Here is a 55627-nt window from a genome sequence, read left to right as displayed (position 1 = left end):
TGATCGTGTAGATCTCGTACTTCGCGCCGACGTCGATGCCGCGCGTCGGCTCGTCGAGGATCAGCACGTCGGGGTCGGAGAACATCCACTTGGAGAGCACGACCTTCTGCTGGTTTCCACCCGACAGCTGGCCTGTGACGGATGCGACCGAGGGCGCCTTGATGTTCATGCTCTTGCGGTAGTCGGATGCGACGAGGTACTCCTTGTTGTCGTCGACCCAGCCCGCCTTCGAGAGCTTGCCGAGCGCCGCCGCGGAGATGTTGCGCTTGATGTCCTCAATGAGGTTGAGCCCGTAGCGCTTGCGGTCTTCGGTCGCGTAGGCGATGCCGGCGTCGATCGCGTCAGAGACCGTGCGCACCTTGACCTCCTCGCCGCGCACGAAGACGCGCCCCGAGATGCCGGAGCCGTAGGAGCGGCCGAAGATGCTCATGGCGAGCTCGGTGCGGCCGGCGCCCATGAGGCCCGCGATGCCGACGACCTCGCCGGCCCGCGCCGTGAGGTTAGCGCCGTGGATCACGACGCGGTCATGCTCGGTCGGGTGGCGCACGGTCCAGTCCTCGACGCGGAAGATCACCTCGCCGATCTTGGGGGTGCGGTCGGGGTAGCGGTGCTCGAGGTCGCGGCCGACCATCCCCTTGATGATGCGGTTCTCAGAGATCTCGTCGCTGTGCATGTCGAGCGTCTCGATCGCGCGGCCGTCACGGATGATGGTGACCTTGTCGGCGATTGCCTTGATCTCGTTGAGCTTGTGGCTGATGATGATCGACGTGATCCCCTGCTTCTGCAGGTGCTTGATCAGATCGAGCAGGTGGGCCGAGTCCTCGTCGTTGAGCGCCGCCGTGGGCTCATCCAGGATGAGGAGCTTGACCTCCTTCGACAGTGCCTTCGCGATCTCTACGAGCTGCTGCTTTCCGACGCCGATGTCGGTGATCTTGGTCGTGGGATTGTCGCTCAGCCCAACGCGCGCGAGCAGTTTCGCGGCCTCGAGGTTGGTCTTGTTCCAGTCGATGAAGCCCCCGCGCTGGATCTCGTTGCCGAGGAATATGTTCTCGGCAATCGAGAGGTACGGGCTCAGGGCCAGCTCCTGGTGGATGATGACGATGCCGCTCTTCTCGCTGTCACGGATGTCGCGAAAGCTGACCGGCTCGCCCTCAAAAAGGATCTCGCCCTCATAGGTGCCGTACGGGTACACACCCGAGAGCACCTTCATGAGGGTGGACTTGCCCGCCCCGTTCTCGCCGCAGATCGCATGGATCTCACCGCGGGCGACGGAGAGGTTGACGTCCTGCAGCGCTTTCACGCCGGGGAACGTCTTGGTGATGCTGCGCATCTCGAGAATGTTCGCGACCATTCCCTGCCTCTATTCCTTGTCGTTGTGACGGATGCCGGTGGGGCGCATCCCTGCGCCCCACCGGCTGGTGCGTGTCTTACTCGAAGGTGCCTTCGTCGTAGTACCCGCTGTCGATGAGTACCTCGACGTAGTTGTCGGCGGTGACGATCTGCGACTCAAGGAGGTACGACGGCACGACCTTCTCGCCGTTGTTGTACGTCTCGGTGTCGTTGACCTCAGGCTCCTCACCGCCCAGCACAGCATCCACCATCTCGACGGCCTGCGCACCCAGGAGGCGCGTGTCCTTGAAGATGGTCGAGTACTGCTCGCCCGCGATGATCGACTTGATGGAGCCCTCTTCAGCGTCCTGTCCGGTCACGATCGGCAGGTCGTTCGCCGAGTAGCCACCGGCCGTGAGCGCCGAGATGATGCCGATCGAAAGGCCGTCGTAGGGCGAGAGCACGCCGTCGAGCTGGGTGCCGCCGATGATCGTCAGCAGGTCATCCATGCGGGCCTGGGCGCGCGAGGCCTCCCAGCGCAGGATGGCGGCCTGCTCGAACTCGGTCTGGCCCGAGGGAACCGTGATGACGCCGCCCTCCATGTAGGGCTCGAGCACCGACATGGCGCCCTCCCAGAAGAAGGTGGCGTTGTTGTCGTCGGGGCTGCCGGCGAAGAGCTCGACGTTGAAGGGGCCGGTCTCGCCGGTCTCCTCGCCGTTCTCGTCAAGCAATCCGAGGCCCGTGACGAGCGAGGTTGCCTGCTGCACGCCGACCTCGAAGTTGTCGAAGGTTGTGTAGTAGTCGACGTTCTCCGAGCCGAGGATGAGGCGGTCGTAGGAGATCACCGGGATCTCCTGGGCCGCAGCCTGCTCGAGCACCTCGGTCAGCGCGGTGCCGTCGATGGCCGCAATGATGAGCGCCTCAGCGCCACCCGAGATCATGTTCTCGATTTGCGAGAGCTGCGTGGGAATGTCGTCGTTGGCGTACTGGAGGTCGACCTTGTAGCCGAGCTCCTCGAGTTCGGCCTCGACGTTGTCGCCGTCGGCGATCCAGCGCTCGGAGGTCTGGGTGGGCATCGAGACGCCGACGATGGCGCCCTCGGTGTCACCGTCTGCGCTCCCGCCCGTGCGGTCGCCGGAGCATCCGGCCAGGGTCAGCACGAGCGCGCTCGCGGCGGCGATGCCGGTGAGCAACTTGTTGGTCTTCACTGTGTCTTCCTTTTCTCTTGGGTCCCGGCCGGGGAATGCTCCAGGAGCGTTCCCCGACCGGAGGATGGTGCGTGGCTACTCGAGGTCGGACGGCTCGTAGTAGCCGCCGTCGACGAGTACCTCTTCGTAGTTGTCGATCGTCACGACCTGCGACTCGAGCAGGAACGACGGCACGACCTTCGTGCCGTTGTTATAGGTCTCGGTGTCGTTGACCTCAGGCTCGTCGCCGTTGAGGAGCGCGTCGACCATCTCCACGGCCTGGGCGCCGAGAAGGCGGGTGTCCTTGAAGATCGTGGAGTACTGCTCGCCCGCGATGATCGCCTTCACGCCACCGACGTCGGCGTCCTGACCGGTGATGACGGGAAGGTCTCCCGAGTAGCCACCCGAGCTGAGCGCCGCGATGATGCCGGATGCGAGGCCGTCGTTGGGCGAGAGCACCGCGTCGAGCCTCGTGTCACCGATGATCGTGAGCAGGTTCTCCATGCGGTCCTGCGCGTTCTCGGCGAGCCATCCGGGCGTCGCCGCCTGCTCGAAGTCGAGCTGACCGGAGGGCACGACGAGCACGCCGCTCTCGATGTAGGGGTCGAGCACGGAACGTGCGCCGTCCCAGAAGAACGTCGCATTGTTGTCGTCGGGGCTTCCCGCGAAGAGCTCGATGTTGAACGGCCCCGCCTCGCCGGTCTCCTCGCCGCTCTCGTCGAGCACGCCGAGGCCCGTGAGGAGCGAGGTCGCCTGCTGCACGCCGACCTGGGAGTTATCGAAGGTCGTGTAATAGTCCACGTTCTCCGATCCGAGGATGAGTCGGTCATATGCGATGACGGGAATGTCCGCCGCGGCCGCCTGCTCGAGCACGCTCGTGAGGGTGGTGCCGTCGATCGAGGCGATGATGAGTGCTTTCGCTCCGCTCGTGATCATGTTCTCGAGCTGCGAGATCTGCGTTGCCGTGTCATCCGCCGCGTACTGCAGGTCGACCGAGTAGCCGAGCTCCTCGAGTTCCGCCTGCACGTTGTTGCCGTCCGCGATCCAGCGTTCGAGCTGCTGGCTCGGCATCGAGACGCCCACGAGCGCGCCCGAGGCGTCATCGCCACCGTCGCCTCCTGAGCGGTCGCCCGCGCATCCGCTGAGACCGAGCGCGAGCGCACTCGCGGCGGCGATGCCGACGAGGTACTTTCTCTTGTTCACAGTGCTTCCTTCCAGTGCGGTTGTTGGTGCTGGGATGGTGCCTGTCGTGGTGCTGGTCTGTGTTCGTGCTGCGCGGGATGCCGCTAGAGGCCCTGCGCGAGCCGGTAGTAGGCGGCGTTCCAGCGCACCTCGCGCTGGAAGTCCCTCAGGGTGGTCTGCTCGTCGATCACGAGAAGCTCGGTGCCGGCGATCTCGGCGAAGTCGCGGAAGACGTCGACGCCGACCGCGGTCGTCATGACCGTGTGGTGGGCGGCGCCGGCCGTGAGCCACGCGGCAGCAGAGGTCGCGAAGTCGGGCGCGGGCTTCCACAGCGCGCGGCCCACGGGAAGGTTGGGCATCGGTTCGTCGAGTGCCACGTTCTCCACGACGTTCGCCACGAGGCGGAAGCGGTCGCGCATGTCGCTCATCGCCACAACGACAGCGGGTCCCGGGTCGGCCGTGAAGACGAGCCGCACGGGGTCCTCCCGGCCGCCGATGCCGAGCGGGTGAATCTCGAGGCTGGGCTTCTCGGTCGTGAGCGAGGGGCTCACCTCGAGCATGTGGGCGCCCAGGATCTTCTCGTCGCCCGGCGCCAGGTGGTAGGTGTAGTCCTCCATGAGGCTCGCACCACCTGGGAGGCCAGCACCCATGACGTTGGCGGTGCGCACGAGGATCGCGGTCTTCCAGTCACCCTCGGCGCCGAATCCGTAGCCCTCGGCCATGAGCCGCTGCACGGCGAGGCCGGGCAGCTGGCGCAGCGCGCCCAGGTCTTCGAAGCTCGTCGTGAAGGCACCGAAGCCGCCCTGCTCAAGGAAGCTGCGCAGGCCCAGCTCGATTGCGGCGCCGTAGCGGAGTGACTCGTGCCGTTCACCGCCCTTGCGCAGCTCGGGCACGACCGCGTAGAGGTCCTCGTACTCCGCAACAAGGGAGTCGATGTCGGCGTCGGATGCCGCGTGCACGGCCTCCGCGAGCTCGTTGACGCCCCACGTGTTGACCTGCACGCCGAAGCGCAGTTCCGCCTCGGTCTTGTCGCCCTCCGTGACGGCGACGTAGCGCATGTTGTCACCGAAGCGCGCGAGCTTGAGCGAGTGGGTGGCGGCCCAGCCTGCGGCAGCCCGCTGCCAGGTCGCGACCTGCGCCGTGACATCTGGGTTGCTCACGTGGCCGACGACGGTCTTGCGGGCGACGCCGAGTCGGGTCTGGATGTAGCCGAACTCCCGGTCGCCGTGAGCGGCCTGGTTGAGGTTCATGAAGTCGAAGTCGATCTCGCCCCACGGCAGCTCGACATTGGCCTGCGTGTGCAGGTGCAGGAGCGGCTTGCGCAGCGCGTCGAGGCCCGCGATCCACATCTTGGCAGGGCTGAAGGTGTGCATCCAGGCGATGACGCCGATGACGTTGTCTGCCGCATTCACGTCGAGGGCGAGGCGGCGGATCGAGTCGCTCTCCTTGAGCACGGGCTTCCACACGACCTTGACCGGCACGTCGGATGCCGCATCCAGGGCCTCCGCGATCGCGCGCGACTGCTCGGCGACCTGCTGCAGCGTCTCCTCGCCGTAGAGGTTCTGGCTGCCGGTGACGAACCAGACCTCGTAATGGTCGAGCGAGGTGGAGAGCTTTGGCATGACTAGAGTGCTCCTTCGGGCTTCTGGCCGTAGACGTTTTGGTAGCGATCGAACAGGGAGTCGATCGCCTCCTGCGGGATGGGGATGAGTTCCCCCGCCTGGCGGGCGATGTGCACGGTGCGCGCGACATCCTCGACCATGACGGCGGCCTTGACGGCGTCGCGCGGGTTCTTGCCGATCGTGAATGGACCGTGGTTCTGCATGAGCACGGCCCGCGAACGGTGGCCCTGCAGCGTGGCGACGATGCCGCGGCCGATCGAGTCATCGCCGATAATCGCGAAGGGCCCGACGGGAATCTCGCCGCCGAACTCGTCGGCCATCGCCGTGATGACACAGGGGATCGCCTCGCCGCGCGCTGCCCACGCCGTCGCGTAGGTCGAATGGGTGTGCACGACTCCCCCAACCTCGGGCATGTTGCGGTAGACGTAGGCGTGCGCCGCCGTGTCGCTCGAGGGGCTGCGGCCGCTGCCTGGCGTGCCCGGGATGACGGTGCCATCGAGGTCGCAGAGGATCATGTTCTCGGGTGCGAGTTCGTCGTAGTCGACGCCGCTGGGCTTGATGACGAAGAGGTCGGCGCCGGGAACGCGTCCGCTCACGTTGCCGCCCGTCCACACGACGAGCCCGTAGCGGGTGAGCTGGGAGTGGAGGGATGCGACATCCGCGCGCACCTCGTCGATCGACGCCTGCAGCTCCGGGCCGAACGCGGTCATACTCGTACCTCCCGTTCGGCGTCGTCGTGGGTTGAGCTCGTCGAAACCTCCTGGGGCGAGCCCCCCGCGCCAGCGAGCGCATCGCGCCGGCGTGCCTTGAGCCGCTTCATGACGTCGTTGGCGCCGCGCCCGAAGTAGTCGTGCAACTGCGTGTACTCGGCGTAGAGCTCGTCGTAGGCGTCCGCCGCGGCCTGATCGGGCGTGTACACGTTGCGGTTGACGCGTCCCATCGCCTCGCCCGCCGCGCGCACGTCGGGGTAGGCGCCGGCGGCGACCGCCGCGTGGATGGCGGATCCCAGTGCGGGGCCCTGCTCGCTCGCGATCGTCGAGATGGGCATCCGGAGCACGTTGCTGTAGGTCTGCATCAGGAAGGGGTTCTTGATGAGCCCGCCCGCCGCGATGAACTCCGTGACGGGCACGCCGCTTGCGGTGAAGGTCTCGACGATCGTGCGGGTACCGAAGGCGGTCGCCTCGAGCAGCGCGCGGTAGATCTCCTCTGGCCGCGTCGTGAGGGTCGCGCCCAGCACGAGTCCGCTGAGTTCGTGATCGACGAGCACGGAGCGGTTGCCAGAGTGCCAGTCGAGCGCGACGAGGCCGTGGCCGCCGACGGGCTGATCCTGCGCGAGTTCCGTGAGGTACTCGTGGATGCTGAGGCCCCGCTCGCGCGCTGCGTCGTGGTACTCCCCAGGAACCTGGTTCTTGACGTACCAGGCGAAGATGTCGCCCACGCCGGACTGCCCGGCCTCATAGCCGTAGAACCCGCTGACGATGCCACCGTCGACGACTCCGCACATGCCGGGGACCTCGGCGAGCACGTCCGCATTCATGACATGGCAGGTGCTCGTGCCCATGATGGCGAGCATCTGGCCCGGTTCGACCGCCTTCGCGGCGGGCGCCGTCACGTGGGCGTCGACGTTGCCGACCGCGACCGCGATGCCCTCGGGGAGGCCGGTCCAGGCCGCAGCCTCGGCGCTCAGCGTGCCCGCGGCATCCCCCAGTTGGCCGATCTCGTGGGCAAGCTTGTCATCGACGAAGCCCGCGAAGTCGGGGTGAAGCGCCGTGAGGAAGCCGCGGTTCGGGTACTCGCCGTCCTGCCAGATGCCCTTGTAGCCGGCCGTGCAGGCGTTGCGCACGTAGCGGCCCGTGAGCTGCCAGACGATCCAGTCGGCCGCCTCGACCCAGTGGTCCATGCGCTGGTAGATCTCTGGGTCCTCTTCAAGCAGCTGGAGCGCCTTGGCGAACTCCCACTCGCTCGAGATGAGCCCGCCGTAGCGGGGCAGCCATGACTCGCCACGCTCGGCCGCGGTGCTGTTGATGCGGTCGGCCTGGCCCTGCGCAGCGTGGTGCTTCCACAGCTTGACGTAGGCGTGCGGGCGGTTCTCGAAGCCAGCGACCTCATTGAGCGGTGTGCCGTCGGCGATCACGGGCATGGGCGTCGATGCCGTGAAGTCGGTGCCGATGCCGATGACGGATGACGGGTCGATCCCCGCGGCCGCGACGGCCTGGGGCACGGCCGTCTTGATGACGTCGACGTAGTCGGAGGGCACCTGGAGGGCCCACTCGGGCGGCAGCCGGTCGCCCGTCGCGGCGAGGGTCGTGTCCATGACGGCGTGCGGATACTCGAGCGTCGCAGAACCCAACTCTTCACCGTCGGAAACCCTGACGACGACGGCGCGTCCGCTGAGGGTGCCGAAGTCCACGCCGATCACGTGGTGCTCGGCAGAGTTCGGGGTCTCGGAGAAACTCACCGGGTCGACTCCTTCGTCAACGCTTCTGGGGGGAGAAAGCGGGGCGGGGCAGGGTGGCAGGGCGATGTGACCGTTCGTGTGACCGTTCACAATTAGCCGCCATGGTACCCCCAACCGAGCGACACATGTCAACCATCATCAAATCGTGATCCACAGGGCGCTTTCCCCCGCCGCGATGCCCCTCCCCTGCCGCCGCGCTCGCTTTTCGGCGGGATGCTCATGCACCGGAATGAACATCCCGCCGAAAGGTGAGCGCGACTGGACGCGGGCAATCGCGGGCGGGGCGCGGCGGCGGCGCGGCCGCGCGCGGCAGCCGGGACGGGCGCGCTACTGCGGCGGCGCCGTCGAGGCGCGCACGACGAGCTCTGGCACGACCTGCGCGTGGCTCGCATCCGACGACCCCAGCACCTCATCGAGGATGATCGCGAGCGAGCGCCGCCCGATCTCGGCGAAGTCCTGCCGCACGGTCGTGAGAGGCGGCCAGAAGTGGGCGGCATCCGGGATGTCATCGAAGCCGACGACGCTCACATCCTGGGGAACCCGCACGCCGCCCTCGTGCAACGCATGGATGAGTCCGAGGGCCATCTGGTCGTTGGCACAGAACACGGCCGTGAAATCCGGATGCCGCAGCAGCTCCCTGCCCGCATGGTGCCCGAACGCGGCCGTCCAGTCCCCGAGTATGGGCGGGCGGGTGGCGAGCTCGGCGTCACCGATCTCGTGCAGGAAGCCCCGCATGCGGGCATCCGCCTCGATCCAGTCCTGCGGGCCGGCGAGGTGCTCGATCTCGCGGTGCCCGAGGTCGATGAGATGGCGGGTCGCAAGGCGCCCGCCCATGAACTGGTCGACTGAGACGCTCCTGTGCGTGTCGCGCTGCGTCGAGTCGAGGGTCACGAAGGGGATCGTGAGGTTCATGTCGGCGATGGCGTCGAAGACGCGCACCTGCGGCGCGATGATCGCGATCGCCTCGACGGCCTGCTGGCGGAGGAAGTCGAGCCCCGCGCGAATTGAGGCGTAGTCGCTCGTCGTGTTGGTGATCATGACGCGGTAGCCGGACTGGCGCGCCGCGATCTCGATCGCGTGCACGCTCGTGGTCGGCCCGTAGTGGGCCGTGTCGCCCGACAGCACGCCGATCGTGCGGCTGCGGTTGGTGACGAGGGTGCGCGCCGCCTGGTTGGGCTGGTACCCCAGCTCGTCGATGACCTCGAGCACCCGCTCCTTCGTGCTGGGGCGGATGTTGGGCGACTCGTTGAGCACGCGAGAGACGGTCTGGTACGAGACCCCAGCAAGCCTCGCGACATCCCGGATGTTCGGGGCGCGAACCTTCTCCGGTTCCATGGTTCCACCAGGCCTGTCGTGATGTGTACGTTCACATGCTGCGAGTCGCATCCATTATGCCGCCCGTGCGCGAGCGCGCATCCCTCGGCCTCAGCGGAGTTCGCGCACGCGCGGCGAGATCACGACGGCAGCGAGTGCGAAGAGTGCCGCGAGCACGAAGACGGCGACGACACCCGCGGCGATCGGCGCAGCGAACGCGCGGGCATAGAGCTCGCGGCCATCGAGCTCGGCGCTGATCGCCCCGGCGCGACCCGAGCGGAAGACTACACGCGGTCGAGCGCCCCCGTGATGTCGGCGAGCAGGTCGTCGATCCCCTCGATGCCGACCGAGAGACGGATGACGTGCTCCGGAACGGCGAGTTCCGTGCCCTTCACCGATGCATGCGTCATCTCGCTCGGGTAGCCGATGAGCGACTCGACGCCGCCGAGGGACTCGGCGAGCTGGAACACGCTCGTGCCCTCCGCGACGGCGCGCGCGACATCCGGCCCCCCCTTGAGGGCGAGCGAGAGCATGCCGCCGAAGTCCGACATCTGCCGTGCCGCGATCTCGTGGCCGGGGTGGGATTCGAGGCCCGGGTAGTACACCCGCTCGATCGCCGGGTGGTGCTCGAGGGTTGCCGCGATCGTGTGCGCGTTGGAGGAGTGGCGGTCCATGCGCACCGCGAGGGTCTTAATCCCCCGCACGGTCAACCAGGCGTCCATCGGAGACGACACCCCGCCCGCGCCGAACTGCAGGAAGCCGACCTTCTCGGCGAGTTCGTCGTCGTTCAGGATGACCGCGCCGCCGAGCACGTCGGAGTGCCCGCCGAGGTACTTCGTCGTCGAGTGCACGACGATGTCGGCGCCGAGCGCGAGAGGCTGCTGCAGGTATGGGGTCGCGAAGGTGTTGTCCACGACGACGAGCGCGCCCGCCTCGTGGCCGATTGCGGCGAGCGCCGCGATGTCGGTGATCTTCATGAGCGGGTTGCTCGGCGTCTCGAGCCAGAGCACGCGCGTCGCGCCGGGCCTGATCGCCGCACGCACGGCATCCGCATCGCTCATCTCGACCGTGCTCAGTTCGACGCCCCATGGCACGTGGAGCCGGTTGACGAGGCGGTGGGTGCCACCGTAGACGTCGTTGCCCATGAGCACGTGATCGCCGGGCTTCAGGATGGCGCGCAGCAGCGCGTCTTCCGCCGCGAGTCCCGAGGCGAAGCTGTAGGCGTGCACGCCGCCCTCGAGCGAGGCGAGAAGGGTCTGGAGCGTGTCACGAGTCGGGTTGCCGCCACGGGCATACTCGTAGCCGCCGCGGAAACCACCGATGCCGTCTTGCACAAACGTGGAGGTCATATAGATGGGCGGTACTACCGCGCCCGTGGTGGGGTCAAAATCCTGGCCAGCGTGGATGGCGCGGGTACTGAAGTCGCCCGTGGGGCTGCTCTCGTTCATGGTGATTCCTAGACGCTGAAGTGGGCGAGCAGGCTACGGCGGCCGAGCAAGCCGACGGGCTTGCCATCCTGGAGAACGAGGAGGGTGCCGTGATCGACCAAGCGCTCCTCGACGTTGTCCAGCGTTTCGCAGGCCCCCACGACCTCGAGGGGCTCACTCATGACGGCATCCACCGGGTCGTCGAGACCGGTCTCCGACTTCAAGAGGGCGGAGACGAGCGACGCCTCAGAAACACTCCCGACGACTTCGCCGAGGACCACGGGAGGCGCAGCAGAGAGCACCGGCACCGCGGAGTGAGGGGAAGAGGCCAGGAGCTTCACTGCGTCGCGCACCGTGCTGTCGGTGCGCACGTGGGCGAGTTCTTCAGGACCGCCGTGGAGCACCTTGGCCACGCGCCGGTCCGTGCTGTCATCAGGGGCACCGAACCCGTGGCTGACAATCCAGTTCTCGTTGAAAAGCTTGCCGAGGTACCCGCGCCCGCCATCGGGCAGCAGCACGACGACGACGTCGTCAGGCCCGAGCTCTTTTGCTGCCTTGAGCGCCGAGACGACGGCCATGCCACTCGAACCGCCGACCAGGAGCCCTTCTTCGAGGGCGAGCCTGCGCGTCATGTGGAAGGCTTCGACATCCGTCACCATGATGATGTCGTCGACCACGGTCGGGTCGTAGGCGCCGGGCCAGAAGTCTTCGCCAACACCCTCGACGAGGTAGGGGCGACCGGTGCCGCCCGAATAGACGGAACCCTCGGGGTCGGACCCCACCACCCGCACGGCGCCGTTCGACACCTCCTTGAGGTACTTGCCGGTGCCACTGATCGTGCCGCCGGTGCCGACGCCGGCGATGAAGTGCGTCACGCGACCGTCGGTGTCGCGCCAGATTTCGGGGCCGGTCGTCTCGTAGTGGCTGAGCGGTCCGTTCTGGTTCTCGTACTGGTTGGGCTTGAACGCGCCGGGGATCTCGCGCGCGAGCCGGTCTGAGACCGAGTAGTACGACTCGGGGCTGTCGGGCGCGACGGCCGTCGGCGTCACGATGACCTCGGCACCGTAGGCGCGCAGCACATTGCGCTTGTCCTCGCCCACTTTGTCGGGGCACACGAAGACGCAGCGGTAGCCGCGCTGCTGGGCGACGAGCGCCAGCCCGACACCCGTATTTCCTGAGGTCGGCTCGACAATCGTGCCCCCCGGCTTGAGATCGCCGGATGCTTCGGCAGCGTCGATGATCTTCGTCGCGATTCGGTCCTTCGACGATCCGCCGGGGTTCAGGTACTCGACCTTAACCAGCACGGTCGCCGAAATTCCCTCCGTGACCTTGTTGAGTTTGACGAGGGGTGTGTTTCCGACCAGGTCGAGGACGGTCTCTGCGTACTTCATAGTCGGGCCAATCTATCAGCGTCATTCGCCAACATCCGGGCAAACTTTCCACCCCCGACCGGGAATACGGCCACCGCCTTCACGTTGCGCATAGGAAGCCGTCGATAGGCTCATGCCTGCAGCCCTTGCCGACCGACCCGACAGGACCACAGCAGTGTCACCTAGCGACAACACGCCCTCCAACGACGCCCCCGTGCCGCCCGCCGCCAAAAAGCTCACGGTCAAACAGGAGCGCGAGCAGCGCCGCCTCGCAAAGGTCGAGGCATTCAAGAGGCAGCAGGCGCGCGCGAAGCGCAACCGCATCATCGCTGCCAGCCTCAGCTCCGTCGCCGCCCTCGCGGTCATCGCCGTCATCGTCACGATCGTCGTCACGAGTGGCACGCCGAAGCGCAACCCCGACGACATCGCGATCGAAGGCCTCGACACCTGGAGCGACATCGACTACCAGCACATCGAGACGCCCGTCGACTACGAGGGGCAGTACGGCATGAACCCTCCCGCTGGCGGCAGCCACAGCCAGTACTGGCTCAACTGCGGCATCTATGAGGAGGAGCAGCCAGCAGAGAACGCCGTCCACTCCCTCGAGCACGGCGCGGTGTGGGTCACGTACAACCCCGACGAGGTGACCGACGGTGAGCTCGAGACCCTCCGCGACTCGCTGCCCAGCACCTACGTCATCCTCTCGCCCATCGCCGATCTCGACGCTCCCGTCATCGCATCCGCATGGGGCGCCCAGGTGCGACTCGATGGCGCCGACGACGAGCGCCTCGGCGACTTCGTCGAGAAGTACTGGCAGTCCGGTGATGTGCCCGAGCCCGGCGCTCGCTGTGACGGCGTGCTGGATGGCCCCGGCAAGGTTGCGTGAGGCCTTTGACGCCCCGTGACCAGGCACCTCGACAACCCGGTCTCTCGACGCGCGCGCTCGTCGCCATCATCCTCGGCGGCGCGCTCCTCGTCGCACTCGCCTTCGGCGTCGGCCGCCTGACGGCACCAACCGTCTCCACACCCTCGAACACGAGCGCGGAGGCGGGGTTCTCCCGCGACATGCAGGAGCACCACAACCAGGCGGTGCGCATGTCGATGATTGTGCTGCAGGCGACGGACGATCCTGAGATCACGACCCTCGCCTATGACATCGCGACGGCCCAGCAGCAGCAGGCAGGCCAGATGTTCGGCTGGCTCGAGGTGTGGGGCCTGCCACAGGCGCCCTCCGAGCCGTCGATGACGTGGATGTCGCGGCCGACGCTCGACGGCGGCGACCACGACCACGGCGGCGAGGGCGCGTCGGGGCACAGCCATACTCCCGGCGAACCCATGCCGGGTCTCGCGACGGCGGAGCAGATGGCGAAGCTTGAGACGCTCGAGGGAATCGAAGCCGAGGTCTACTTTCTCGAGCTCATGATCGAGCACCACATGGGCGGCGTCGAGATGGCCGAGGCCGTGCTGGAGCGCAGCACGAATCCCGTCGTCACCAAGCTCGCGAAAGGCATGGTAACGGTGCAGGACAAGGAGATCGTCTTCATGAACGAGCTCCTCGAGGCGCGCCGCTAGGAGCGCCCCGAGTCGCCCGGGTTCAGCGGCGGGCGAAGAGTGCGCGCATGCGCTTCGCGACGCCCTCCATGGCGGGCTCCGGCTCGGGCTCAGCGAGGAACGCGATGTGCTGGCATCCGTTGCAGAGTGCGATCGTGCGGTGCTGGGCGAGCCCCGCGCCGAAGTACGGGTTGGGCGTCGCGGTCATGCGCGAGCCGCAGGAGGGGCACTCGAGCGCCGAGTCGGCGTCGGCCGTGACGGCCGAGTGGTGCGCGGGCAGGGTGGTCTGAAGGGTCGCGACAGGCATGACAGTGCTCATTTCGGGTAAGCGTGCGCTCGCGCACCGGTTCGGGTGGCGCGCGAGAGCGGTTCGGGTCGGGTGTCTTGCGGGTGGAACTGCCTGGACCTCGGGAGCATTTCGGGTACTCCCCTGCAGTCTCATGATGTCCCGGGTGCGGCAACCCGGCGAGTCCCCTAAGCGGGGGCCACGGATGCTACGCGTTGGCCACCTGGCGCCGGAACAGGTTCGCGTAGACGCCGTCGAGGGCGAGCAGTTCCTCGTGCGAGCCCTGCTCCACGACGCGGCCGCCGTCGATCACAAAGATGACGTCGGCCCCCACGACGGTCGAGAGACGGTGGGCGATCGCGACGGTCGTGCGCCCGCGGGCCGCCTCGTCGAGGGCCGACTGCACGATGCGCTCGGAGACGCTGTCGAGCGCGCTCGTCGCCTCGTCGAGGATGAGCACGGCGGGATCCTTGAGCAGCACGCGCGCGATCGCGACCCGCTGCTTCTCGCCGCCGCTGAGTCGGTAGCCCCGCTCCCCCACGACCGTGTCGTAGCCGTCGGGGAAGGAGGCGATCGTGTCGTGGATGTTGGCCTTGCGGGCGGCAGCCTCGATCTCTTCCTGCGTCGCATCCGGCTTCGCGTAGCGCAGGTTCTCGGCGATCGTCGCATGGAAGAGGTAGGTCTCCTGGCTCACGATGCCCACGTTGCGCATGAGGTCCTCGTGCTGCAGTTCGCGCACGTCGACTCCGGCGAAGCGCACTGTGCCGCTCGTCGCGTCGTGGAGCCGCGGCACGAGGTAGGAGACCGTCGTCTTGCCCGCCCCGGACGGGCCGACGAAGGCGGCGTACTGCCCTGGCTCGATCGTGAACGAGACGTGCTTGAGGGTCGCGGGCGACGACTCGGGCGCATCCGGGTAGCGGAACACGACATCCTCGAAGTCGATGCGGCCGAGCTGTTCGCGCGGCACCAGCCGCGCCTCCGGCGAGTCCTCGATCGCGGGCTTGAGGTCGAGGTACTCGAAGATGCGGGCGAAGAGGGCGGATGACGTCTGCAGGTCGAGGGCGACCCGCATGAGCCCCATGAGGGGCCACATGAGGCGAGCCTGCACTGTCGTGAAGGCGACGACGGTTCCCGCCGTGACGGGCACATCGCGCAGGATGAGCCACGCCGCGACGAGGTAGATGATGGCCGGGATGATCGACAGGAACACCTGTACCGAGGCGAAGAACCACTGCCCACTCATGGTCTGCCGCACCTGCAGGCGGGCCTGGCTGTGGTTCTCCTGCGTGTAGCGCTCGACCTCGGCGCCCTGCTGCGTGAAGCTCTTGGCGAGCAGGATGCCGCTCACGCTCAGCGACTCCTGCGTGATGGCGGTCAGGTTGCTCAGCGACTCCTGCGTCTGCGCCGCGATGCGCGCCCGCACGATGCCGATGCGTCGCTGCGCGACGACGATGAGCGGCATGAGAATGACGGTCGCGAGCGTCATCTGCCAGCTCAGCAGCAGCATCGCGACGAAGGCGGCGATGACCGTCACGGTGTTGCCGATGACACTCGAGACGGTGTTGCTGAGCACGCCCGCGACGCCGCCGACATCGTTCTGCAGGCGGGACTGGATGACGCCCGTCTTGGTGCGCGTGAAGAAGGCGAGTTCCATGCGCTGCAGGTGATCGAAGAGCCGCACCCGCAGTTCGGCCATCACCTTGTTGCCGACGGATGCCGTCAGCCAGGTCTGCCAGACGCCGAGGGCAGCGGATGCCACCCAGAGGGCGATCATGATCAGCACGAGTTCGACGAGCACGGGCACGTTGGGGCCGCCGCCACCCGGGAACAGCCCCCGGTCGAAGGCCTGCTGCGTGAGCAGCGGCGGTGCGACGCTGAGGCCGGCGCCGATGAGCACGAGCGTGATCGTGAGGATGAGGGCGCGCTTGTGCGGCGCGAAGAGGCGGCCAATCCGCGGCAGCAGGTCGGGCACGTTGGGGGCCTCGGCGTTCTCCCGGCGCTGCGCCTCGGGGTCGCCCGCAGATATACGGGTGCGCTGCTTTCCGTATCTGCCCGTGGGCCCGCCTGCGCTCATCAGGATGTTCCAACCGCGCTTGGCGCCGGAATATTCCGGAAACCGCGTGCTTTCGCCGCGATCAGCCCTTGGTCGACCCGGCCATGAGCCCGCGCACGAAGTACCGCTGCAGGCCGAAGAACACGATCAGCGGAACGATGATCGAGATGAACGCCGCCGCCGGCAGTCGGTGAAGGTTGCGACCGTAGTTGCCGGAGAGTTCTGCGAGGCGCTGGGTGAGGGGCGCGACGTCCACACCGCCACCGGAGAAGACGAGCGCGACGAGCAGGTCGTTCCACACCCAGAGGAACTGGAAGATCGCGAAGCTCGCGAGCGCTGGCATGGCGAGCGGCAGCACGATGCGGAAGAAGGTCTGGAAGTGGTTGGCGCCATCCACGCGCGCCGCCTCAATGATGTCACCCGGGATCTCGGAGATGAAGTTGTGCAGCAGGAAGATCGCGAGCGGCAGGCCAAAGATCGTGTGGGCGATCCACACTGCCGGGAATGATCCGCTGATGCCGAGCACGCCTGAGAAGATCTGCAGCAGCGGGATGAGTGCCATCTGCAAGGGAACGATCTGCAGCGCGAACACGGCGATGAAGATCGCCGCGCTGAAGCGGAACTTGATCCACGCGAAGGCGTACGCGGCAAGCGAGGCAAGCACGAGCGGGAAGATCGTGGCAGGCACCGCAACGACGATCGAGTTGATGAAGTAAGAACCCAGGTTGGCCGACGATGCACCCTGCGTCGTGAGCACCTCGGCGTAGTTGTCGAAGGTGAAGCCCCAGTTCTGGAAGATGGTCCACCAGCCAGAGCCCTTGATTTCTCCCTCGGGGCGGAACGAGGTGATGAAGAGGCCCGCGGTGGGGATCGTCCAGATGACGGCGATGATGATCGCGCCAGCCGTGGCCCACTTGGAGGTGAGCGCCTTCTTGGCACGGTCGGCCTTCCCGTCGGGACGCTGGCGGCGCACCTTCGTGGAGTTCAGCGGGGAGTCGAGGGCCGCCTCGGCGATGTCGGTGGTGCTCATCGGATCTCCCTCTGCTTTCGCATGACTCGCACGTTGTACATGATGATCGGCAGCACCATGATGAAGAGCACGACGGCAAGGGCAGCCCCCTGGCCCCATTCCGCCCGGTTGAAGGCCTGCGTGTACATCTCGTTCGCGACGACGCTCGTGCCGTAGTTGCCGCCCGTCATGGTGCGCACGATGTCGAAGACCTTGAGGGTCGCGATCGTGATCGTCGTCACGACGACGACGAGGGTGCTGCGGATGCCAGGCACCGTGACGTTCCAGAACTGCTGCCAGGCGTTGGCCCCGTCGAGCCGGGATGCCTCGATGATCTCGGTCGGCACCGCCTTGATCGCCGCCGACAACAGCACCATTGCGAAACCGGTCTGGATCCAGATCATGACGATGATGAGGAAGAAGGTGTTCCAGGGCGACTCGATGAGGAACTGCCTCGGTTCTCCCCCGAACCACACGATGATTTGGTTGAGGAGGCCGATCTGCTCATAACCCTCGGCGCGGTACTCGTAGATGAAGCGCCAGATGATGCCTGCCCCGACGAAGGAGATGGCCATGGGAAGGAAGACGAGAGACTTGAGCACCTTCTCCCCCGCCGACTTGTCGATGAAGACGGCGTATGCGAGACCGATGGTCGTTGAGAGCGTCGGCACAAGGAGCACCCAGATGATGGTGTTGAGCAGCACCTGGAGGATCTCGTCCTGCGTGAACATCCAGACGAAGTTCTGGAGGCCGATCCACTCGCCCCTGCGATCAGTGAAGGCGAGGTAGATGGTCTGGAGCGCCGGGTAGACGAGACCGACGAGCAAGAGGAAGAGGGCTGGTGCGACAAAGGCGGTGAGTTGCACCACGTCGCGCATCTTCTTGGGGGTGCGGTCGGCGAAGAACAGCACGACGCCGATCACGGCGGCGAAGGCCGCCAATCCGATGATGAGCACGCCGAACTTCTCGAACGTCGCGCCCCAGAAGTCGCCGCGGCGAGCCGCCGGAAGCACGAACCCCGCCGCGCTCACGGCGGTCACGAACAATGGACCAGCGCCCATCGGTCACCCCTCGTCTCTTGGTGATCCCGCCAGCGCGGGAGGTCAGGCCCGGGTCGCCGACCGTGGCACGGTCGACGACCCGGGTGAGTGCGCTTAGCGCGGGTAGCTCGCGTCGATTCGCGAGGTGACCGACGAGGTGCTGTCGCCGCCGATCCAGTCGACCATGCCCGTCCAGAACGAGCTCGTGCCGACGGCCGCCGGCATCAGGTCGGAGCCGTCGAAGCGGAAGACGGTGTCTTCGCCCTGCAGGATCTCCATCGACTGCGAGCCGATCTCGCTACCGGCGACCGAGGGGTCGACGCCGTTGTTGGCGCTGATAACGCCACCGAGACCGACGCGGATGTTCGCCCAGGTGTCACTCGAGAGGTACTGCTGCACAGCATCCGTCTCTTCGTTGTCGTTGAACGCGGCGACGAACTCGCCACCACCCGTGACGGAGTCACCGGCGTCAGCGTCGAACTTGGGCGTCAGGAAGGCCCAGACGTCGCCGTCCTCGGCCACCTCGACGTCCTCGCCCCACTGCGCCTCGTAGAAGGAGGCCTGGTGGTGGAGCGAGCAGTTTCCGTCGAGGATTGCGAGGCCCGCGTCTTGGAAGGTCGTCGAGTTGATCGACTCGACGCCACCGAAGCCACCGTTGACGAAGTCGGGGTTGAGCAGGATCTCGCCGGCCGCGTCGAAGGCCTCCTGCACCTCAGGCGAGGCGAAGGCAAGCTCTCCGGCAACCCACTGGTCGTAGGCCTCGGGGCCGTGCATGCGCAGCACGAGGTCCTCGATCCAGTCGGTGCCCGGCCAACCGGTTGCGTCACCGGAGCCGAAGCCGACACACCAGGGGCGGTAGGTCTGCGACTCGTTGTTGTCAGCCATCTCCTCGGTGAGCGCGACAAGGTCGTCCCACGTCTCGGGAACCTCGTAGCCGTTCTCCTCGAAGTCCGCTGGGGAGTACCAGATGTAGCCCTTGACGCTCGCCATGAGCGGCGCGGCGTAGAAGGTGCCGTCGACCGAGCCGTAGCCCTTCCAGGACTCCGACCAGAACTCGTCGACGTTTGCCTCGACCTCGGCGGATGCCGGCACGACCGCGCCGTCACCGATGAGGCGCTGCAGCAGGCCCGGCTGGGGAACGATCATGATGTCGGGCGCGTCACCCGCGGCGACACGCACGTTGATCTGGGTCTCGGCCTCCTGTGTGCCGACGTAGTCGATCGTGATGCCGGTGCATTCCTCGAAGTCCGCCCAGGACTCGACAAGCTGGTCGGCCTCGACGTCGATGATGGTCGCGTAGACCTCGACGGATGCGTTGTCGAAGGTGCCGTACTGCTCATAGTCGGAGCAGTCGGCATCGCCGCCTCCCCCGGCCCCGCCGCTCGTGCAGCCGGCGAGAACCAGGCCGGCAGCGCCGGCCAGTGCCACGGCAGTGAGTCCGCGGCGTCGATGTGCTGTGTGCATTCGAATCCTCCTCGTTGAGGTCGCTCGCGCCTTTGCAGTGCGGCACGCGCAGACCGCTGCGCCCCCGGTCCGGGAGCGCTCTCGGTGTTGACCGTACGTCAGGAAACTGCCCTATGCAAGCGTTTGCGCTCGGATGCGACCCAGCCGTTACCGGGGCGCGGCGACACACCGGTTGCGAGAGAAATTCGCCAATACATTGCGCACCCCCCTTTTGGGTGGCAGTATTTGAGACGCGTCCCGCCTACCCCGATATGCCGGCATCCCCCATGCCGCGAGCGTGACGCGATTACCCCGAATAGGAACGACCATGAAACCCGAATTCATGCGACTCCGGCGTGCTCTCGCGCTTGCCCTCGCAACCCTCCTGTCCGCAGCTGGCCTCGCTCTCCTCTCACCCGCGAGTGCCGCTCTTGCCCATCACAACACCGTGTCGGTCTCGGCCGCGTGTGTCGACAACACCTGGACCATCACCTGGAAGATCACGAACTCAGAGCGATACAAGAGCGAGACGATCACCCAGTCCAACCAGCCGGCGATCGTGCCCGTCGGCACGACGATCGGCGCAGCCGAGACCTTCGTAGCCACAGAGACCGTCGACGGTCCGATCTACAAGACCCTCACGGTGGTCGGCCACTGGCCGAGTGGCAAGGTCACCGACAAGCCGCGATCTGCCACGATCACGCCCAATGACTTCCGTGGAACGTGCGAGCAGCCGCCGGTCTACCCGCCGGTCGACCCGCAGCCCCCGGTCACGCCCGAGATCGCCCTGAGCGCGCAGCCCTGCGTCTATGCGGGCACCTCGACGACGGATGTCACGGCCTCCGTGACCGGCCTGCCGAACGGCGCCACCTACACCGTCCGCCTCTTCTCCGGCCCCACCGTCGTGGACTCCGCAACAGGCACGGCCGGCACCGGCACGGTGACGGCGACCTTCTCGGGGCTCGCACCCGGCGACTACCGCGCCGAGGTCGAGGCGACAGGCAGCACCTCGGCGACGTCCTCGACCATCACGGCCGTCGACTGCGCGCCCCAGGCTCCGCCGATCGACCCGGAGGAGCCCCTCCCCCCGGTGTCGACCCCGCGCCTCGTCATCACGCCCGTCGACTGCTCCAGCGACGTGACGACACCCACCGTGTCGGTCTCCGTCACTGGTCTCGACGCTGCCGAGGAGTATGAGGTCGTGCTGCTCAACGAGACCGGCGCATCCGTCGCCAGCCAGATCATCACGGGCGTCACGAATGACGAGGTCATCTTCCAGGGTCTCGAGGCTCCCGCCAGCTACGCAGCCGTGCTGCAGCTGCAGCCCGGCGGATCGGTCGTCAGCGAGACGGTCGATCTCGCCGATGTCGTCCCGTGCATCGCGGAGGCCGTGACACTGCCGACCCTGCCGCTGCCGGGGGCCGCGCCAAGCCAGCAGCTGCCGACCCTCCCCGTGACCGGTCCCGGTGAGTTCGCCGCACTCGCAGCGTTCGCGGCACTGCTCCTGACTGCTGGTGGCTTCGTCGTGACGACGCGCCTGCGCCGTCGCGCTGCGCTCGCACTGGACGCCTAGCCCGCACACACGAAAGACGCCCCCGGTCGAATGACCGGGGGCGTCTTCATGCAGCCAGCGCGGGAATCCCGCGCGTGGGACTACTTGAGCTCGACGGTGGCGCCAGCCTCTTCGAGCTGGGCCTTTGCCTTCTCGGCGGTCTCCTTGTTGACGCCCTCGAGGACGTTGGCGGGAGCACCGTCGACGACGGCCTTGGCCTCGCCCAGGCCGAGGCTCGTGAGGGCACGGACCTCCTTGATGACCTGGATCTTCTTGTCACCAGCAGCCGTGAGGACGACGTCGAAGGAGTCCTTCTCCTCGACCTCTTCGGCGGCTGCGCCGCCACCGGCGGCACCGGCCGCGGCAACCGCGACGGGGGCAGCAGCCGTGACCTCGAAGACCTCTTCAAACTTCTTGACGAAGTCGCTGAGCTCGATGAGCGTGAGCTCCTTGAACGCCTCGATCAGCTCGTCGCTGGAAAGCTTTGCCATTGTTTTTCTCCTTGTGTGTACTTCTGAATGCCGTTTCGCCAGGACCCGTGAGGGTGACTAGCTCGCGGACTCCTGCTTGTCGCGCAGAGCGTCGACGGTGCGAACCGCCTGCGCGAGCGGCGCGTTGAACATGTAGGCGGCACCGAACAGCGAAGCCTTGAAGGCGCCGGCAAGCTTGCCAAGCAGCACCTCCCGCGACTCGAGTTCGGCCAGCTTGGTGACCTCGGCGGCGGTCAGCGGGTTACCGTCGAAGTAACCCCCCTTGATGACCAGCTGAGGGTTTGCCTTGGCGAAGTCGCGCATGCCCTTCGCAACGGCGACAGGGTCACCGTGCACGAAGGCGATTGCAGACGGACCAGCGAGCTCGTCGTCGAACGACGAGATGCCTGCCTCGTTGGCTGCAATCTTGGTCAGCGTGTTCTTCACCACGGCGTAAGACGCGTTCTCACGGATGGAGGTGCGCAGCTCCTTGAGCTGTGCCACCGTGAGGCCGCGGTACTCGGTGAGCAGTACGGCGGTCGAGTTACGGAACAGTTCCGTAAGCTCGGCGACCGAAGCTTCCTTGTTCGCCATGTGGCTCCTCAATTTCGTTGATGCGTTGCGGTGCGATGTGCACCGCACCAGACCCCGGGTCGAGACCCGACCCCGCTCACGAAAAAAGCCCCGGCGCAAGCGCACGGAGCTGGAGAATCCGAAAGAGATCCGGATGTCTAACTTCACACACCTGCGCGGGCACCTGCTCGAGAGCAAGACTTCGATCGTCACGCACGTGTGAACACGAGCACGCCGATAACCAGCGGTCTTTGGCTCCGACAAGGATACGCCAGCGGCTCCCCTGAGGCAAATGCACACCCGGCTGCCAGAACAGGGTGGGTACGGTGACCGCGAACACGGGCATCCGTCCCCGAACGAGACCACGGGCATCCGCCCCTCGCCGAGAGGAAGCAAGCATGAAGGCAGTCACCTACCAGGGCAAGCGCAGCGTGAGCGTGGAAGAGGTGCCAGACCCGCAGATCATCGAGCCGAGCGACGCCATAATCCGGGTCACCTCAACGGCGATCTGCGGCTCGGACCTGCACCTCTACGAGCTGTTCGGCGCCTTCATCGACAAAGGTGACGTGCTTGGCCACGAAGCCATGGGCGAGGTCATCGAGGTCGGAAGCGCCGTCACGCGGCTCTCGGTCGGCGATCGCGTCGTCGTGCCGTTCCCCATCGCGTGCGGCGCCTGCCACTTGTGCTCGCTCGGGTTCACGACCCAGTGTGAGACGACCCAGGTGCGCGAGCACGGGACGGGAGCGCGACTCTACGGCTACACGAAGCTCTACGGACAGGTGCCGGGAGGCCAGGCCGAGATGCTGCGCGTCGAACTCGCGGACGCCAACGCGATCAAGGTCGGGGCCGAGCTTCCCGACGAGCGCTACCTGTACCTCAGCGACATCCTGCCGACCGCGTGGCAGGGCGTCGAGTACGCTGAGGTGCCCATCGGCGGCACCGTCGCCGTCATCGGCCTCGGGCCCGTCGGCCAGTTCGCGGCACGCATCGCGAAGTACCACGGCTACGAGGTGCTCGCGGTCGACCCCGTGCCCGAACGTCGCGCCCTCGCCGAGAAGTACGGCGTGCAGACCCTCGACCTCAGCGACACGACGGTGGAGCAACTGCGCGAGCGCACGCTCGGGCGCGGGCCCGACAGCGTGATCGACGCGGTCGGCATGGAGGCGCACGGAACACCCGCGATCGGCGTCGTGCAGCAGGCAGTCACGGCGCTACCCGACGCTCTCGCCCGGCCCCTCATGGACAAGATGGGCATGGACCGCATGTCGGCGCTCTACCTCGCCTTCGACGCCGTGCGACGGGGAGGCACCGTCTCACTGAGCGGCGTCTACGCGGGCGACGCCGACATCCTTCCTATGAAGACACTCTTCGACAAGCAGGTCACGATCCGCATGGGCCAGTGCAATGTGCACCGCTGGGCGCCCACGCTCCTGCCGCTCGTCGAGGACCCGAGTGACCCGCTTGGCGTCATGGACCTCGCGACCCACGTCGTGCCCCTTCAGGAGGCACCCGCCCTCTACGAGACCTTCCAGAAGAAGGAGGACGGCTGCATCAAGGTGGTCCTCAAGCCTTAGCGGAAGCCTTGAGTCGCGCCGAGCGCAGGAGCAACCCTGCGGCGGCGGCGAAGGCGACGAGCAGCAGGACGGCCGTGACAGGCGTCACGCCCGCATCCGCTTCGTCCTGGCTCGGCGGTTCGAGCACCCGCGGCATGGCATCGATCGGCACGGAACCGGGGACCCCAGTCGTCCCCGTCACGATGGGTGTCGCGGTGTCGTCGGCGAGCACGAACCATGAGCCGGTGGGCTGGTCACGCACGAGCACGCCATCGTCAGGGAGTGACTGCACCGCGGTCGCGAATGCGGAGCCGGGATAGAACTCCGCAAGTTCGGCGCGCCCTGAGCCGGGGTTGACCCACACGATGGCGGCACCGACCGCCAGGCCACGCACGAGCACGGGGGCGAGCCACTCGTTCGCCACTTCGACCGGCGGCTCGGCCTCGCCCCCAGCAACGAAGGCGGACGTCCAGGCGCGCAGTCGCACGACCGCGCCGACCCGGGCCGACTCGTCGAAGTCGATTCCGGATGCCTCATCCTTGGCGGGCGCGTAGAGCTCAGTGAGGCGGGGCAGCAGGCCGTGCTCGAAGTAGTGGGCAACCTGTTCTGGCACCCGCTCGTCGGACTGGAGGGCATGCGTGGCCTGGCCCGTGGACACGACAAGGCCGCTCGCGACGGCGAGCAGGAGGAGCGCGCAGAGGATTCGGGTGAGTCCGCGCCACGGTGCCATGACCACAGCTGGTCCTTCGGGTTTCGGGTGCGGCAATTCTCGCAGCCGAACCGCTCAGGCGGCGGGCAGGCGCACCGTGAACGTCGTGGAGCCCTCGGAACTCCGCACCGAGACCTGCCCGCCGTGGCCTTCAACCACGGCGCGCACGATCGCGAGACCAAGGCCAGTGCTGCCGGCCGTCCGCGAACGCGAGCCGTCGCCGCGCGCGAAGCGCTCGAACAGGTGGGGCACGAGCTCGGGAGGGATGCCTGGCCCATTGTCTGAGACCGTGAGCACGACGGCGTCGTCATCGACTGCGAGGCGCGCCACGACCTTCGTGCCCGCGGGCGTGTGCACCCGGGCGTTCGCCAGGAGGTTGGCGACCACCTGGCGCAGGCGGCTGTCGTCTCCCGACACGGTGATGGGCTCGTCGGGCATCTCGAGCGCCCATTCATGGTCGCGTGCCGTCACGGCCGCGTCGCCCACGGCATCCGCGAGGAGGCGGGAGAGGTCGACGGGCCGCCGCTCGAGGTCGCGCCCCTCGTCGAGGCGGGCGAGCAGCAGCAGGTCTTCCACGAGGGAGGTCATGCGCACCGCCTCGGACTCCACCCTGCCGAGCGAGTGGACCACGTCCTCCGGTAGCTCGTGTCCGCTGCGCCGCGTGAGTTCCGCATAGCCGCGGATCGAGGCGAGCGGGGTGCGTAGCTCGTGACTCGCATCGGCTACGAAGCGCCGCACCTTGTTCTCACTCTCCTGCCTGGCCGTGAATGCCGCGGCGACGTGGTCGAGCATCCGGTTGAAGGCAGCACCGACGCGGCCGACCTCCGTCTGGGCGTCGGCGTCGGCGAGCGCGACCCGCTCCGCGAGGTCCACGTCGCCGTGGTCGAGGGGCAGGTCGGCAACGGCGGATGCGGTCGCGGCCACGCGTTCGAGCGGACGAAGCGCGAGGCGCACGACGGCTCGGCCCGCGATCGCCGCCGCCGCGAGGGCGAGCGTGGCGACGAGCACGATCACGGCGACCAGCTGGCCGACCGTCTGATTGACATCGGCGAGGGGCAGCGCCGTGACCACGACGACGCCGGCCGCGAGTTCGTCGCCCGAAGCGCGATAGTCGCCGAGGTCACCGCCAAGGTTCACCGTGACCGGCTCGCCCGTCGCTGGCACCTCCACGAGCGCCTCGGATGCCTCGGCATCGAGGAATCGGATGCGCCCGTGTTCCGTGACGATGCCTGCCCGCGCCGAGTCCCCCACGACCACGCCCGTGACCGTGAGAGGCCCCTGCACTCCGAAGCGGAGCGTCGCGAAGCCGCTCCCCGACTGTTCGGGGACGGGAGCGTCGCCAAGCTGCCCGCTCGCCGCGAGCTGCGTGCGCCCCGTCGCGGAGGCGAGCTGCGCATCCACCCGTTCGATCAGGAATCCGCGCAGGGCGAGCACGCTCACGGCGCCGATGATGACGCTCGCCGCTGCGAGAAGGGCGACGATGCCGAGGATGAGGCGTCGGCGCAGCGTCCAGCCGCCCGGTGTGGTCACTCGGGCGCCTTGATCATGTAGCCGACACCGCGCACCGTATGGATCATGGGCTTCTCGCCCGCGTCGATCTTCTTGCGCAGGTAGGAAATGTAGATCTCGACGATGCTGGCCCGACCCCCGAAGTCGTAGCTCCAGACCCGGTCGAGGATCTGCGCCTTACTCAGGACCGTGCGCGGGTTGCGCATGAGATAGCGCAGGAGCTCGAACTCCGTGGCCGTCAGCTCGATCGCTCGGTCTCCACGGTGCACCTCGTAGCTGAGCTCGTTGAGGGTGAGGTCACCGACGCGCACGATGGGATCGGCCGCACTGGGAACGAGACGGGCCGAGCGACGGATGAGGCCACGAAGCCTCGCGATGACCTCCTCGAGGCTGAACGGCTTGGTGACATAGTCATCCCCGCCCGCCGTGAGGCCGGCAATGCGCTCGTCGAGGGCATCCTTCGCCGTCAGGAACAGGATCGGCATGTCGTTCCCGCCGCTGCGGGCCCGCTTGAGCACCTCAAGGCCGTCGATGTCGGGAAGCATGATGTCGAGCACGACCACGTCAGGATCGAAGTCGCGGATGAGCTTGAGCGCCGTCTGGCCGTCGCCCGCGGAGCGCACATCCCATCCCTCGTAGCGCAACGCCATCGTCACGAGTTCGGCGAGCGTCGCCTCGTCGTCGACGACGACTGCCCGCACGGGCGAACCGTCGGCATGGGTAAGGGGCGCAGAAGTATCGGCCATGCCTCAATCATGCTGACGAAACTAAGAGGTGGCTATGAACCGGCTGTACGCGACTGGGGAGGCTACTGGCTACTGAAGGACGCGTCGAAGGACGCTCGGGCAGCTTCGACAGCGTCCCCGCCTGGGTGCAGCAGCACTTCGCGGTTCCCGTGCTCGTCGACAGCTGGCTATCCACCTCGCCCTCTCGCCCGAGAGCATCGACATGATGACGCACTGACGCGCCGCTCCAAGGCACACGATGTCGCCCGCATCGGCGAGAATGGTCGGGTGACGATCGCCCAGCCCATGCTCCCGCTCTGGGACGAACCGATGGCGCGACCCGACCACACCTCACGCATCCTGGCCCGATCGTCCGACCGCATCGCCTGGCTCCGCGCCCGGAGCCGCGGCATCACGGCAACGGATGTCGCGAAGCTCGCGACCGAGCGATCGGTGCAGGCCGTCGTCGACGAGAAGTGGCACGGCAGCCGCTTCTCGGGCAACGCCTTCACGGATCACGGTCGCCGGCGGGAGCCCGAGATCGCCGCCTGGGTGCAGCAGCACTTCGGCATCGCGCCGAGCGACGCGCTCTTCCACGCCGCGTCGAGCCGGCTGCACCTTGCGACGCCGGATGGCATCGCCGCCAGGTCCGGTGTCGTGGAGCTCGCCGAAATCAAGACGACGAGCTCGCCGTGGCGCTCGATCCCCCGCAGCTACCTGCGCCAGGTGTGGTGGCAGCAGTACGTGCTGGGTGCGGAGCGCACGCTGCTTGTCTGGGAACAGCACAGCGAGTTCGTTCCCGTCGACGCCGAACCGCAGCACCGCTGGATCGACCGCGACGAGAACGAGATCCACGTGCTCGTGCAGCTCGCCGACCGCGTCGTCGCGGCGCTCGCCGAGCGAAGCCGGGGCTGACCGTGGCCGTGCTGCTGCTCCACGGGCTCGGCACGAGCGCCGCACACCTGCTCGACCAGCTCGGGCCCGCGCTGCCTGGGGGCGCGGAGGTGATCGCACCCGACATCCGGGCACACGGCGAATCGACGCTCATCGGCGATGCCGCCGACTTCTCATTCGCCGCGCTCACCGCCGAGGTCGCCGACGCCGTGCGCGCCTCCGCGGCGTCGGGGGCACTCTCGATCGTCGGAGTGTCCATGGGGGCGGCGCTTGGCCTCCGCCTCGCGCTCGCGGGCGAGTTCGAGATCGACCGGCTCGTGCTCATCCGCCCCTCCTTCACCGACCGGCCGCTCCCCCACAACCTGCGCGCCTTCCCCGTCATGGGCGAACTGCTCATGCGGCACGGCGCCACCGCAGCCGAGCAGCGTTTCAAGTCGTCGAGCCTCTACCACGCGCTCACCCTCGTGACACATGCGGGCGCGAACGCCGCCCTGCAGCAGTTCCGGGCTCCGGATGCGACGGCCAGGGCCATTCGTCTCGTCGAGGTCCCGCGCAACCGTGCCTTCCGCGATTCCGAAGAACTCGCGATGTTGGACGCGCCGACGACGATCATCGCGGCGCCCCGCGACCCCGTGCATCCGGTCTCCATCGCGGAGCAGTGGCAGGTCGGCATCCGCGGTTCGACGCTCACCATGCTGCCCGCCCGCGACGACGGGATGGCCGCGCACCTGGTCGCCTTGCGGGCGGCGGTCAGCTCCGCACTCGCCTGAACGGCCCAGCACCAGCGCGCTGCGCCACCAGCAGGCCCGCGAGCATGAGTGCCCCGCCGAGCAGTTCCGCCGTATTGGGAACCTCCCCGAGCAACAGCCACGCCGCAACGATGCCAACGACGGGCACGAGCAGGATCCACGGCACAACCGACGCAGCCGGATACCGCGACAGCAGCGAGTTGAAGATCCCGTAGGCCACGAGGCTTGCGATGACGGCGGTGTAGAGGGTCGCCAGGATGGCCTCGATGCCGAGCCCAGACAGTGCCGTCGCGACCTCCTGCGGCCCCTCGAGCAGGAGGGAGAGCACGAAGAGCGGCACGGGCACGACCAGCGCCGACCACACCGTCAGCGACAGGCCGCCCTTCGCACCGGATGCCCGCGAGACGACATTGCCGACACCCCACGAGAGTGCCGCACCGATGCAGAGCAGGAAGGCGAGGAGCGGCACCTGCGCGTCACGCCCGAACGCCACGACGGCGAGCCCGAGCGAACCGATCAACGCCCCCGCGAGTTGGGTCGGACGAGGGATCTCGCGGAGCGCGCCCGCGGCGATGAGCATCGTGAAGACCACCTGCGCCTGCAGCACGAGCGCGGCGAGGCCCGGCGGCATCCCGAGGTGCATCGAGGAGTAGAGCAACGCGAACTGCCCGAGCGACATGAAGAGCCCGACCCCCACGATGAACCGCCAGGGCACCTGGGGCCGCCGCACGAAGAAGATCGCGGGCAGCAGCACCACCACGAAGCGGATGGCGACGAACAACAGGGGCGGCACACCCTCCATTCCCCAGTCGATCACGACGAAGTTGAGGCCCCAGATGAGCGCGACAAGCGCTGCGAGGAGTCGATCGCGGGGCTTCACCAGCCCATCCTGCCGCACGCGAGCACCAACGGCGCACACATGCAAGAAGGGGGCCCGCCGAAGCGGACCCCCTTCTCAACGAGACAGATGTCAGATCGCGTTGACGTCCACGGGGATGCCGGGGCCGAACGTGGTCGTGACGGTCGCCTTCGCGATGTAGCGTCCCTTTGCCGAGCTCGGCTTGAGGCGCACAACCTCGTCGAGCGCAGAGCGCAGGTTCTCGTGCAGCTTCTCAGCGTCGAACGACGCCTTGCCCACGATGAAGTGCACGTTGGCGTGCTTGTCGACGCGGAACTCGATCTTTCCGCCCTTGATCTCGGAGACAGCCTTCGCCGTGTCGGGCGTGACCGTGCCGGTCTTCGGGTTCGGCATGAGGCCACGCGGGCCGAGCACCTTACCGAGGCGACCGACCTTGCCCATGAACTCGGGGGTCGAGACGGCCGAGTCGAAGTCGGTCCAGCCTCCCGCCACGCGCTCGATGAGCTCGTCGCCACCGACCTCGTCGGCGCCAGCAGCGATCGCTGCCTCAGCCGCGGGGCCCGTTGCGAACACGATGACGCGGGCGGTCTTGCCCGTGCCGTGGGGAAGGATCACGGTGCCGCGAACCATCTGGTCGGCCTTGCGGGGGTCGACGTTCAGCTTGAGCGCGACCTCGACGGTCGAATCGAACTTCTTCGAGCCGGTCTCACGGGCGATGTCTACGGCCTCGTTGGGCGTGTAGAACTTGCCTTCTTCGATCTTCTCGGCTGCGGCCCGGTAGGCCTTGGACTTGGTTGCCATGCTTGTTCTCCTAGGAATGAGTTCGTGGGTAGCGAGCCAGGCGGGCTCTTCCACTGCGGCGACCGTGGTCGCCAAAAAGACTGGGGTGACTTACGCGTCGATCGTGATGCCCATCGAGCGCGCGGTGCCCTCGATGATCTTGGATGCGGCGTCGACGTCGTTCGCGTTGAGGTCAGCCATCTTCTGCTCGGCGATCGCACGAACCTGGTCCTTGGTGAGCTTGCCCACCTTGGAGGTGTGGGGCGTGCCCGAACCCTTGTTGACGCCAGCGGCCTTCTTGATGAGCTCGGCGGCGGGCGGGGTCTTCAGGATGAACGTGAACGAGCGGTCCTCGTACACCGTGATCTCGACGGGGATGACGTTGCCGCGCTGCGACTCCGTCGCGGCGTTGTACGCCTTGCAGAACTCCATGATGTTGACGCCGTGCTGACCGAGCGCCGGGCCGATGGGCGGGGCGGGGTTGGCGGCGCCGGCCTGGATCTGCAGCTTGATCAGACCCGTGACCTTCTTCTTCGGTGCCATTGTTTCCTTCTTTCGTGTTCGAGCATCCGTGAACCGGATGTTCTTCCGCCTGCTCGGCCTATCCGAGCCGCGGTGGACTGTGGAGTGTTAGAGCTTGGTGACCTGGTCGAAGCTGAGCTCGACGGGGGTCTCGCGCTCGAAGAGCGACACGAGCACGGTGAGCTTGCCGCTCTCGGGCTTGATCTCGCTGATCGAACCGGGCAGGCCCGCGAACGAGCCCTCCTTGATCGTGATGGTCTCGCCGATCTCGAAGTCGACCTCCTGCGGGATGCTGCGCTGCACGGCCTTGCCGCCCTTCGCGCCGCCCTTCGCGGGAGCCTCGACGACCTGCACGAGGCTCTTCAGCATGTTGAAGGCCTCCTCGAAGCGCAGCGGCGTCGGGTTGTGGGCGTTGCCCACGAAGCCCGTCACGCCGGGGGTGTGACGCACGACCGACCAGCTGTCCTCGTTGAGGTCCATGCGCACGAGCACGTAGCTGGGGATGCGCACGCGAGTGACGAGCTTGCGCTGGCCGTTCTTGATCTCGACGACGTCTTCCATCGGCACCTCGACCTGGAAGATGTAGTCCTCCATGGTCATCGACACGCGACGGTTCTCGATGTTCTGCTTGACGCGCTTCTCGAAGCCCGCGTAGGAGTGCACGACGTACCACTTGCCCGGGAGGGAACGCAGCTCGGCGCGGAACTCCTCGTAGGGGTCAACCTCGGCCTCTTCGGCTTCTTCGGTCTCATCAGCGGCGTCGGCGGGAGCCTCGTCGCCGGGGGTCTCGTTCTCGGCGGCAGGGGCCTGCGCGTCGAGCGCGGCCTCGAGGGCCGACGCGGCGTCGGACTCGTCGACAGCGAACTCCCTCATGGAGGAGTGCTCGATCTCGTCGCGTTCTGTGTCAGACACTGATTCTCATTCCGTTGTTCTCAGGCGATCCGGCAGCATGTGCCGGCGAGGAGGGCGATGGCGTCAGCCGACGGGTCCGTTGCCGAAGACATACGCGACGACGAATCCGAAGAGGAGGTCGAGGCCGGAGACGAGCGCCATCATGATGACGACGAAGACCAGCACGACAGCCGTGTAGCTGATGAGCTCCTTGCGGGTCGGGGTGACGACCTTCTTGAGCTCGGCGATCACCTGGCGCAAGAACAGCGCAAGGCGACCAAACGGGCCGCGACGGGTCGCGCGATCCGCCTTGGCGCTGGCGACGACATCCTCACTCGGGTCGTCGGTCACGTTTCTCGCCACAGCTGATTACCTTCCGGACATGGACCGAACGGCCATCGGGCCGTCGGCAGGTGCCTGCCAGCGCACGCATGTGCACTGGTCACGCTGCAGGGCGGACAGGACTCGAACCTGCAACCTGCGGTTTTGGAGACCGCTGCTCTACCAATTGAGCCACCGCCCTTCGGTGTGTGAACACACCAAGCTATCCTGCAGATCCGATCGGGATGAGCGCCTCAAATGGGCACAGAAAAGCTTGGTGGATTTCCACCACCACGCACCAGTGTAGGTCACGCCCACAGGGCTGTAAAGTTGAGCGCCCCGCGGCGGCCATCGTGGTGCCGGTGAAATAACCAGCCTGCCCCAAACACCTTCCACTAGCCTGAGAGAGTGACTGAACTCCCCAGCATCTCCCGCCGAATCGCCGCCATCGCAGAGTCCGCAACGCTCAAGGTCGACACCAAGGCCAAAGCGCTGCAGGCCGAGGGCAGACCCGTCATCAGCTATGCGGCCGGTGAGCCCGACTTCAGCACTCCGCAGCACGTCGTGGAGGCAGCATCCGCCGCCGTGCTCGATCCCAAGAACTATCGCTACACGCCCGCCGCCGGCCTGCCAGCGCTGCGCGAGGCGATCGCCGAGAAGACCCTCCGCGACAGCGGGCTCGAAGTCGCCCCCAGCCAGGTCATCGTCACCAATGGCGGCAAGCAGGGCGTCTACCAGGCCTTCGCGACCGTCATCAGCGAGGGCGACGAGGTGCTCCTGCCCGCCCCCTATTGGACGACCTACCCCGAGGTGACGAAGCTCGCGGGCGGCGTGCCAGTCGAGGTCTTCGCGGGTTCGGAGCAGGAATACAAAGTCACGGTCGAGCAGCTCGAAGCCGCTCGCACCGAGCGCACCAAGGTGCTGTTGTTCGTCTCGCCCTCCAACCCCACCGGCGCCGTCTACACGCGCGAGGAGACGAAGGCCATCGGCGAGTGGGCACTCGAGCACGGACTCTGGGTCATCACCGACGAGATCTACCAGAACCTCGTCTACGACGGCTCGGCCCACGCCCCCTCGATCGTCGAGGTCGTGCCGGAGCTGGCCGAGCAGACGATCCTCGTCAACGGTGTCGCCAAGAGCTACGCCATGACCGGATGGCGCCTCGGATGGATGGTCGGCCCCGCCCGCGCGATCAAGGCGGCAGGCAACCTGCAGTCGCACCTCTCGTCGAACGTCTCGAACATCTCGCAGCACGCCGCGATCGCGGCCCTCACCGGACCGCAAGACGACGTGCTCGCGATGCGCGACGCCTTCGACCGTCGCCGCCAGCTCATCGTCGCCGAGCTCAACAAGATTCCCGGCGTCGTCACGCCGACCCCGCAGGGCGCCTTCTACGTGTACCCGGACGTCACGGGACTGCTGAACCGCGAATGGGGCGGCGTGACCCCCACGACCTCGCTCGAGCTCGCCGACCTCATCCTCGAGCAGGCCGAGGTCGCGGTCGTGCCCGGCGAGGCTTTCGGCCCGAGCGGCTACGTGCGGCTCTCGTACGCGCTCGGCGACGAGCCGCTCCTCGAGGGCGTGCAGCGACTGCAGCGCCTCTTCAGCTAGGCCAGCGCGACCGTGCGCGCTGCGCGGGCCACCGCATCCGATACCGCCTGCAGCAGGGGTGAACTGAGGTTCCACTGCTGCCAGTAGAGCGGCACGTCAAGCGGGCGCTGGGGCATGAGCTCGACCAGCTCGGTGCCGCGCGTCTGCTCGGCGGGCAGCATGGCCCACCCGAGCCCGAGCCGCACGGCCGCCGCGAACTCGGCGGACGCGGGCACGTAGTGGACGGGTGGGGTGGAGCGCACGCGCAAGGACCTGAGGAACGCAGCCTGCATGTCGTCGCGACGGTCGAAGTCGATGCGGGGAGAGCGGCCCAAGGCACCTGGGGTGACGCCCTCGGGCATCCAACGCTCGATGTATTCGGCGCTCGCGACCGCCCGGTACCGCACCGTGCCGAGCGGGGTCACGACGCAGCCCGGCACGCTCGTCGCCTGCGAGGTCACGGCCGCCATCACCTGCCCTGACTCAAGCAGGCGCGTCGTGTACTCCTCGTCTTCGCGATGCAGCTCGAAGACGATCGGATGCTCGCGCGCCACCTCGGCGAGCGCCGGCAGTAGCCACGTGGCCAGCGAATCAGCGTTGACGGCGATGCCGATGGGGGTGAGCCGCTCGCCATCGTCGTCAAGCCCGACCTCGGCAAGCGCCTCGTGCTCGAGCAGCGTCGCCTGGCGGGCGAGGCGCACGATTGCGGCGCCGGCGTCCGTTGCCCGCACCGGCTTGGACCGCACGAGCAGCACGCGCCCGAGCCGTTGCTCGAGGGCCTTGACGCGTTGGCTCACGGCAGAGGGCGTGATGTGGAGCGCGCGGGCCGCGCCCTCGAGGGTTCCCTCGTCAACGACGGCCGCCACGGTCTTGGCAAGGTCGAGCGGTATCTGCATGAAGCAATGCTAATGCTGACTAAGGAACATTAGCTTCCGTGAATATAGGTGGCTCCCTTAGCGTGGACGGGTGATATTCCCCGCCAGCTTCGACCCGACCCTCGCAATCGCTCTCTCCGGCTTCGTGCTGGGCTTCGGCCTCATTGCCGCGATCGGCGCCCAGAATGCCTTCATCCTGCGCCAAGGCGTGCGCGGACAGCACCTGCTTGCCGTCGTGCTCGTGTGCGCGGCATCCGACCTCGTGCTCATCTTCGGAGGCATCGCCGGCGTGGGCGCCGTGCTCGAGAACGCGCCCTGGGTCATCACGCTGGTGCGCTGGTTCGGCGTCGCGTTCCTGACGACCTACGGGCTACTCGCGGCGAAGCGTGCGTGGCGCCCATCGGGGCAGGGGCTCACGATCGATGAGCCGGCGCCGAGCGCGGTCGACCTGGATGTGGCATCCGAGGCTGCCCCTGCGTCGGGCGGTGGCGGCACCGCGACCCTCACCGTGCCCGTCGTCGAGACGCGGACGGCGACGCGCAGCACCCTCGCGACGGCCGTGCTGACGGCACTCGCCTTCACCTGGCTGAATCCGCACGCCTACCTCGACGCCGTCGTCGTGCTCGGCTCGGTCGCGAACACGCACGGCGACCCGGCGCGCTGGGTCTTCGGCACGGGCGCGATCCTCGCGAGTTTCGCCTGGTTCACGCTCATCGGCTTCGGGGCCAAGCTGCTGTCGAAGAAGCTCGCGTCGCCCAAGGCCTGGCGCATCCTCGACGCCTCGATCGCCGTCATCATGCTGACGCTCGCGGCATCCCTCGCCTTCTCCCACTAACGAGGCACCCTCTCACAATTCAGGAGCCCGAGCGGGAACTCCTGAATTGGGAAAGCGGGCCCGACCTTTCACAATTCAGGAGCCCGAGCGGGAACTCCTGAATTGGGAAAGGAAAGTCCTGAGTTGGGAAAGCAGGCGGGGCTAGAGGAGCTTGCGTTCGAGCGCCCAGGCCGTGAGCTCGTGCCGTGACGAGAGCTGCAGCTTGCGCAGCACGGCGGAGACGTGCGTCTCGACGGTCTTGATGGAGATGAACAGTTCCGTCGCGACCTCCTTGTAGGCGTAGCCACGCGCGATGAGCCGCATGACCTCGCGCTCGCGGGCGGAGAGCCGGTCGAGCTCATCGTCGGCCACCGCCTGCTCACCCGCGGCCGCCCCGAAGGCGTCGAGCACGAAGCCCGCGAGGCGCGGCGAGAAGACCGCGTCGCCGCTCGCGACAGTGCGGATGGCCGAGTTCACGTCATCGGCAGAGCTGCCCTTCGTGATGTAGCCCCGGGCTCCCGCACGAATCACGCCGACGACGTCCTCCGCCGAGTCGGAGACGCTGAGGGCAAGGAATCGCACCGAGTCGAGCAGGCCCGCACAGCGCCGGATGACCTCCGCCCCGCCACCACCCGCGCCGCCCGGCAGATGCACATCAAGCAGCACGACCTCGGGCCGATGCTCCGTGACGGCGGCCACGGCGGCGTCGACATCGGCCGCCTCCGCGAGCACCTCGACCGCAGCATCGAGCGAGGCCTTGAGGCCCGACCGAAAGATCGAATGGTCATCGACGATCACGACTCTTGTCATGGTTTCTCCACTCAGTCTTCGAGGGCTCACGGTGCAGGGCTTACAGGTCGAGGTGCAGGTGCACCTCGGTGCCGACACCTCCCGCGCCGCGCTGCACGGTCGCGGTGCCGCCGGCCCGCTGCATCCTGCCGATGATCGACTCTCTCACGCCGAGGCGGTCGGCGGGCAGGGCGTCGAGCTCGATACCTGGTCCGCGGTCGCGCACGAAGACGTCGACGGCGGATGCCGCGGCCTCGACATACACGGAGACCTCGCCGCCCCCGTGCCGTGCGGCGTTGAGCATCGCCTCGCGCGCCGCCGCGACGAGCGAGGGGTGGGCCGGCACCGACTCCCCCACCGTGACGACGTCGATGCGCGCGGGATACTCGACCTCGATCGTGGCGGCATCCTCGCTCAGTTCGCTCACGAGGTCAGCGCCGGGGGCACCGTCGCCCGCGAAGAGCCATTCGCGCAGCTCGCGCTCCTGCGCCCTGGCGATGCGAGCGACGTCGCTCGAGGCACCCGCGCGGTTCTGGATCAGTGCGAGGGTCTGCAGCACTGAGTCGTGCAGGTGCGCCGCGATCTCGGCACGCTGCTCCTCGCGGATGCGACCGGAGCGTTCCCGCATGAGCTCGTTCCACAGGCGCACAATAAAGGGGGCGATCGCGACCACGAGGCCGAGCACCATCATGCCCACCGCGACGACGGCCGTCATGGCCTCTGGGCGCCAGTCGTTCGAGGCGAGGAGCAGGAGCCCGGTCGCAAGCAGCACGGTCGCACCCGCGCTGCGGATGACGAGGCGGTAGCGCGGCGAGCGGTCAGGGTCGTGCTCATCGAGGGCGAGGCTCCACACGACGGCACCGCCCGTGAGCGCCAGGCTCAGGCTGACGGCCGTCGATGCGGAGCCCGCGACGTTGGCCTGCACGATGGCGACGACCGCCGCGACGGCGCCGAGCACAAGGAGGACGGCTGCGATCGGTGCGCGCCTGCGCGCCGTCTCTTCCGCCTCCCCCGGGGCGAGGGGGACGAGCGCCCACAGCCAGCCATAGAAGAGGATGCCCGCCCCGCCGAGCAGCGAGGCCACGACGAACAGGAGGCGCACCCGCCGTACGGGCCAGCCGAGGTGCTCACTGAGCCCGGCACAGACGCCCCCAATGACGGCGCGACGAGGACGCACGAGTGGCGGTCGCGCGCTGGTCTCGGTCTGGCTCACTCTTGAATCCAAGCAGAGGTGCGAGGCCCGGAGCGACCCGGATGCCACGAATCAGGGTGCGCTCAGGGACGTCCCCCATGGCCGGGGCCGGCCCGTCCCGCCACGATGGATGCCATGGACAACGACACCCCTTCCTCACCCACTCCGCCCCGCGGCGGAACGGCGGCCGACTCGGGCTTCTTCCCGTGGCTGCGCAGCCTCGGCCTCACCCGTGAGCCGGGATGGCTGGGTGGCGTCTCCGCGGGCATCGCACTCCGGCTCGGCATCGACCCGCTGATCGTCCGCGGCATCCTCGTCGTGATCGGCATCCTGGGCGCGCCCGTGCTGTTCCTCTACGCTGCGGCCTGGTTGCTCCTCCCCGACACGACGGGTCGCATCCACCTGCAGGAGCTCTTCCGCGGCATCTTCGATCGTGCCCTCGCGGGCATCGCGATCCTGCTGCTGCTCGCAATGCTGCCGGTGGGCGGCGGCACCGGCTGGTGGTTCACTGGTGGCTGGTGGGACGGCGACTGGGCTGGTCCGGGCCTCGGCGCGATCATCTGGACCGTGGTCCTCACGGGCGCGGTCATCTGGTTCGTCGTCTGGCTCGCGAATCGCCAGAGCGCCACCCCCTCGGCGACAGCCATGCCGCCCGCCGATGGGACTGCACCGGCCACGACGACAGACGCACCGGCCACGACGGGCGCACCGGCCACGACCACGGCGGATGCCCCTGCCGCCGCAACCTCAGCGACCCTGCCCCTCGTCTCCGAGCCGACCGCGCCGCCCACACCTCCCGCGACCGCGGGCGATGCGGAGCTCGCCGCCTGGCGCGAGGGACAGGCCGAATGGAAGCGTGAGCACGACAACTGGCGCGCCCAGCAGTCCGCTTCGGAGAAGGCTGCCCGCGAGCAGCGCCAGGCGGAGGCGCGTCACCAGCGCCAAGCAGAGGCCGCGGAACGTGCACGCGTCGCTCGCGAGAAGGAACTCCGCACGCGCCCCAACACGGCCTTCACCCTCGTCGCGGTAGGGCTCTCCTTCGTGGCCGGTGCCGCGACGGCACTTATCCTGAGCGACACCGACCTGGCGTTCGCGACGCTTGCCGCGGCATCCCTCGCGGTCACGCTCGCCGTCCTGGGTCTCGCGATCATCGTCAACGGCATCCGCGGGCGTCGCAGCGGCGGCTCGAGCGGGGTTGCGATCCTCGTCATCATCGCCCTGTTCTTCACGGGCGTACTCGGATGGTTCCCTCGCCCGCTCATCTCCGAGGGCACGACACGCTGGGAGCCGAGCGCGAGTGACCGCAGCGACTCCCGCATGCTCATCCGCGGTGACATGGTCGTCGACATGGAGGACTACTTCGCCACCGGCAACGCCCGCATCGGCACCGTCGACCTCTTCGTCGTCAACGGCGACGTGGAGGTCATCATGCCGGGCGATGCCGACGGCAGGGTCGAGGTCGACTCCATCAGCGGGCGCATCGAGGTCGATGGCGACATCGTCGACTCGGGCGGCTTCGCATCCTCGGTCGCCAGATACGACTCGACGAACGACAGGCGCGTCATCGTCGACGTCTTCGTCATCGCGGGCGACGTGACGGTACGGCAGGCCGACTGATGGCCGCGACAGACAAGCACGACGACGCTTCTCAGGAGGACCGGATGCACGCAACGAACGACACCGAACGGCTTCACAGCGACGACCCCTCGACCGAGCACGCCGACCGCCGGGTGCTCACGGGCCCCATCGTGTGGGGCGTCATCCTCGTCATCATCGCGGCGCTCTACGCCGTGCAGGTCGCGGTCGACCTGGGGGCGATCGGCGGGATCGACATCTCACCCGCATGGATCGTGCTCGGCATCGGCGGGCTGCTCGTCGTGGGCGGCCTGGCCGCCGCACTCACGCGCCGCAGCTGAGGCGGGTTGAGTAGCGGAGCGTATCGAAACCGAGCAGGGGTTTCGATACGCTCCTTCGTCGCTCGCAGGCTCGCTCCGCGAGTCAGCCGCGGTAGTTCGGTGCCTCCACGACCATCTGGATGTCGTGGGGGTGCGACTCCTTGAGTCCCGCCGCCGTGATGCGCACGAACTTGCCCTTCGCGCGCAGCTCGTCGATCGTGCGAGCCCCCACGTAGAACATCGACTGCCGCAGTCCGCCGAGCAGCTGGTAGGTGACGGATGCGACGGGGCCACGGTAGGCCACCTTGCCCTCGATGCCCTCGGCGATGAGCTGCTCGTCGCTCGGCACATCCGCCTGGAAGTAGCGGTCGCGCGAGTAGGAGGTCTTCTTGCCCCGCGTCTGCATGGCCCCGAGGGAACCCATGCCGCGGTAGGTCTTGTATTGCTTGCCGTTGACGAAGATCATGTCGCCGGGGCTCTCGTCGGTGCCGGCCAGGAGCGAGCCCAGCATGACCGTCTCGGCGCCCGCGACGAGGGCCTTGGCGATGTCACCCGAGTACTGGAGGCCTCCGTCGGCGATGACAGGAACGCCCGCCTCCCGCGCAGCGAGGGATGCCTCGTAGACCGCCGTGACCTGGGGAACGCCGACGCCGGCGACGACGCGCGTCGTGCAGATCGAGCCGGGCCCGACGCCGACCTTGATGGCATCCGCTCCCGCGTCCACGAGCGCCTGGGCTCCTGAGCGGGTCGCCACATTGCCGCCGATGATGTCGATGTCGGCGAACGCGCTGTCACCCTTGAGTCGACGGATAATCTCGATCTCGCCGCGTGAGTCACCGTTCGCGGTGTCGACGACGATGACGTCGACACCTGCATCGGCGAGCGCGCCGGCTCGCTCCCAGGCGTCGCCGAAGAACCCGATTGCGGCGCCGACCCGCAGGCGGCCCTCCTCATCCTTCGTCGCAAAGGGGTACTGCTCGGTCTTGTCGAAGTCCTTGACCGTGATGAGGCCCGTCAGTCGTCCGTTCGAGTCGATGAGCGGCAGCTTCTCGATCTTGTGCTCCGCGAAGATCGCGATCGCCCCATCGGGGTCGACTCCTTCAGGCGCCGTGATGAGTGGCATGCGCGTCATGACGTCGCGCACGAGCGTCGTCGCCTTCTCGAAGGGCGAGACGAAGCGCATGTCGCGGTTGGTGATGATGCCGACGAGCTTTCCGTCCGCCTCGACGACGGGGAGGCCAGAGACACGGAACTGCCCGCACACGGCGTCGACCTCAGCGACCGTGGCATCCGGAGTCGTCGTCACGGGGTTCGTGATCATGCCCGACTCGGAGCGCTTGACCTTGTCAACATAGGCGGCCTGCTCGTCGATCGCGAGATTGCGGTGCAGCACGCCGAGACCGCCCTGGCGCGCCATCGAGATCGCCATGCGCGCCTCGGTGACGGTGTCCATCGCAGCGGAGATGAGGGGGGTGTTGACCCGGATGTTGCGGGTCAGTCGCGACGACGTGTCCACCTCGCTCGGGATGACATCGGTGTGCCCGGGCAGCAACATCACGTCGTCGTAGGTGAGTCCGATGAAACCGAAGGGATCCGGCTGGGTCATTGTTCCCCTTTTGTGAGAGTCGGCGAAAATGCCCGGGATTACGGGCGAGGGGTGCCGGTGAAGCTGCGATGATTCCCGGTGCTCCATGCTAACCGGTTGGCGCTCGCTGCTATTCCGCCGTCATAATTACCAACACCGATCGCTTACCCGAGTAACACCGGCGACACAATCGGCCAGTAACGTCAGCGTCGACGGTACGTGCGGGGGGATTGACCCGATCTCCCGAGGGCACTGCCTTGGAGGTTCAATGAGTAACACCAGCAGGCTTCGACAGCGCCGCTCCCGTTGGCACGCCGTCACCTTCGTCGCGATGGTCGGTGCATTCCTGATGCTCGGCTCCCCCGCCATCGCCGATGAGGTCGGCGAAGACGAGCCCTTCAAGATCAGCGGCAACGTCCAGCTCGACGGCCAACCACTCGAGGACGTCCGCCTGACGATCACGGGCAACGGCGTCGACCTCGAGGTCGAGACGGATGCCGCGGGTCAGTGGCGCGCGGGCGTGCCCGAACGCGAGGCCTACACCGTCACGCTCGACGAGGAGACACTTCCGGAGGGCATCGCGGTCGTTGACGAGACGGGCGAGGACGAGACCCCCAATGAGAAGGAGGTCGAGATTGGGCCCGGCGGCCGGGTCACGATGAACTTCTTCATCGGCCAGGGCGAGCGCAACACCGTCAGCTTCGTCGACCAGCTCGTCTCGCGCTCGATCGACGGCGTCAACTTCGGCCTCATGCTCGGCCTCGCCGCGGTCGGCATCTCCCTCGTGTTCGGCACGACCGGGCTCTCGAACTTCGCCCACGCCGAGATGGTGACCTTCGGCGCGGTGATCGCACTCCTCCTCGGGGTCACGATGTCGCTGCCGATGTGGATCGCCATCCCGCTCACGGTCGTCGTGAGCGCGGCCTTCGGCTGGGCGCTCGATGCGGGCCTCTGGAAACCCTTGCGAAGACGCGGGCTCGGCATCGTGCAGCTCATGATCGTGAGCATCGGCCTCTCGCTCGCGCTGCGGTATGTGTTCCAGTTCTTCATCGGCGGCGGCACCCTGCAGCTGCCCGGCGCCAACGCGGCACAGATCCAGCTCTTCGGCAACGTGCAGCTGTCGTGGATCGACCTCGCGAGCATGGGCATCAGCATCATCGTCATCATCGGCTTCGCCGCGTGGCTCATGCTCAGCAAGATCGGCAAGGCCACCCGCGCCGTCTCCGACAACGCCTCGCTCGCCGCAGCATCCGGAATCGATGTCGACCGCGTCGTGCGCATCGTCTGGATCGTCGCTGCCGCAATGGCCGGCCTCTCCGGCGTGCTCTACGCCTACTTCCGTCCCGGTATCAAGTGGGACATGGGAGCCCAGATCCTGCTCCTCGTCTTCGCCGCCGTCACGCTCGGTGGCCTTGGCACCGCCTTCGGCGCCCTGATCGGCGCGATCATCGTGGGCGTCATGGTCGAGATCTCGGGGCTGTGGATTCCCTCGGACCTCAAGTACGTGGGCGCGCTCGGAATTCTGATCCTGGTGCTGCTCTTCCGACCACAGGGCATCCTCGGTCGCAGAGAGAGAATAGGTTAAGGGGCCCCTCATGGACTGGCTGACTATCTTCGGCAACACTGCCTCCTCGCTCATCTCCCCGGCGACCCTCGGCTACGCCCTCGCGGCGATCGGCCTCGCCGTGCACTTCGGCTTCGCCGGACTGCTCAACATGGGTATCGCCGCCTACATGGCCATCGGCGCCTACGGCTATGCCATCTCGATCCTGACCTTCGGGCTGCCCTGGTGGGCCGGCGTGCTCATCGCCATGGCCTGCTCCGTGCTGTTCTCACTCGTGCTGGGCATCCCGACGCTGCGGTTGCGAGGCGACTATCTCGCGATCGTGACGATCGCCGCCGCCGAGATCGTGCGCCTGCTCTTCCTGTCGACGACCTTCGACGAGTACACGGGCTCCGCGGATGGCCTCAGCGGCTACCACGCGAGCTTCCGCGCATCGAACCCGCTGCCTGAAGGCACCTACGGTTTCGGCCCGTGGGAGTACACGGCGAATGGCTGGTGGGTGCGCATCGTCGGCATCGTGCTCGTCGCCCTCGCGCTGCTGATCGTGTGGGCAATCATGCGCAGCCCGTGGGGCCGAGTGCTGCGCGGCATCCGCGAAGACGAGGATGCCGTGCGCTCGCTCGGCAAGAACGTCTTCTCCTACAAGATGCAGGCGCTCATCCTCGGTGGCGTCTTCGGCTCGCTCGGTGGCATCGTCTACGCGCTGCCCTCTTCGGTCAACCCGGGCGTCTACGTGACCTCGCTCACGTTCTTCGTCTGGACGGCGCTCCTGCTTGGTGGCGCCGCGACCATCTTCGGTCCCGTGCTCGGCGCCGTGCTCTACTGGGTCGTGCAGACGCTGCTCAGCAACATCCTGCCCGCACTCGTGACGGCGGGCATCCTGCCCTTCATGTCGACGAGCCAGGCCCAGACCCTTCGATTCATCCTCGTCGGTGTCGCCCTGATGCTCCTCGTGATCTTCAGACCGCAGGGCATCCTCGGAAACAAGAAGGAGCTGACCTTTGTCAAGTGACGCAGCAACCCCAGCAGCGACATCCGCTCCCGTGACCCGACAGAAGTCGACCGGCCTGCACAAGGGCGACATCCGCCCCGGCGTCGAAAAGGTCGACCCCATCGTCATCGCCGACGGGGTCACGCGCACCTTCGGCGGGCTCACGGCCGTCGACGTGGATCACCTCGAGATCCCGCGCAACGCCATCACGGCCCTCATCGGCCCGAACGGTGCCGGCAAGACGACTCTCTTCAACCTCCTGACGGGCTTCGACAAGCCCGACAAGGGCTCGTGGACCTTCGAGGGCAGGTCGCTCTCTGGCATCCCCGCCTTCAAGGTGTCGCAGCGCGGGCAGGTGCGAACCTTCCAGCTCACGAAGTCGCTCGGCCTTCTCACAGTGCTCGAAAACATGAAGCTCGGCGCAAAGCACCAGCGCGGTGAGCGCTTCTGGGCGGGCCTCTTTCCCTTCCTCTGGCGCAAGCAGGAGGAGGAGTTCGAGGCCAAGGCGCTCGAGCTGCTCGCCCGCTTCAAGCTCGATACAAAGAAGGACGACTTCGCGGCCAGCCTCTCGGGTGGCCAGCGCAAGCTCCTCGAGATGGCTCGCGCCCTCATGAGCGACCCGACCCTCGTCATGCTCGACGAGCCGATGGCTGGCGTGAACCCCGCGCTGACGCAGTCGCTTCTTGAGCACATCCTCGATCTCAAGGACCAGGGCATGACCGTGCTTTTCGTCGAGCACGACATGCACATGGTGCGGCACATCGCCGACTGGGTCGTCGTGATGGCGGAGGGCAAGGTCGTCGCCGAGGGTCCGCCAGACACGGTCATGAAAGATCCCGCCGTGATCGACGCCTACCTGGGCGCGCACCAGGACGTGGACCTCGGGGTCGTCACGGGCCGCATTGCGGGCGAGGTTCCGTCAGAGTCCGCCGCAGCCCTTGTCGCTGACATCGAGCATGAACAGGCAGCGGATGCCGCGGCCTTCGAGAACCGAAAGGCCGGCGAATGAGCACCCCAACGACCCAGCAGCCCGCTTCCTCCGCTGCCGTGACCGGCTCCCCCGTCATCGAGGTCAAGGACCTCACGGCGGGATACCTGCCCGGCGTCAACATCCTCAACGATGCCAACCTGGTGGCTCGACAGGGCGAGTTGATCGGCATCATCGGGCCCAACGGGGCCGGCAAGTCGACCCTGCTCAAGGCCATCTTCGGGCAGGTGAAGGTCCGTGGCGGATCGATCTCGCTCAACGGTGAGGACATCACGGGGCTCAAGGCCAACAAGCTCGTCGCCAAGGGCGTCGGCTTCGTGCCGCAGAACAACAACGTGTTCCCGAGCCTGACGATCGAGGACAACCTGAAGATGGGGCTCTTCCAGAACCCCAAGATCTACGACGAACGCCTCGAGTTCGTCGTCGGCATCTTCGGGGAACTCGGCAAGCGCCTCAAGCAGCGTGCGGGCTCACTCTCGGGCGGTGAGCGCCAGATGGTCGCCATGTCGCGTGCCCTCATGATGGACCCGCACGTCATGCTGCTCGACGAGCCGTCTGCCGGCCTCTCCCCGGTGCGGCAGGACGAGGCCTTCATCCGCGTCTCCGAGATCAACAAGGCGGGCGTCACGACGATCATGGTCGAGCAGAACGCACGCCGCTGCCTGCAGATCTGCGACCGCGGCTACGTGCTCGACCAGGGCCGGGATGCCTACACAGGCACGGGTCGCGAACTCCTCAACGACCCCAAGGTCATCGGCCTCTACCTGGGCACGCTCGGCCAAGACTGACAGGTCTGACGCGAAGGGGCCCGGTATCCGCGTGGATGCCGGGCCCTTCGCGTTGTGCCGCGGGTTGAGGCATGCGAAAGGGGCCCGGATGCCGTGGCATCCGAGCCCCTCCCTCAGTCGTTCGGCTTAGTACGCGGAGTACGTGTTGTCCGGGCCGAAGATGTAGGTGCCGATCACGGCCTCGGTCGGGTCGCCGACCTCGTCGAAGGTGATCGGGCCGGAGATGCCGTCGTAGTCGGCGACGTCTCCGTTGTTGATGATCTCGGCGCACTCGGCGAAGGTCGAGCACTTCTCGCCGTCACCCGAACCACCCGAGACTTCCTGCAGCGCAGCGGCGATGTCCGCGGCATCCGTCGACTGGGCCTTGAGGGCGGCCAGTGCGAGCAGCATGACGGCGTCGTACGACTCCGCGCCGTAGGTGAACTCGGTGAGCTCAGGCTCACCCGTGCCGACCCAGAACTCGTTGAGCTCCTCGGTGAACGCTGCAAGCTCATCCACGTTGGTGCCGGGGAAGGTGCCCTTGGCGCCCTCGATCGGCGGAACCTCGTCACCGAAGTTGGCAAGGTTGCCATCGACGAAGTAGAGGTTCTCAGCGGGGAACGACGAGACGATGTCCGGAAGCATCGTCTTGACCTCTTCGAACGTGATCAGGGCGATCGCGTCAGGGGCCTCGGCGAGGACCTCGCTGATCTGGGCACTGAAGCTCGTGTCACCCGTGTTGTACGACGACGTGGCGACAACCTCGCCACCGGCGGCCTCGAAGGCCTCCGTGACGTACTTCTGCAGGCCGGTGCCGTAGGAATCGTTCAGCACGATCATGCCGAGCGTCTGGTGGCCGTCTTCTGCGATGAGGTTGCCAAGCACCTCGCCCTGCAGCACGTCGGACGGTGCCGTGCGGAAGTAGAGGCCGTTGTCGTCATAGGTCGTGAACGCGTCGGACGTGTTGGCCGGCGAGAACAGGATCGTGTCGTTCGCGATGACCTGGTCGATGAACTGCAGCGAGACACCGGACGACGCCGCACCAATGATGGCGGAGACACCCTCACCGAGCACGCGAGGAACCTCGGTCTCGTAGGCCTTGTTGTCGGTGTCACCCGAGTCGCCGCGCACGTGCTCGACGGTGATGCCCATGTCGGCCTCGTTGATCTGGGAGATCGCGTAGTCGACACCCGCGAACTCGGGCGGGCCGAGGAAGGCGAGGTTGCCTGTTGCCGGCAGCAGCGAACCGATCTTGAGCGTCAGGTCCTCCCCCGTGTTGCCACCGTTGCCGCCATTGCCACCGTCGTCTGCCGCGCAGCCGCTCAGCACGAGTGCGACGGCTCCGAGACCTGCGACACCTGCGTAAAGGGCCTTGCGCCCGCGCGATCCGGCATTGGCCTTCGCGAATACGCTCATGTTGCTCCTTGCGTTCATGAAATGTGATGAAAACCACGGCAGGACACTGCCGTCTTGCAACGGTATTGCCCGGCACGCCCGCGCACAATACCTCCGTGTTACGGGGCGGTAACATGCGCGACAGCCCTGTCTACTCGACGAGTACGTCTCCCCCGGGCACCGCTCGGTTGTCGGCGCCGTAGGTGAACACGCGGAACACAGCGACCGTCGGGTCACCCGAATCGTTGAGCGCAAGTGGGCCGGAGACACCGTCGTAGTCGATGTCGGGGCGGCTCTCGAGCACGTCGAGGCACTCGCCGAAGCTCATGCACTTGATGCCCGCTCCGGAGACATCGATGGCCGAGTAGGCGAGCGATGGGCCGCCGTCGTCCTCAGCCACGATCGCGGCGAGCGCCGCGAGCACGGTCGCGTCATAGGCTTCGGCCGCGTAGCGCACATCGCTGAGCCCAGGGTCCATCGACTTGGCCCGGGCCGCAAACTCCTCAGAGGGCTCCCGCCCGTCGAGCACCCCGCGAACGCCCTCGATCGCGCCAGCCGGGAGTGCCTGCGAATAGTCAGCGAGGCCGGCAGCGGTCACCCAGAGGGAGGTGGCGGGGATTCCGGCTGTCACAAGGCCGTCGAGCAGTGCGGCGGTCGGCACCCCAGGCGTGAAGGGACTCGACAGCACGACGGCGTCCACGCCCGACTCGGCGACCCGGGCGGCGAAGGCAGCGGCATCCGTATCGCCTGCAAAGGTCTCGGCGAAAGTGACGGAGCCATCCCCCATCGCCTCGGAGAGCACGGAGGTCACGGCCGCCGACTCGGTGTCGTCGAAGGTCACCGTGGCGACCGTCTCGGCGCCGTCGTCGGTGAGCAGCTGGGCGAGGGCGCGGCCCTGCAGGCTCACGGGCGGCGAGGTGCGGAGAAGGAGGCCGGAGTCGTCGAGGTCGGACAGGGCGGATGCCGTCGCTGACGGCGAGATGACAGCGATACCGTCGGCGGCGGTGAGCGGGAGGAGTCGCTCAGCGAGCACGGATGAGGAGGGGCCGACGATCACGTCGACGCCGTGCTCGACGAGCTGGGCGTAGGAGGCCTCGAGCGTCTCTGTCGTGGCGTCGCCTGAATTGCGATGGAACACCTCGACGGGGGCGCCGAGCACACCGCCCGCCTCGTTGATCTCGCGCACCGCAAGCTCGACGCCCGCGACCTGCGCTGGCGAGAGGAAGGCCGTCTCCCCCGAGGTCGGCAACAGCGTGCCGATGCGCAGCACGCCGTCTCCGGATGCGGCGGGAGCGCTGGGGCGCGGCGACGGGGCGGGAGTGACCGCCACCTCCGCTGTGCACCCTGACAGCACAAGGGCTGCAGCGATCGCGACGGCAGTGACGGGGGCACGGCGCACCATGGCGTTCCTCTCATTCGTGGAGGCGCCAACGGGCGACGCCTCAGGAACCCTACCGAGAGATCAGAGCGGTTGCGGCAAGGCGCGGCGCGACATCCGCCCCTCGACCAGCATGTCGATCGTGAGCACGACAAGGGCGACCCAGACGAGCCCGAAGCCCACCCAGCGCTCGGGCGGCATGGCCTCATGCAGCACGAACGCGCCGAGGATGAACTGCAGGATGGGCGCGAGATACTGCACGAGGCCGATCGTGACGAGCGGCAGGCGGCGGGCGCCTGCGGCGAACAGCAGCAGGGGCACGGCCGTCGCCACGCCGGACATCAGGAAGAGCACGAGGTGCGCGGGCCCATTCGCGCCGGCCGCGATGCCCGGGCCCGCTGCCAGCGCAAGGAGCACGACGATCGCGGGGACCGTCAGCCACATCGTCTCGACCGTGAGTCCCGACACCGCACCGACCCGCGGGCCCGCCTGCTTCTTGATGAGGCCGTAGAGGCCGAAGCTGCCGGCGAGGGCGAGGGAGATCCACGGGATCTCTCCGAGGCCGACCGCCAGCACGACGATCGCGATCGCCCCGAAGCCCATCGCGACCCACTGGAGCGGCCGCAGCGATTCGCGAAGCAGCACGACACCCAGCAGCACCGTGAAGAGCGGGTTGATGAAGTAGCCGAGGGATGACGCAAGCACCTGGCCGTTGAGCGCCGCGAAGACGAACACGAGCCAGTTGACCGAGATCAGGGCGGCGGCGACCCCCATGATGAGCGCGAGCCTGGGCGACCTGACGACGTCGGCGACCGAGCGCCAGCCGCGCGTGATCGTGAGCAGGAGGGCACAGAAGGCGAGCGACAGGATGACGCGTCCCGCGACGACCTCGAAGGGGCCGGACGGGGCGAGGAGCAGGAAGTAGCCGGGGAGGAAGCCCCAGAGAGCGTAGGCACCGACCGCGTAGAGGAGACCGGCGCGCCGTTGCATCCGCACGTCTTCGAGTACGGGTGCTGGGCGGCTCATTCGAGAATGCTACAACCGCGAGAAACGAAAAGCCCGCCCTGCCGAAGCAGGACGGGCCTTCGAGAAATGGATGCGACTAGCGCACGACCACCGCGAGCACGTCGCGGGCCGAGAGCACGAGCAGGTCGTCGCCGCCGTACTTGACCTCGGTGCCGCCGTACTTGGAGTAGATCACCTTGTCGCCAACAGCAACGTCGAGCGGGATGCGGTTGCCGTTGTCGTCGATGCGGCCGGGGCCCACCGCCACGACCTCGCCCTCCTGGGGCTTCTCCTTGGCAGTGTCAGGGATGACAAGACCGGATGCAGTCGTCTGCTCGGCCTCGACCTGCTTGATGACAATGCGATCTTCGAGCGGCTTGATGGACACCGACACGGTTGACCTCTTTCTGAAGTGCGTGAAGAAACTTGGGGTTAGCACCCTCGCGGGGAGAGTGCCAGAACAACTGTAGCGGGGTGATTGGCACTCTCGCAATCCGAGTGCCAATCCGAACTCGCTCTCACTATCCGGACCATACACGGACGATCAGCGTCGAAGGCCCCGACCGTGCGGGTACGGTCCGGATTCATGAAAGGGATAATGGGCCGGATGGATTCCGCCGAGCTCACCCACCTGCTGACGCCCGAGGGGCTGCGGCTTCTCGACTCCCTGCCGCCCTATGACAGCAAGGGCGATGTCGTGCGCATGGTGAGCGAGCTCCGTGCGGCCGGGCACCCGCCCGCCCTCGTCGCTGCGGTGCTCACGCAGGCGAGACTGCGGCATCGCGCGCTGGCCAAGTTCGGCCCCTTCGCCGAGCGGATGCTCTTCACCGAGGCGGGGCTCGAGCAGGCCACCCGCCTGAGCGTCGCGGCACGGCACGCGGAGCGCTTCCGCACGGCCGGAGTCACGCGCGTCGCCGACCTCGGCTGCGGCATCGGTGCCGACTCGCTCGCAATGGCCGCGCTCGACCTCGGCGTGCTCGCGGTCGAGCGCGATGAGGTGACCGCCGCCATTGCCGCCTACAACCTTTCCCCCTGGGCCTCCGTCACGGTCGAGCACGCCTCAGCTGAGGACGTCGACCTGGCCGAGACGGATGCCGCGTGGCTCGACCCCGCCCGACGCAACGAGCGCGGCCGTCTCCATGACCCCGCAGACTGGTCCCCGACCCTCGACTTCGCCTTCGGCCTGGCCGAGCGGATGCCCGTGGGCGTCAAGCTCGGACCGGGCGTCGACCGCGACGTGATTCCCGAAGACGCCGAGGCCCAGTGGGTCTCGGTCGACCACGACGTCGTGGAGCTGGGAGTGTGGCTTGGCCCTGTAGCGAGGCCGGGCATCCGTCGCTCGGCCCTCGTCATCACGGAAGGGGGCGCCGCTGAACTCACCTCGGCGGCCGACAGCGAGGACGCGGAGACGGGCGAGCTCGGCGAGTACCTCTACGAACCCGACGGCGCGGTGATCCGGGCACGGCTGATCGGAGACCTCGCGCGCCAACTCGGCGGACGCATGGTCAGCCAGGACATCGCCTACATCACGAGTGACCGTGCCCTCGATACGCCCTTCGCGTCACGATTCCGCATCATCGAGCAGCTCCCGCTCGACGAGCGCCGCCTCAAGAGGGAACTGCAGGTGCGCGGGATCGGCCGCGTGGAGATCAAGAAGCGCGGCGTCGACATCGACCCTGCCGCCTTCCGGCGCCGCCTCGCGCCACGCGGAGACGGCACCGCCACCGTCGTGTTGACGAGGGTGGCGGGTCGGCGTGTTGCACTACTCGCGGAGCGCGCGGCTCAGTAGTAGTAGCCGCTCGAGGCTCCCGCCACGAGGAAGAAGATGAGCGGGACGATCCAGATCAGGCCCCACAGGAGGCTGATCGCGATACCCGAGTAGCCCGTAATGATGCCCGTGAGCCAGAACGGCTTGGCGTGCGGCTCGCGGCGCTGCGCGATGTGGCCGAAGACGACACCCGCGAGGGCGGGAAGGAACCCGAGGCCGCCGAAGAGACTGAGGAAGACGCCCGCGATGCCCGTGATCATCGAGGTGAGGCTGAGTCCCTTGGGGGGACCGGCGGGCGCCGACTGGTAGGGCGAGCCGCCGTAGGGCTGTTGGGTGCCCCCGTATGGCTGCTGCTGAGGTGCGCCGTAGGGCTGCTGCTGGCCCGCTGCGGCGGATGGCTGCTGCGGCACGCCGTAAGGCTGCTCTGGCTGCGCTGCCGCCGTCGCATCGCTCGCCGTGGCCGCAGGCCCATAGGGCGACGCGGCCGGCGCCGCATCCGCCGAGGGCGCTTCGGAGGCGGGCGCTTCGGAGGCCGCGACTTCTGGCGTCGGCTCGGGCGCGGGCACCTGCTCGGCAGCCGACTCGGCAGGGGGCGTGGGGACCGGCGGAACCTCGTCGGGGTTGTGAGTGCTCATGCAGCCATTCTGTCGGATGCCCGCCTCCGGCAACAGCGAAGGGCCCGAGTCGTTCAACGCGGGCCCTTCGGTGACGGACAAACTAGTTGTTGAGCTCCTCGAGCTGCTGCTCGAGCTCGTAGGGGGTCATGTCGTTGTACTGCTCGCCGAGGGAGGCGAAGAGCACCGTGCTGCCGATGACGAGGAGCACCGTGATCGCGAGGCCGATGAAGCCCGTGATGATGCCCGTCAGCCAGAGGCCCTTCGACGCCTGCGGCTCCTTCGACTTGCCGAGGAAGCCGAGGATGATCGCGGCGATCGGGAGGATGACGCCGATGAGGCCGAGAATCGAGAAGATGCCGATCCAGGAGCCGAGGAGGCCCAGGATTCCGGCGATGAGCGCGATGATGCTCAGCACGGGTGCCTTCTTGGGCGCGCCGCCGGCGGGAGCAGCGGAGTAAGGGGTGGGCTCCGGGGCGGCAGCCGGCATGGATTCAGACACGGGAGTCTCCTTGATGATCGGATTGATGCGGTGCCTATGGTGACAGCACGCTGAACGGGTGTCAACGAACAACACCCGCTTTTCTCCGACGTTACGCCTGGATGCTCGTCACGGGGAGGGTGGAGTCGGCGCCGAAGCCGAGCCCTGACGGTTGCCGGCCCGCCGCGACGAGTTGCGCCCCGAGGGCCGCGATCATGGCCCCGTTGTCGGTGCAGAGGGAGAAGGGTGGGATGCGGAGCGCGATCCCGGCATCCGCGCACCGCTCCTCCGCGAGGGCACGCACGCGAGCGTTCGCGACGACGCCGCCTCCCAGCAGGAGGCGCGGCACGTTGAGGTCGCGGCAGGCGGCGACGGCCTTCGTGATGAGCACGTCGGCAACGGCCTCGCGGAAGCTCGCCGCGACATCCGCCACGGGAACCTCCTCGCCAGCATCGCGCTTCTGCTCGACCCACCGTGCGACGGCCGTCTTGAGGCCCGAGAACGAGAAGTCGTAGCGGTGCTTCGCCATGTCCTTGGGCAGGCTCAGCCCGCGCGGGAAACGGATGGCCTTGGGATCACCGGATGCCGCGGCCCTGTCGATCTCGGGACCGCCCGGGTAGGGCAAGCCGAGCAGGCGTGCGACCTTGTCGAAGGCCTCCCCCGCCGCGTCGTCAATCGTCTCGCCGAGCAACTCGACATCGCTCACGAGGTCGCGCACGAGCAGCAGCGAGGTGTGGCCGCCGGAGACGAGCAGCGCGACCGTCGGGTACTCGACGTCCTCACCCGTCAGCACGTCGGCGCCCACGTGCCCCACGAGGTGGTTGACAGCATAGAGGGGCTTGCCCGTCGCCACGGCGAGCGCCTTGGCAGCGCCGACCCCCACCATGAGGGCGCCCGACAGGCCAGGGCCGCTCGTGACGGCGATCGCGTCAAGCTCGGCGAGCGAGACATCCGCCCGCTTCAGCGCCTCTTCGAGCGTCGGGTTCATGGCCTCGAGGTGGGCGCGTGCGGCGATCTCGGGCACGACGCCGCCGTAGCGGGCATGCTCGTCCATCGAGGAGGCGATGACGTTGGCGAGAAGCTCGGTGCCGCGCACGATGCCGACGCCCGTCTCATCGCAGCTGGTTTCGATGCCCAGCACGAGTGGTTCGCGGGTCATGATGCTCCCTCCTCGGCAACGCCGGCGATCGGATGCTCCAGGGTCGCCCTCATGACAATGGCGTCGACCCCATCAGGCTGGTAGTAGCGGGGACGCACCCCGATCACCTCATAGCCGAGGGCCTCGTAGAGCCGCTGGGCCCCCGGGTTGTCGGCCCGCACCTCGAGGAACATCTCACGCGCTCCCCGCTGCCTCGCCTCATCCATGAGCTGCAGCATGAGGGCGCGTCCGAGTCCTCCGCGGCGGGCGGCCTCGTCGACCGCGATCGTCTGGATGTCGCCCTGTCGCGACCCCAAGGGGGCGAGCAGGCCGGCGTATCCCTGCACCTCGCCCGTGTCGTTGCGCTCCGCGACGAGGTAGTAGGTGTGCTCGCTCTCGAGCTCACCCGCCATGGCCTTCTCCGACCAGGCGTCGTTCGCGAAGGTCGCTGTCTCGATGCGCATGATGTCGGCAAGGTCGCCGATGCCCGCGCGGCGGAGGAACCAGGTCATCCCGTCACGCGCTTCGGGCCAGCGGAAAGGGTCACGTCGGGCGACCTCAGGTAGAGCGGCTCTGCGCCCGCGAAGTCGCGTCCGTGGAAGTACAGCAGCTCGGCGAGCATCCCAGCGGCACCGGCCGAGACCTCTGCGGCATCGATGCGAGTTGTCGACGCCTCGGCGGGAAGCTCCGCGGGCGCCGCAAGCGCCGGTCCGCCCGAGCGGACAGGGAGCCCCTCGGCGTCGGCCCCCGAGTAGGCGGACCAGTAGACCTCGCGGCGGCGGGCATCCGTCACCACCAAGAGGGCCCCGGAACCCCCCGCCGCATAGTGCTGGAAGGCGATCGCATCGTGGCTGACGACCCGCACGACTGGCCTGCCCGCGCCCAGCGCGAATGCCTGCGCGGCCGCGATGCCGACGCGAAGCCCCGTGAACGGGCCAGGGCCCATGCCGACTGCGACGCCGGACAGATCAGCGACCTGGATGCCCGCCTGCTCGAGGCAGCGCGCGATGAGCTCGCCGATGACCTCGGCATGGCGACGCGTGTCGCTCTCACCCAGCTCGACGATGATGCCCCGGTCGCGGTCGACGACGGCGACCGAGGTGCCCGCCGAGGTGTCAATGGAGAGCAGCATCAGTCCAGCCTAATCTCGCGCCAGCGGGGGCCATGGCCCTCGATCGTGACCCGACGCGGTTCGACCGGCTCCTCGCCCTCGGCCGCCGTGTCGGCGCCCTTGGGCCGGTGGATCGCGATCTCCAGCCATTCGTCGACGACCGCGTCGAGCATGCCGGCCGCCCACTCCACGACGACGACGGATGCCTCGAAGTCGATGTCGAGGTCATCGAGTTCGGCTGGGTGCGAGAGACGGTAGGCGTCGACGTGCACGAGGGGCGGGCCGTCGCCCAGGTTCGGATGCGTGCGGGCCAGCACGAAGGTCGGGCTCGTCACGGGCCCGCGAACGCCGAGGGCGTCGCCGAGCCCGCGCGTGAAGGTGGTCTTGCCCGCGCCGAGCTCACCGTTGACCGCGACGACGTCGCCCGCGCGCAGCTCGCGCGCGATCCGCGCCCCAAGCGCAACCATCGCCTCGGGCGTCTCGATGATGCGCTCGATCACCGATGCCACGTCCTTGCCACTCGCGGGCCGATCCGTGTCACGACCTCGTAGTTGATCGTGCCCGCCGCCGCGGCCCATTCATCAACTGCGGGCGCGCCATCCGCCGGGTCGCCGAAGAGCACGGCGCGGTCGCCGACGGCGACCTCCGTGTCGCCCACGTCGACCACGAACTGGTCCATCGCGATGCGGCCGGCCACCCGGAAGGTGCCGCCGTTGATCGCGATGGGGCCGAGACCCGAGGCCTGCCGGGGAATGCCGTCCGCGTAGCCGAGGGGCACGAGGGCAAGCGTCGTCTCACGCTCGGCGCGATACGTGAGCCCATACGAGACCCCCGAGCCGGCCGGAACCCGCTTGACGGAGGCCACCTGTGCCGAGAGCCGCATTGCCGGGCGGAGCCCGAGCGATTGAGGATCCCGGTCGTCGAAGGGCGAGAGACCATACATGCCGATGCCGAGTCGCACGAGGTCGAAGCGCGCTTCCGGCACATCGATCGCGCCGGCCGTGGCCGCCAGGTGCCGCCACCGCGGGTGCAGGCCGGCATCGTGCGCCACCGCCGTCGCCGCCTCGAATGCCGCGACCTGCGAGAGGTCCTCCTCCCGGCCCGCGTTCGCGAGGTGCGAGAAGATCCCCTCGACGCGGATGCCCCCCTGCCGCTCAAGCTCCGAGGCGCGAGCGAGGAAGGCGGGCCAGGAGGAACGCTCGGCGCCGTTGCGGCCGAGGCCCGTGTCGACCTTGAGATGCACGGTGGGAGTGGCATCCGTCGCCGCGGCGCGCTCCAACTGCTCGACGCGGCTCAGCCCCAGCTCGACGCCCGCGGCCGCCGCGGCCACGAAATCCTCGTCCGGCGCGTGCAACCAGGCGAGGATCGGCGCCGCGATGCCGGCGCTGCGCAGCACCAGGGCCTCGCCGATGTCGGCGACACCCAGCCGCTCCGCGCCGCCTGCGAGCGCCGCGCGTGCCACCTCGGCTGTTCCGTGCCCGTAGCCGTCGGCTTTGACGACCGCCATGGCCGGCGTGCCGCCCGCGAGCTCCCGCAGCCTGGCCACGTTGCTGCTGATGGCCGACAGCGAGACGGATGCCTCGCGCATCCGCCCGCTCATGCCCCGCCCTCCGCGACGACGTAGGCGATCGCGAGCCCGCCGTCGTGGCTCATCGACAGGTGGAAGGTACCGATGCCGCGCCGCTCGGCGATCTCAGCGATGCCGCCGTGCAGCTCGAAGGAAGGGTTGCGCAGCTCGTTCGAGACGACGCGCATGTCGTGCCAGCGCATCCCGGATGAATCGCCGACCGCCTTGATGAGCGCCTCCTTCGCGGCGAAGCGTGCCGCGAGCGAGGGCAACGACCGCCGACGACCGTCCGACCATTGTTCGCTCTCGGCGAACAGCCGGTCGAGCAGTCTCGGAGTCCGGCTCGCCGCCCGCTCGAAGCGGGCGAGATCGACCAGGTCGACGCCCACCCCGACGATCACGGCCTACTCCACCGTGACGGACTTGGCGAGGTTGCGCGGCTGGTCGACGTCGAGGCCCTTGGCCGAGGCAAGCTCCATCGCGAAGATCTGCAGCGGGATGACCGCGAGCAGCGGCTCGAAGAAGCGCCCCGCGAGCGGGATCGGCAGCACGACATCCGCGTAGGGCAACACTGCCGCATCACCCTGTTCTGCGATTGCGAGCACACGGGCACCGCGAGCGCGGATCTCCTGGATGTTCGAGACAACCTTCTTGTGCAGCGAGTCGGGGTCGCGCGGGCTCGGCACGACGACGAAGACCGGGATGCCCGGCTCGATCAGCGCGATGGGACCGTGCTTGAGCT

At 67.7% G+C, this 55627-nt stretch carries 56 protein-coding genes and 1 tRNA gene (2 of these 57 cut by a window edge); 15 read left to right on the top strand and 42 right to left on the bottom strand.

The annotated features are described in order from the left end of the window. The 9 genes from mmsA to FVA74_RS03175 all read right to left on the bottom strand — a co-directional run. Positions 1-1351: the 5' portion of a multiple monosaccharide ABC transporter ATP-binding protein gene (gene mmsA, locus FVA74_RS03215; protein ID WP_147720336.1), read on the bottom strand. The gene continues 182 nt to the left of window position 1, outside the view; 1351 of the gene's 1533 nt are visible here — the first part of the coding sequence; the start codon lies at positions 1349-1351; the stop codon falls past the left edge of the window. 76 nt (positions 1352-1427) lie between these two features. Then, a complete protein-coding gene (gene chvE, locus FVA74_RS03210; RefSeq protein ID WP_240792289.1) occupies positions 1428-2537 on the bottom strand; it encodes a multiple monosaccharide ABC transporter substrate-binding protein in 1110 nt (369 codons plus the stop codon). A 75-nt stretch (positions 2538-2612) separates the two neighbouring features. Further along, positions 2613-3719, bottom strand: a complete 1107-nt coding sequence (chvE, locus tag FVA74_RS03205; RefSeq protein ID WP_240792288.1) for a multiple monosaccharide ABC transporter substrate-binding protein — start codon at positions 3717-3719, stop codon at positions 2613-2615. Between the two features lie 83 nt (positions 3720-3802). Beyond that, positions 3803-5320, bottom strand: a complete 1518-nt coding sequence (araA, locus tag FVA74_RS03200) for an L-arabinose isomerase (RefSeq protein ID WP_147720334.1) — start codon at positions 5318-5320, stop codon at positions 3803-3805. A gap of 2 nt (positions 5321-5322) precedes the next feature. Next, positions 5323-6030: an L-ribulose-5-phosphate 4-epimerase gene (locus FVA74_RS03195; RefSeq protein WP_147720333.1), complete on the bottom strand. Its 708-nt coding sequence runs from the start codon at positions 6028-6030 to the stop codon at positions 5323-5325. Further along, complete coding sequence (araB, locus tag FVA74_RS03190; RefSeq protein WP_147720332.1) at positions 6027-7778, bottom strand: ribulokinase; 1752 nt, start codon at positions 7776-7778, stop codon at positions 6027-6029. The genes FVA74_RS03195 and araB overlap by 4 nt, the downstream gene beginning before the upstream one ends. Before the next feature lie 327 nt (positions 7779-8105). Then, positions 8106-9113 (bottom strand): LacI family DNA-binding transcriptional regulator, encoded by a 1008-nt coding sequence (locus FVA74_RS03185; RefSeq protein WP_147720331.1) that lies wholly within the window; start codon positions 9111-9113, stop codon positions 8106-8108. 263 nt (positions 9114-9376) lie between these two features. Next, on the bottom strand, positions 9377-10540 hold the full coding sequence (locus FVA74_RS03180; RefSeq protein WP_147720330.1) for a cystathionine gamma-synthase: 1164 nt from the start codon (positions 10538-10540) through the stop codon (positions 9377-9379). An 8-nt stretch (positions 10541-10548) separates the two neighbouring features. Next, positions 10549-11910: a cystathionine beta-synthase gene (locus FVA74_RS03175; RefSeq protein ID WP_147720329.1), complete on the bottom strand. Its 1362-nt coding sequence runs from the start codon at positions 11908-11910 to the stop codon at positions 10549-10551. A 154-nt stretch (positions 11911-12064) separates the two neighbouring features. Between FVA74_RS03175 and FVA74_RS03170 the strand changes: the two genes are divergently transcribed. Both FVA74_RS03170 and FVA74_RS03165 read left to right on the top strand, forming a co-directional pair. Next, positions 12065-12775, top strand: a complete 711-nt coding sequence (locus FVA74_RS03170; protein ID WP_240792287.1) for a DUF3105 domain-containing protein — start codon at positions 12065-12067, stop codon at positions 12773-12775. After that, complete coding sequence (locus FVA74_RS03165) at positions 12772-13461, top strand: DUF305 domain-containing protein (protein ID WP_370454486.1); 690 nt, start codon at positions 12772-12774, stop codon at positions 13459-13461. The genes FVA74_RS03170 and FVA74_RS03165 overlap by 4 nt, the downstream gene beginning before the upstream one ends. Before the next feature lie 22 nt (positions 13462-13483). Here FVA74_RS03165 and FVA74_RS03160 read toward each other — a convergent pair whose 3' ends face one another. The 5 genes from FVA74_RS03160 to FVA74_RS03140 all read right to left on the bottom strand — a co-directional run bounded on the left by FVA74_RS03160 (position 13484) and on the right by FVA74_RS03140 (position 19292). Further along, positions 13484-13747, bottom strand: a complete 264-nt coding sequence (locus FVA74_RS03160; protein ID WP_147720327.1) for a hypothetical protein — start codon at positions 13745-13747, stop codon at positions 13484-13486. A gap of 187 nt (positions 13748-13934) precedes the next feature. After that, a complete protein-coding gene (locus FVA74_RS03155; RefSeq protein WP_147720326.1) occupies positions 13935-15800 on the bottom strand; it encodes an ABC transporter ATP-binding protein in 1866 nt (621 codons plus the stop codon). A gap of 61 nt (positions 15801-15861) precedes the next feature. After that, the gene (locus FVA74_RS03150) at positions 15862-16809 is read right to left on the bottom strand and encodes a carbohydrate ABC transporter permease (RefSeq protein WP_147720325.1); all 948 of its coding nucleotides are present in this window, start codon (positions 16807-16809) and stop codon (positions 15862-15864) included. Beyond that, positions 16806-17849, bottom strand: coding sequence for a carbohydrate ABC transporter permease (locus FVA74_RS03145; protein ID WP_147720324.1), 1044 nt, complete (start codon positions 17847-17849; stop codon positions 16806-16808). The genes FVA74_RS03150 and FVA74_RS03145 overlap by 4 nt, the downstream gene beginning before the upstream one ends. A gap of 93 nt (positions 17850-17942) precedes the next feature. Next, positions 17943-19292: an ABC transporter substrate-binding protein gene (locus tag FVA74_RS03140; RefSeq protein ID WP_147720323.1), complete on the bottom strand. Its 1350-nt coding sequence runs from the start codon at positions 19290-19292 to the stop codon at positions 17943-17945. A gap of 307 nt (positions 19293-19599) precedes the next feature. Between FVA74_RS03140 and FVA74_RS03135 the strand changes: the two genes are divergently transcribed. Then, positions 19600-20844, top strand: coding sequence for a hypothetical protein (locus FVA74_RS03135; protein WP_147720322.1), 1245 nt, complete (start codon positions 19600-19602; stop codon positions 20842-20844). 80 nt (positions 20845-20924) lie between these two features. On the opposite strand, the gene rplL is transcribed toward FVA74_RS03135, so the two are convergent. Both rplL and rplJ read right to left on the bottom strand, forming a co-directional pair. Beyond that, entirely contained in the window at positions 20925-21314 is a 390-nt protein-coding gene (gene rplL / locus FVA74_RS03130; RefSeq protein WP_147720321.1) for a 50S ribosomal protein L7/L12, read from the bottom strand. Between the two features lie 57 nt (positions 21315-21371). Further along, on the bottom strand, positions 21372-21887 hold the full coding sequence (gene rplJ / locus FVA74_RS03125; RefSeq protein ID WP_147720320.1) for a 50S ribosomal protein L10: 516 nt from the start codon (positions 21885-21887) through the stop codon (positions 21372-21374). Between the two features lie 377 nt (positions 21888-22264). Here rplJ and FVA74_RS03120 point away from each other — a divergent pair, with 377 nt between their 5' ends. Then, positions 22265-23440: an alcohol dehydrogenase catalytic domain-containing protein gene (locus tag FVA74_RS03120; protein WP_147720319.1), complete on the top strand. Its 1176-nt coding sequence runs from the start codon at positions 22265-22267 to the stop codon at positions 23438-23440. Here the strand turns inward: FVA74_RS03120 and FVA74_RS03115 are convergent. Genes FVA74_RS03115 through FVA74_RS03105 form a run of 3 tightly spaced genes read right to left on the bottom strand, consistent with a single transcriptional unit; the run spans position 23430 to position 26383 of the window. Continuing rightward, entirely contained in the window at positions 23430-24149 is a 720-nt protein-coding gene (locus tag FVA74_RS03115; RefSeq protein ID WP_147720318.1) for a hypothetical protein, read from the bottom strand. The two genes, FVA74_RS03120 and FVA74_RS03115, sit on opposite strands and share 11 nt — an antisense overlap. Before the next feature lie 54 nt (positions 24150-24203). After that, entirely contained in the window at positions 24204-25658 is a 1455-nt protein-coding gene (locus FVA74_RS03110) for a cell wall metabolism sensor histidine kinase WalK (RefSeq protein ID WP_147720317.1), read from the bottom strand. Then, on the bottom strand, positions 25655-26383 hold the full coding sequence (locus tag FVA74_RS03105; RefSeq protein WP_147720316.1) for a response regulator transcription factor: 729 nt from the start codon (positions 26381-26383) through the stop codon (positions 25655-25657). The genes FVA74_RS03110 and FVA74_RS03105 overlap by 4 nt, the downstream gene beginning before the upstream one ends. Before the next feature lie 285 nt (positions 26384-26668). On the opposite strand from FVA74_RS03105, the gene FVA74_RS03100 reads away from it, so the two are divergent. Together FVA74_RS03100 and FVA74_RS03095 are read left to right on the top strand one after the other, a co-directional pair. Beyond that, on the top strand, positions 26669-27277 hold the full coding sequence (locus FVA74_RS03100; protein WP_147723034.1) for a YqaJ viral recombinase family protein: 609 nt from the start codon (positions 26669-26671) through the stop codon (positions 27275-27277). A gap of 2 nt (positions 27278-27279) precedes the next feature. Then, positions 27280-28026: an alpha/beta fold hydrolase gene (locus FVA74_RS03095; protein ID WP_168220035.1), complete on the top strand. Its 747-nt coding sequence runs from the start codon at positions 27280-27282 to the stop codon at positions 28024-28026. Here the strand turns inward: FVA74_RS03095 and FVA74_RS03090 are convergent. The 6 genes from FVA74_RS03090 to FVA74_RS03065 form a co-directional block, all read right to left on the bottom strand. Next, positions 28007-28885, bottom strand: a complete 879-nt coding sequence (locus FVA74_RS03090; protein WP_147720314.1) for an EamA family transporter — start codon at positions 28883-28885, stop codon at positions 28007-28009. The two genes, FVA74_RS03095 and FVA74_RS03090, sit on opposite strands and share 20 nt — an antisense overlap. A 90-nt stretch (positions 28886-28975) precedes the next feature. Continuing rightward, positions 28976-29665 carry a 50S ribosomal protein L1 gene (gene rplA / locus FVA74_RS03085; RefSeq protein WP_147720313.1) on the bottom strand — a complete coding sequence of 230 codons (690 nt, stop codon included), beginning with the start codon at positions 29663-29665 and terminating at the stop codon, positions 28976-28978. 90 nt (positions 29666-29755) lie between these two features. Beyond that, positions 29756-30187 (bottom strand): 50S ribosomal protein L11, encoded by a 432-nt coding sequence (gene rplK, locus FVA74_RS03080; RefSeq protein ID WP_147720312.1) that lies wholly within the window; start codon positions 30185-30187, stop codon positions 29756-29758. An 87-nt stretch (positions 30188-30274) separates the two neighbouring features. Further along, positions 30275-31039 (bottom strand): transcription termination/antitermination protein NusG, encoded by a 765-nt coding sequence (nusG, locus tag FVA74_RS03075; RefSeq protein WP_147723033.1) that lies wholly within the window; start codon positions 31037-31039, stop codon positions 30275-30277. 102 nt (positions 31040-31141) lie between these two features. Then, on the bottom strand, positions 31142-31420 hold the full coding sequence (gene secE / locus FVA74_RS03070; protein ID WP_147720311.1) for a preprotein translocase subunit SecE: 279 nt from the start codon (positions 31418-31420) through the stop codon (positions 31142-31144). An 87-nt stretch (positions 31421-31507) separates the two neighbouring features. Next, positions 31508-31580 (bottom strand) — tRNA-Trp (locus tag FVA74_RS03065). 206 nt (positions 31581-31786) lie between these two features. Between FVA74_RS03065 and FVA74_RS03060 the strand changes: the two genes are divergently transcribed. Then, on the top strand, positions 31787-32989 hold the full coding sequence (locus FVA74_RS03060; protein ID WP_147720310.1) for a pyridoxal phosphate-dependent aminotransferase: 1203 nt from the start codon (positions 31787-31789) through the stop codon (positions 32987-32989). Here FVA74_RS03060 and FVA74_RS03055 read toward each other — a convergent pair. Continuing rightward, on the bottom strand, positions 32986-33864 hold the full coding sequence (locus FVA74_RS03055; protein WP_187266459.1) for a LysR family transcriptional regulator ArgP: 879 nt from the start codon (positions 33862-33864) through the stop codon (positions 32986-32988). The genes FVA74_RS03060 and FVA74_RS03055 overlap by 4 nt on opposite strands. A 70-nt stretch (positions 33865-33934) precedes the next feature. Between FVA74_RS03055 and FVA74_RS03050 the strand changes: the two genes are divergently transcribed. Continuing rightward, a complete protein-coding gene (locus FVA74_RS03050) occupies positions 33935-34678 on the top strand; it encodes a LysE/ArgO family amino acid transporter (RefSeq protein WP_240792286.1) in 744 nt (247 codons plus the stop codon). A gap of 141 nt (positions 34679-34819) precedes the next feature. On the opposite strand, the gene FVA74_RS03045 is transcribed toward FVA74_RS03050, so the two are convergent. Together FVA74_RS03045 and FVA74_RS03040 are read right to left on the bottom strand one after the other, a co-directional pair. Next, positions 34820-35467, bottom strand: coding sequence for a response regulator transcription factor (locus tag FVA74_RS03045; RefSeq protein ID WP_147720309.1), 648 nt, complete (start codon positions 35465-35467; stop codon positions 34820-34822). A 40-nt stretch (positions 35468-35507) separates the two neighbouring features. Further along, a complete protein-coding gene (locus FVA74_RS03040; protein WP_240792285.1) occupies positions 35508-36659 on the bottom strand; it encodes an ATP-binding protein in 1152 nt (383 codons plus the stop codon). Positions 36660-36773: 114 nt separating this feature from the next. On the opposite strand from FVA74_RS03040, the gene FVA74_RS03035 reads away from it, so the two are divergent. Both FVA74_RS03035 and FVA74_RS03030 read left to right on the top strand, forming a co-directional pair. Beyond that, complete coding sequence (locus tag FVA74_RS03035; RefSeq protein WP_168220034.1) at positions 36774-38255, top strand: PspC domain-containing protein; 1482 nt, start codon at positions 36774-36776, stop codon at positions 38253-38255. 44 nt (positions 38256-38299) lie between these two features. Beyond that, positions 38300-38554 carry a hypothetical protein gene (locus tag FVA74_RS03030; protein WP_147720306.1) on the top strand — a complete coding sequence of 85 codons (255 nt, stop codon included), beginning with the start codon at positions 38300-38302 and terminating at the stop codon, positions 38552-38554. Between the two features lie 82 nt (positions 38555-38636). Here the strand turns inward: FVA74_RS03030 and guaB are convergent, their stop codons facing one another. Beyond that, complete coding sequence (gene guaB / locus FVA74_RS03025) at positions 38637-40139, bottom strand: IMP dehydrogenase (protein WP_147720305.1); 1503 nt, start codon at positions 40137-40139, stop codon at positions 38637-38639. A gap of 247 nt (positions 40140-40386) precedes the next feature. Here guaB and FVA74_RS03020 point away from each other — a divergent pair, with 247 nt between their 5' ends. From FVA74_RS03020 to FVA74_RS03005, 4 genes are read left to right on the top strand one after another with little or no spacing between them, the layout of a single operon-like run. Further along, positions 40387-41703: a branched-chain amino acid ABC transporter permease gene (locus tag FVA74_RS03020; RefSeq protein ID WP_370454485.1), complete on the top strand. Its 1317-nt coding sequence runs from the start codon at positions 40387-40389 to the stop codon at positions 41701-41703. Positions 41704-41713: 10 nt separating this feature from the next. Beyond that, positions 41714-42694, top strand: coding sequence for a branched-chain amino acid ABC transporter permease (locus tag FVA74_RS03015; RefSeq protein ID WP_147720304.1), 981 nt, complete (start codon positions 41714-41716; stop codon positions 42692-42694). Next, complete coding sequence (locus tag FVA74_RS03010) at positions 42684-43682, top strand: ABC transporter ATP-binding protein (protein WP_370454484.1); 999 nt, start codon at positions 42684-42686, stop codon at positions 43680-43682. Before FVA74_RS03015 ends, FVA74_RS03010 begins: the two co-directional genes overlap by 11 nt. Then, positions 43679-44449 (top strand): ABC transporter ATP-binding protein, encoded by a 771-nt coding sequence (locus FVA74_RS03005; protein WP_147720303.1) that lies wholly within the window; start codon positions 43679-43681, stop codon positions 44447-44449. The genes FVA74_RS03010 and FVA74_RS03005 overlap by 4 nt, the downstream gene beginning before the upstream one ends. Before the next feature lie 126 nt (positions 44450-44575). Here FVA74_RS03005 and FVA74_RS03000 read toward each other — a convergent pair whose 3' ends face one another. From FVA74_RS03000 to groES, 4 genes are all read right to left on the bottom strand, one after another. Beyond that, entirely contained in the window at positions 44576-45844 is a 1269-nt protein-coding gene (locus tag FVA74_RS03000; RefSeq protein WP_147720302.1) for an ABC transporter substrate-binding protein, read from the bottom strand. A gap of 130 nt (positions 45845-45974) precedes the next feature. Then, complete coding sequence (locus FVA74_RS02995) at positions 45975-47225, bottom strand: ABC transporter substrate-binding protein (protein ID WP_147720301.1); 1251 nt, start codon at positions 47223-47225, stop codon at positions 45975-45977. Between the two features lie 60 nt (positions 47226-47285). Continuing rightward, positions 47286-48227: an EamA family transporter RarD gene (gene rarD / locus FVA74_RS02990; RefSeq protein ID WP_147720300.1), complete on the bottom strand. Its 942-nt coding sequence runs from the start codon at positions 48225-48227 to the stop codon at positions 47286-47288. Positions 48228-48303: 76 nt separating this feature from the next. Beyond that, entirely contained in the window at positions 48304-48600 is a 297-nt protein-coding gene (gene groES / locus FVA74_RS02985; RefSeq protein ID WP_108517758.1) for a co-chaperone GroES, read from the bottom strand. Between the two features lie 213 nt (positions 48601-48813). Between groES and FVA74_RS02980 the strand changes: the two genes are divergently transcribed. Further along, positions 48814-49995 carry a class I SAM-dependent methyltransferase gene (locus FVA74_RS02980; protein WP_147720299.1) on the top strand — a complete coding sequence of 394 codons (1182 nt, stop codon included), beginning with the start codon at positions 48814-48816 and terminating at the stop codon, positions 49993-49995. On the opposite strand, the gene FVA74_RS02975 is transcribed toward FVA74_RS02980, so the two are convergent. From FVA74_RS02975 to glmS, 9 genes are all read right to left on the bottom strand, one after another. Next, the gene (locus FVA74_RS02975; protein ID WP_147720298.1) at positions 49989-50609 is read right to left on the bottom strand and encodes a DUF4190 domain-containing protein; all 621 of its coding nucleotides are present in this window, start codon (positions 50607-50609) and stop codon (positions 49989-49991) included. The genes FVA74_RS02980 and FVA74_RS02975 overlap by 7 nt on opposite strands. A gap of 82 nt (positions 50610-50691) precedes the next feature. Continuing rightward, positions 50692-51090: a DUF4190 domain-containing protein gene (locus FVA74_RS02970; protein WP_147720297.1), complete on the bottom strand. Its 399-nt coding sequence runs from the start codon at positions 51088-51090 to the stop codon at positions 50692-50694. A 91-nt stretch (positions 51091-51181) separates the two neighbouring features. Beyond that, positions 51182-52228 carry a tRNA (adenosine(37)-N6)-threonylcarbamoyltransferase complex transferase subunit TsaD gene (tsaD, locus tag FVA74_RS02965; RefSeq protein ID WP_147720296.1) on the bottom strand — a complete coding sequence of 349 codons (1047 nt, stop codon included), beginning with the start codon at positions 52226-52228 and terminating at the stop codon, positions 51182-51184. Further along, positions 52225-52719, bottom strand: a complete 495-nt coding sequence (gene rimI, locus FVA74_RS02960; RefSeq protein WP_147720295.1) for a ribosomal protein S18-alanine N-acetyltransferase — start codon at positions 52717-52719, stop codon at positions 52225-52227. The genes tsaD and rimI overlap by 4 nt, the downstream gene beginning before the upstream one ends. Then, positions 52716-53339 carry a tRNA (adenosine(37)-N6)-threonylcarbamoyltransferase complex dimerization subunit type 1 TsaB gene (tsaB, locus tag FVA74_RS02955; protein WP_147720294.1) on the bottom strand — a complete coding sequence of 208 codons (624 nt, stop codon included), beginning with the start codon at positions 53337-53339 and terminating at the stop codon, positions 52716-52718. Before tsaB ends, rimI begins: the two co-directional genes overlap by 4 nt. After that, on the bottom strand, positions 53339-53827 hold the full coding sequence (gene tsaE, locus FVA74_RS02950; protein WP_370454483.1) for a tRNA (adenosine(37)-N6)-threonylcarbamoyltransferase complex ATPase subunit type 1 TsaE: 489 nt from the start codon (positions 53825-53827) through the stop codon (positions 53339-53341). The genes tsaB and tsaE overlap by 1 nt, the downstream gene beginning before the upstream one ends. Continuing rightward, the gene (gene alr / locus FVA74_RS02945; protein WP_147720293.1) at positions 53815-54918 is read right to left on the bottom strand and encodes an alanine racemase; all 1104 of its coding nucleotides are present in this window, start codon (positions 54916-54918) and stop codon (positions 53815-53817) included. The genes tsaE and alr overlap by 13 nt, the downstream gene beginning before the upstream one ends. Next, entirely contained in the window at positions 54915-55286 is a 372-nt protein-coding gene (locus tag FVA74_RS02940; protein WP_147720292.1) for a holo-ACP synthase, read from the bottom strand. Before FVA74_RS02940 ends, alr begins: the two co-directional genes overlap by 4 nt. Before the next feature lie 3 nt (positions 55287-55289). Further along, positions 55290-55627, bottom strand: partial view of a glutamine--fructose-6-phosphate transaminase (isomerizing) gene (gene glmS, locus FVA74_RS02935; RefSeq protein ID WP_147720291.1) — the final stretch only. The gene runs 1519 nt beyond the window's last position; 338 of the gene's 1857 nt are visible here — the last part of the coding sequence; the start codon falls outside the window, past its right edge — the gene reads right to left on this strand; the stop codon is at positions 55290-55292.

The sequence above is a fragment of the Salinibacterium sp. dk2585 genome (assembly GCF_008001035.1).
Taxonomy (GTDB): Bacteria; Actinomycetota; Actinomycetes; order Actinomycetales; family Microbacteriaceae; genus Homoserinimonas.
Note: the sequence above shows the minus strand (reverse complement) of the source record. Positions and strands in the feature narration are given on the sequence as shown.

Bases quoted from the DNA above. Each gene is read 5' to 3' on its own strand.
- FVA74_RS03045 (WP_147720309.1), bottom strand. From the start codon at position 35,467: ATGACAAGAGTCGTGATCGTCGATGACCATTCGATCTTTCGGTCGGGC.
- FVA74_RS03140 (WP_147720323.1), bottom strand. From the start codon at position 19,292: ATGCACACAGCACATCGACGCCGCGGACTCACTGCCGTGGCACTGGCC.
- FVA74_RS02980 (WP_147720299.1), top strand. From the start codon at position 48,814: ATGGATTCCGCCGAGCTCACCCACCTGCTGACGCCCGAGGGGCTGCGG.
- FVA74_RS03005 (WP_147720303.1), top strand. From the start codon at position 43,679: ATGAGCACCCCAACGACCCAGCAGCCCGCTTCCTCCGCTGCCGTGACC.
- tsaB (WP_147720294.1), bottom strand. From the start codon at position 53,339: ATGCTGCTCTCCATTGACACCTCGGCGGGCACCTCGGTCGCCGTCGTC.
- FVA74_RS03015 (WP_147720304.1), top strand. From the start codon at position 41,714: ATGGACTGGCTGACTATCTTCGGCAACACTGCCTCCTCGCTCATCTCC.
- FVA74_RS03120 (WP_147720319.1), top strand. From the start codon at position 22,265: ATGAAGGCAGTCACCTACCAGGGCAAGCGCAGCGTGAGCGTGGAAGAG.
- FVA74_RS03150 (WP_147720325.1), bottom strand. From the start codon at position 16,809: ATGAGCACCACCGACATCGCCGAGGCGGCCCTCGACTCCCCGCTGAAC.
- nusG (WP_147723033.1), bottom strand. From the start codon at position 31,039: ATGAGGGAGTTCGCTGTCGACGAGTCCGACGCCGCGTCGGCCCTCGAG.
- rplK (WP_147720312.1), bottom strand. From the start codon at position 30,187: ATGGCACCGAAGAAGAAGGTCACGGGTCTGATCAAGCTGCAGATCCAG.
- FVA74_RS03115 (WP_147720318.1), bottom strand. From the start codon at position 24,149: ATGGCACCGTGGCGCGGACTCACCCGAATCCTCTGCGCGCTCCTCCTG.
- FVA74_RS03195 (WP_147720333.1), bottom strand. From the start codon at position 6,030: ATGACCGCGTTCGGCCCGGAGCTGCAGGCGTCGATCGACGAGGTGCGC.
- FVA74_RS03100 (WP_147723034.1), top strand. From the start codon at position 26,669: ATGCTCCCGCTCTGGGACGAACCGATGGCGCGACCCGACCACACCTCA.
- FVA74_RS03160 (WP_147720327.1), bottom strand. From the start codon at position 13,747: ATGCCTGTCGCGACCCTTCAGACCACCCTGCCCGCGCACCACTCGGCC.
- FVA74_RS03020 (WP_370454485.1), top strand. From the start codon at position 40,387: ATGAGTAACACCAGCAGGCTTCGACAGCGCCGCTCCCGTTGGCACGCC.
- rarD (WP_147720300.1), bottom strand. From the start codon at position 48,227: ATGAGCCGCCCAGCACCCGTACTCGAAGACGTGCGGATGCAACGGCGC.
- FVA74_RS02975 (WP_147720298.1), bottom strand. From the start codon at position 50,609: ATGAGCACTCACAACCCCGACGAGGTTCCGCCGGTCCCCACGCCCCCT.
- FVA74_RS03185 (WP_147720331.1), bottom strand. From the start codon at position 9,113: ATGGAACCGGAGAAGGTTCGCGCCCCGAACATCCGGGATGTCGCGAGG.
- rplL (WP_147720321.1), bottom strand. From the start codon at position 21,314: ATGGCAAAGCTTTCCAGCGACGAGCTGATCGAGGCGTTCAAGGAGCTC.
- FVA74_RS03055 (WP_187266459.1), bottom strand. From the start codon at position 33,864: ATGCAGATACCGCTCGACCTTGCCAAGACCGTGGCGGCCGTCGTTGAC.
- rplA (WP_147720313.1), bottom strand. From the start codon at position 29,665: ATGGCAACCAAGTCCAAGGCCTACCGGGCCGCAGCCGAGAAGATCGAA.
- FVA74_RS03105 (WP_147720316.1), bottom strand. From the start codon at position 26,383: ATGGCCGATACTTCTGCGCCCCTTACCCATGCCGACGGTTCGCCCGTG.
- FVA74_RS03145 (WP_147720324.1), bottom strand. From the start codon at position 17,849: ATGGGCGCTGGTCCATTGTTCGTGACCGCCGTGAGCGCGGCGGGGTTC.
- tsaD (WP_147720296.1), bottom strand. From the start codon at position 52,228: ATGACCCGCGAACCACTCGTGCTGGGCATCGAAACCAGCTGCGATGAG.
- FVA74_RS03030 (WP_147720306.1), top strand. From the start codon at position 38,300: ATGCACGCAACGAACGACACCGAACGGCTTCACAGCGACGACCCCTCG.
- FVA74_RS03175 (WP_147720329.1), bottom strand. From the start codon at position 11,910: ATGAAGTACGCAGAGACCGTCCTCGACCTGGTCGGAAACACACCCCTC.
- alr (WP_147720293.1), bottom strand. From the start codon at position 54,918: ATGAGCGGGCGGATGCGCGAGGCATCCGTCTCGCTGTCGGCCATCAGC.
- araA (WP_147720334.1), bottom strand. From the start codon at position 5,320: ATGCCAAAGCTCTCCACCTCGCTCGACCATTACGAGGTCTGGTTCGTC.
- FVA74_RS03035 (WP_168220034.1), top strand. From the start codon at position 36,774: ATGGACAACGACACCCCTTCCTCACCCACTCCGCCCCGCGGCGGAACG.
- rimI (WP_147720295.1), bottom strand. From the start codon at position 52,719: ATGACCTGGTTCCTCCGCCGCGCGGGCATCGGCGACCTTGCCGACATC.
- FVA74_RS03180 (WP_147720330.1), bottom strand. From the start codon at position 10,540: ATGAACGAGAGCAGCCCCACGGGCGACTTCAGTACCCGCGCCATCCAC.
- FVA74_RS03000 (WP_147720302.1), bottom strand. From the start codon at position 45,844: ATGAGCGTATTCGCGAAGGCCAATGCCGGATCGCGCGGGCGCAAGGCC.
- FVA74_RS03135 (WP_147720322.1), top strand. From the start codon at position 19,600: ATGAAACCCGAATTCATGCGACTCCGGCGTGCTCTCGCGCTTGCCCTC.
- rplJ (WP_147720320.1), bottom strand. From the start codon at position 21,887: ATGGCGAACAAGGAAGCTTCGGTCGCCGAGCTTACGGAACTGTTCCGT.
- guaB (WP_147720305.1), bottom strand. From the start codon at position 40,139: ATGACCCAGCCGGATCCCTTCGGTTTCATCGGACTCACCTACGACGAC.
- FVA74_RS02995 (WP_147720301.1), bottom strand. From the start codon at position 47,225: ATGGTGCGCCGTGCCCCCGTCACTGCCGTCGCGATCGCTGCAGCCCTT.
- FVA74_RS03155 (WP_147720326.1), bottom strand. From the start codon at position 15,800: ATGAGCGCAGGCGGGCCCACGGGCAGATACGGAAAGCAGCGCACCCGT.